We start from the raw sequence: 57,671 nt of genomic DNA on the forward strand, positions 1-57,671 counted from the left end.
CGTTATGGACCCACCTGATCCCATGCCGAACTCAGTAGTGAAACGTAATAGCGCCGATGGTAGTGTGGGGTCTCCCCATGTGAGAGTAGGACATCGCCAGGCTTCCAATTCGTTTTCATCTTTTTAAGAAAAAGATGAAAATAAAAAATAGATATCTATTTGAACTATAGATATCGCATGTGGTGTTATCGCTCTTAGCCATCCATGGCTTCACGATATTAAAACATCCATGTTCGTCGGAGCGGTAGTTCAGTTGGTTAGAATACCGGCCTGTCACGCCGGGGGTCGCGGGTTCGAGTCCCGTCCGCTCCGCCACTTTATTAGAGAAACCTGAATCGAAAGATTCAGGTTTTTTTTCGTCTGTAGAAAATGAACATTATAGGGTAGTGAGCTAGGTGCTTTATTGGGAAGCAACTAGCTGCCTGCTATTTCGAGTCCCGCCCGTTTTAATAATTATTAAAAAAGCGGAGTAAAAAAAATTTAGGCTGTGTATCAGTATTGGTGAGCTACCGTAAAATATTTTAAAAGTAGTTCATTTAGTTGCTCTTGATACTCATCATGAGTCTGTGAACCAATTAGTTGGGCTAATTCCTGTCCTATTGGTGATAAACGATAATAGGTGAACGATGTCCCTTTTTTGATGGGTGATAAACAGTAAGACTCTGTATGGTAGTTGAAATTGAGTTTATCAGTGTAACTTATTAAGTTTGTTTCTAGCTCTGTACTTAATAGCAGCCCAAGTTCAGTTAAAATTAAAATAGACGAATAAGGTAAATGGTATTGGTTATAATCAATATGTGTTTGGTGACTTCTATGAAAACTAAAGCTGCTTGTTCGCTGTTTGATACTTGTGAGAAGTTTTTTATTTTTATCGTTACCAATGCAACAGGTAAGAGTAAGGACTTTTTGAAATAGAGCGGCTTCTCGATGAGTCATTGATAAGAGTATTTTTAACGTGCGAAGAGAGACTGAGCCTGGTTGAATGATCTCTTGTTTTAGAATCTTTGCCCACAGTTTTTGCATGGATGGAGTATGAATTTGTTGAGCCATCTCTATAAATCTTACTAACCAATCAGGATCAGGATCTCTCGCTGTCTCATCATTACATTGGTTATAGGCTTGTTTTATGATCTGCTCTAAATTTGATTGTTCTTGTTGTCGTTTTTGTTGAAGACGAACCTGTAATCTTTGTTTTAAAGTCCTCTCTTGAGTATTGTTAATTTCCCCATCGATAGCATATTTTTCTGCGATGCTTTTTATTTTTTTTTTACTGTCGGTTAATGTTTTTAACACTCCAAGCGCTCGATTATTTTCTATTGGTTTATCTATACTCTCTACTTTATTAGTCATACTTCTTTCATTCTCTTAACCAATCGTTAACTCATTTTTGTTATCTTGATCTCATGATTAGCAACGAACATAATGAGATGTTATCTTTGTGTTAATTTTAAGTAACTAATAATTACGGAGCATCCCATGAAAAAATTGAATCGATATATTACTGATCTTATTTTAGTCATTGGTTATTCAACGATCGTGAGTTACTTGCTTTGGTTTTTTAGTAAATAGTATATCGACTAGAGCTATCGTTTCTTTATTACTTTGAAAAAACTTAGCCACCCAGAGAGAGGTGACTAAAGTCTCATTATAAATTTTTACTCACTAAACCGATTACTTTTCTAATCTCACTAGGTGTCAGTTTGCCTTCTTTGGCGAATATGACTTTACCAGTCTTATTTACAACAAATACGGCAGAGCTTTCCTTTTTTAGATCCCATGTTTTTTGAACAATCCCATTGCTGTCCAGCACTATTGATGACCATGGGTATTCACGTTTACTGTCTTCTGTTGCTGATTTTACAAAGCCCCCCGTACCCCACATCGCATCATTTTGGTTAATGATCGTTGTTGTTTGGTACTCATTTTCCGGAAATTTTGCGGCAGAAATAGCTGCAACAAGTGGCGCGTTAAGCTCTTTGGCTGCACTGCGTCCAGCTATTGCGAATACGATACGCATTTTGCCTGTTAGTTTTGTACTTCTCCATGATTTGTAGCTAATCGCCTTATCTTTTAAAACAAGCTCACCTTTATTGGTAACTGTAACACCAGGTAATGAATCACCTAGCTTGATATTGGTAGCAAAGCTGATTGAAGGGGCTAAAGCTGCAAGTAAGATAAAGGTTGCTTTCAATTTCATGTGTTGCCTCTTTTTAGTCTGATTTGTGATTATGATAGTTAATCTTATTTGATCTGGTAGTACCAGAAGTTAATATTTTGGCTCTAAGTCGATCATTATTGTTACAAATTTCGTATTTATTGGAATATGGCAGGCTGTTTGCATTAAGTTTTAATGTGATGAAACAAAGTGATCGATTTGCGGTCTATATCTGTAACCGTTGAGTGAGGAAAATATGCTTAGAATCTTTAAAATTTACCGACCAAACCAAGTGGCTCGTTATGTAAAAAGCTATTTTAGAGGTCGTATTTTTATTATGGGGGTAGGTGGCTTTGAATTTGATAGTGGACGACTATTACCACCTAAGTCTGGTGATTTAAAAGCATTAAATGTATTAACTGAGGTGAATAAAGAGATTCAGGTACTATCAGGAATAGTTGTGTAATCACTAAAATCTAGCGTATTTCTCTCTAAATTGGAATACGAGTCAGATGTAAGTTTTACTTTGTTCCTGCTTTCGGCTAACAGAAAACTTGATCCTGCCATATGACAACACAAATATACTCCCTCCTATATAATGTATTCAGTTACAGAGCGGTATTAAATTATTTTTTCTCAAAAAAAGTTATTAATTGTTCTACAGTTGTTTTAGTTGCTGAAAGTAGTTTGAACCGTTTTCAGTACACTATTTATTTAGTGATAATTATTAATAATTCCAACAGGCTATAATACTGGCAATGAAGTTATAGTTAAGACTTAGAATACGTCTAATACTTCTATTAAAAAGATGGCATAAATTCGTGTTGAGGCACTGTTTATCTTAATTTCATTGACCTTAGGTTACTTTTTTTTAGATTCATTTTGTTAATATTTATAAATAGGTAGCTGAAAATGGTTAAAAATTCTATTCGGTTCAATATTCATAAGTTTTCAGATGGCAAAGGTTGGAAGTTACTTATCGCTTTGCCACAATGGATTCGTAATTAATTCTAAATTTCGCAAAGAAGCACAATAGAATGAATAAAGTTTTTAAATGGCTGGGTGTGACATCATTTGCTTTGGTGCTATCGAGTCCAGTTATGGCCTCTTCATTGAAGATTAAAGGCTTAGATGGAAAAGTAGAAGATAATGTTGATGCTTATCTTTCTGCATTATCAAAGGATGATTATAGTGCGACATTACGCTTTAAAGATCAGGTATTAAATGAAATTAGCGACGCGCTGCAGGCATTGGGCTATTACCAGCCAAAGTTTGATTATCAAGTCTCGGGTAGCGGCGCTAAAACTAAAATAGTGGTTACCGTTGATAAAGGTCCACGAGCGCATATTAGTAAAAGTAATCTGATTATTACTGGTGATGCTAAAAATGATCCTGCTTTTATTTCATTAGTAAAAAGCAGTGGTTTAGGGATTGGTGAACCGCTTAATCAAGGTAAATATGAGGCTTTTAAAGCATCATTAAAGAGTTTAGCACTTCGACGTGGTTATTTTGATTATGAATTAACGAAAAGTACATTAGAGGTGGTACCTAGTCGTAACGAGGTCTTTATCGATATTAATTTTGACTCAGGTCGACGTTATACCTTTGGTGAAACGACTTTTCAGGGAAGCCAAATTGATGATAACCGCTTACGTTCTATGATCCCTTACACGGAAGATGAACCTTATCTAGCTTCAAAACTGGGAGAGTACAATGAACGTTTGTCTAACGTTGGTTGGTTTTCTTCCATTTTTGTTGGTGGGGATGTAAAAGAGCGTAAAGATGATGCGATCCCTATTCATGTTGTTGTTACGCCACAAATAAAAAATCAATTTGAAACCGGTATTGGCTTTTCGACTGATACCGGCCCTCGTTTGAAGTTCAATTGGAAAAAACCGTGGATCACGAGTAAAGGCCATAGCTTTAACTTGAAATCCGAAATATCGAAAGATGAGCCAAAAGTTGAAGCGGTTTATAAGATCCCACTCGATGATGTGTTGAATGATTATTATCAAGTTGTCGGGGGCATACGTTATGTCGATACACACGATACGGTAAGTACACAATTTGGTATCGGGGTTGAACGTCATTGGCGTTTAGATTCGGGATGGAATCGTACTATTGCGCTTCGTTGGTTGACGGAGAAATATGAACAAGGTGGGATGGAAAAAGGTGTTTTCAATGTTTTGATGCCAGGATTGTCATACAGTAAAAGTAGTATGGTTGGAGGAATATTCCCGACCAGTGGGAGTAAATATAATTTTTCTGTTGATCTTGCTAATAAAAATGTTGGATCAAATACGACTTTTGCTCGAGTACAAGCAAAAAATGCTTGGATTCGTAGTTTTGGTGAAAATCAGCGTGGTATTTTGCGTTTAGATGGCGGTGCTATTATTAGTGATGGCATTCAAGATGTCCCACCTTCGTTACGTTATTTTATTGGTGGTGATAGTAGCCTTCGAGGCTATGGTTATCAGTCTATTTCTCCTCGTAATAGCCAAGGCAAAATGGAAGGCGGTCGTTATATGGCAACCTCTAGCATTGAATATCAACACCGTGTTTATGGTGATTGGTGGGGGGCTGTATTTTATGATTATGGTTCTGCTTGGAATACTACACCTGATTGGAAGCGTGGTGTCGGAGTCGGTGTTCGATGGGTTTCACCTGTAGGTCCTATTCGCCTTGATTTTGCTTGGGGCTTAGATAAGAACAAGAGCAATAATGATCGTTTCCTTAAACTGAGCAAAGATGAATTTCAGCTCCACTTTACTTTAGGTCCTGAATTATGATTTGGGTTAAGCGTATAGCACTTGGCGTATTAGCCTTATTATTATTATTAGTTATTGCTGTTGCTGCACTACTTTATACTCCTGCTGGTATTAAAGTTGCTGCATGGGGAGCGCAAAAAGCGCTTCCTGCCCTGTCGATTGGTGAATCGCAAGGCGCTTTGCTTGATGGTTTTGAATTTAAGAATGTCCGTTATAACGACGGTAATATAGATCTTGCTGTTAATAAGTTGAATTTAACATTAAATGATAGCTGTTTATTAACCCCTGAGATTTGTATTTCTGATCTAGGGGTGCAAGGTGTGAAGTTTTCAATGCCAAAACTTCCTCCTGCATCGGATAAGCCTGAACAACCTTCAGAGCCAGTCACTGAAATCTCAATGCCATTACCTATTCATATTGAGAAGGTAACGCTTGATGATATCGATTTAGATATCTTGGCGAATAAAGTGCGCTGGAAGCATTTCTCTACAGCAGCAGATTTACAAGGCAGTCATGTCACCTTAAAGCCAACGGATTGGGAAGGGATTTATTTATCATTAGCGCCATCTAAAACGGCTGATAAGAAGTCAGTTGCAGCGTCGAAATCAACGAAAAAAGCGGAAGCAATAAAACTGCCTGATGTTGTGCTACCGATGTCGTTTGATATTGAGCGCTTTACGGTAAAAGACTTCGAGTTAGCTGGCGAAACGCCACAAAAGATCTCGTTATTAGAGCTGATTGCGAATGCTAAAGACAGCGATATCAAGATTGATAAGTTGCAGGTAAATGCGCCTCAAGCGTCTTTAACCGCGAAAGCTGATGTGACGTTAACGGGAGATTACCCACTTTCATTAGATGCGAATGCAAAGATATCGATGAAGCCTGTTGAAGGACATCAGTTGCATTTAAAAGCATCAGGATCATTAGCGAAATTGGTACTTGATGCGACGTTAAAAGGTAAATTAGATGCGTTGGTTAAGGGTAAATTATCGCCGCTAGATCCGAATCTTCCTTTTGATGTGGTGGTATCCAGTAAGCATTTACAGTGGCCGATTGATAAAAAAGCAGAATTTACTGTTGCCAATACTGATATAAACGCCAAAGGTAGCTTAAAGGGGTTTACGTTTAATGCTAAAAGTAACGTAAATGGCACGCCTATGCCAAACGTGAAATTTAATTTGAAAGGTAAAGGTAACCTTGATTCGGTGAACTTATCTGCGCTGAATGTAGAGACCTTAGGTGGTTCTATTACCGGCAATGCAAAAGCAAGTTGGAAAGATCTTGTTAAATGGCAAGGCCAGCTCGCTTTTGCCAATATCCAGCCAGGTAAGCAATGGCCAGAAGCGGAAGGCAACGTAAGCGGTAAGTTAAATACATCGGGTGGTTTAACTGCAAAAGGTGGTTGGTTTATTAAATTGCCAGAACTTGCTGTTAATGGCTCCATCATGAAACAGCCTCTTGAGCTTCATGGTCAGCTTGATGCTTCTGATGTGACGGGTAAAGGTAAAGATCTTAAGTTTAAAACACAGGGCTTAACATTAAAGCATGGTCCTAATGGTTTAGTCGCGAAAGGTGAATTAGACAAGACGTGGAACGTTGTTGCTGATATTAAAGCGCCAGATTTATCTAAATCATTAGCGGACTTACATGGTCGTGTTAATGGTGAGGTGAAGTTATCAGGCAAAATGGCTGAACCGGATGTAACACTTGATCTTGAAGGTGATGATCTTGGTTGGCAAAAAGTCGCAAGCCTTGCGTCTTTTAAATTGAAAGGTAGCGTAACGCCATTACCAGCATTAAAAGCTGATATTAGTTTAAATGCTAAAAAAGGGAAATTTGATAGTGTTACGTTAGATGATATGGATGTGTTGTTTAAAGGCACAGAGCAAGATCATCGTTTAACGGTAAAAGTAAAAGGGGAGCCCGTTGGCACTGAATTACTTCTAACCGGTAAATTAGATCGTAAGACAGGCTGGCAAGGGATCTTGCAAAAAGGTGACTTTACGACTCCTGTTGGTGAGTGGGTATTAAACCATCCAACACCTATTCGTTATGATCTGAAAACTGCAATGGCAACTGTCGGTGCTCACTGTTGGCAACAAGGTAAAGCTGGCATTTGTTTAACTCAGGATCTGACTGCTGGTGCATCGGGTAATGCGCAGTTAGCAATAAAACGATTCAATTTTGATTTATTGAAATCATTTATTCCTGAGCAGATGAAGGTTAACGGCGAGCTTGGTGCGAACGTTGTCGCTAAATGGGCGCCAAAGAGTGCACCCTATGTGAAAGCCCAGATTTTGATGCCAAGCGGCAGTTTTACTCAACAAGTGGATACCGATGATGCCCCATTAGCGTTAGGCTGGGATAAAGTTACCGTCAATGCTGAGATGGAAAATGATGTTCTAAATGCTAATTGGTTAGTGGCGGTTAAAAATAATGGTGATTTATCCGGTAATGCTAAAATCACTGATCTACAAGGTGATAAGCGCATTAATGCTAATGTGAAATTAGATCGTTTTACACTTGCATTCTTAGAGCCTGTTATTAAAGACTACCATCAGTTTGGTGGTCAAGTTGATACTAACTTGCAAATAACCGGCCCAATCATGCACCCCGCAGTGAATGGTTTATTACAAGTCACGAAGCTAGAAGCAAGAGGGCGTAAAGTACCATTAGATGTTCAGAACGCTGATATCAAATTAGCCTTTAAGGGGTATAACGCAACGTTAATGGGGAATATTTATACTCCTGATGGGCAATTGCTGTTACGTGGTACTGGTGACTGGCAAGATATGGCGGCGTGGAAAACAGAATTAAATATTAATGGTAAAGAGTTACAAGTGAGTATGCCGCCAATGGTTTCCCTTAAGGTCTCTCCAGATCTCACCATTAAAGCAACACCTAAATCTGCAGATATTAGCGGAAAGGTGGGGATTCCATGGGGACGTATTACGGTTAATCAATTACCAAAATCTGCGATCGCGGTTTCTAAAGATCAGGTCATTTTAAAAGATAACCTAGAACCAGTTGAACCGAAAAAATCTGTGCCGTTTGATATTACAACCAATATTATGGTGCATGTTGGTGATGACGTGAAGTTATCAGCGTTTGGTTTAAAAGCTGGTTTATTCGGTGATTTGAATGTTCGCCAAGATGGTAAAGGGCCAATGATTTACGGTGAAGTGAATATTGCCAAAGGGTCGTTTTATCGAGCTCTGGGACAGGAATTACTTATCCGTAAAGGGCAGATATTATTTAACGGTCCTGCAGATCAACCATTCCTGTCGATAGAAGCGATTCGTGATCCTGATAATATCGAAGATGATGTTATTGCTGGTGTGAAGGTGACAGGCTCTGCAGATAAACCGGAAGTAACGATTTTCTCTGATCCGGCTATGCCACAACAAAATGCTTTATCGTATATTTTAACTGGCCGTAATCTTGATAGTGAGGATGATGGTGGTTCGGGTAATGCGATGACGACGGCATTGATAGGTATGGGACTGGCGCAAAGTGGTCAACTTGTTGGTGATGTTGGTGAAGCCGTTGGTATCAAAGATCTTAGCTTATCTACCGCAGGGGCTGGCGACGACTCACAAGTAACTGTTAGTGGTTATATCGCACCAGGACTACAGGTGAAATATGGCGTAGGCTTATTTAATGATGTGGATGAGTTTACAGTACGTTATCGCTTGATGAAGAATTTATATATCGAAGCAGTAAATGGTCTCGATCAGGCTGTGGACTTGCTTTACCAATTTGAATTTAATTAATCATTAGTGATGCCATCTAATAAAAAACCCAATGCTTGCATTGGGTTTTTTTATGTTTGTAGCATGTGTTTAGTCCTTTGGTTCAGTCCTTTGGTTTAGTTCGGAGGAGTTGTTGGTAACTTATGCCGTTAAATGTGTTTTTATAGCCAAGAGAATATAGCTCAGCTTCTGCTATTTCAGCACGTCGGCCTGAGCGGCAGTAGAGTAATATCGGTTTGGACTTGTCTGCCAAATATTCTGAAATTGTAGCGATCTGTTCAAAAGGAATGTTAACAGCGTTAGGAATATGTCCAGCGGCAAATTCATCGGCTGTTCTTACATCAACAATGATAGGGTTATGTGCTTGCTCTAGTTGCCAAAATTCATCGGGGGTGACATTTTTAGCAAATGAAATAGCGGTAAAAAAAGTTAAAAATACCGCGAGTAAACCACGTTTATTTTTCATTATATTTTACCGCTATTAATAAGTGTTATTAGCTAATTACTTTTTTTGAGCACGTTCAAAGGAAGTCAGAATTTCAGCTTTTGCTGCTTCTGCATTATCCCAGCCTTCTACTTTTACCCACTTGTTTGGCTCAAGCTCTTTGTAGCGCTCGAAGAAGTGAGTGATTTGTGCTTTAAGTAATTCAGGCAGATCATTCACATCTTGGATATGATCATATTCTTTACTTAGTTTGCTGTGAGGCACGGCAACGATTTTTGCATCTTCACCTGATTCATCTGTCATCTTCAACACGCCAACAGGACGACAGCGGATCACTGCGCCCGGAACGAGTGGATGTGGCGTTGGTACGAGTACATCGACCGGATCACCATCAAGCGATAGCGTGTGGTTAACGTAACCATAGTTACACGGATAAAACATCGGGCTAGACATAAAACGGTCAACAAAAATCGCACCACTGTCTTTGTCTACTTCATATTTAATCGGATCTGCATTTGCAGGGATTTCAATAACAACGTAAATATCTTCTGGGATATCCTTGCCAGCAGGGACCTGATTAAGGCTCATGACTAATTCCTTCTAAGGTTAATGAAATGTGTTGTTTGTTAAAATTATAATGAATGTAAACAAAAACAAAAGCAAATCATCATCGTTGATGTGTCGCGCCTTTAAATGCGCGACATGTATCGAGTTAACACTTATTTTTCTGGATATTCACGTAACAAACTTTCGACTTTTTCGACCATATTGGTTGAGCCAACAAAAAAGGGTACGCGCTGATGTAGTTCGGTTGGTGGAATATCTAAGATCCGCTGAAAACCATTCGTTGCTTTACCGCCAGCCTGCTCGACAATAAATGCCATGGGATTACATTCGTAAAGTAAACGTAACTTACCATTAGGGTAACTGGCGGTACTTGGGTAGAGATAAATCCCACCTTTTAATAAATTACGATGAAAGTCAGCAACTAACGAGCCTATGTAGCGTGATGTGTAAGGTCGTTTTTCTTCTGGCACAGCTTCTTGGCAATATTTAATGTACTGTTTTACACCGGTAGGAAAACGAATGTAATTACCTTCGTTAATCGAGTAAATGACGCCATCTTGTGGAATGGTCATATTTTCATGAGAGAGGCAAAAACTCCCTAATGAGGGATCATAGGTAAAACCATGAACACCATTGCCCGTGGTATAAACGAGCATAGTGGATGAGCCATAAATGACATACCCAGCAGCAACTTGTTGGTTGCCGGTTTGCAGAAAGTCTTCTTTTGTTGGAGGAGAGCCGACAGGGGAAACTCGGCGATAAATGGAAAATATCGTTCCCACAGAGACGTTAACATCGATATTAGATGAACCATCGAGAGGGTCCATTAAAACAACGTATTTTGCATTTAAATTTAATGGCTTATCAAATCCAACAGCTTCATCTTCTTCTTCACTCGCAATACCACAGACTTGATCCCTTGCTTCAAGAGCGGCTTTAAATTTATCGTTGGCATAGACATCGAGCTTTTGTTGCTCTTCGCCTTGGATGTTGTTCTCGCCGACCGTACCTGTAATATCGACCAATCCTGCTTTGTTAATTTCTCGGTTGACGATTTTAGCTGCGAGTTTAATTGACCCTAATAGGGATGAAAGCTCGCCACTTGCATGAGGAAAGTCACTCTGTTTCTCGACAATGAATTCACCAAGCGTTCTAATATCAGTCATAAACATTCCTTTCATCATGTTGTCATATAATCGGGTGAAGAGAGTAGAATATAGCACTTGATAAACTCACCTGCGGGTGAGTGGAAGTGCTAAATCGTATTTTTTGTTATATAAGAAATTGTATATAAAGATCTTTTTTATGGTAACGAAGTAACGTGAAAGCGTGAAACTAACCGAATTAATCACGGAGCCAGCAGCAATGCATATTCATATTTTAGGTATTTGCGGTACATTCATGGGCGGTGCTGCAATGCTTGCAAGGCAGTTAGGCCATAAAGTCACTGGCTCTGACGCCAATGTGTATCCACCGATGAGTACCATGTTAGAAGCCCAAGGTATTGAAATTATCCAAGGGTATGATCCGAAACAACTTGATCCTGCTCCTGATCTCGTGGTGATTGGTAATGCAATGAGTCGTGGTAACCCTTGTGTTGAGTATGTCCTTAACAGCAATCTACGTTACACCTCAGGCCCACAATGGTTACAAGAGTATTTATTACATGATCGTTGGGTAATGGCGGTATCGGGCACACACGGTAAAACAACAACAGCAAGCATGTTGGCGTGGATTTTGGAAGATTGTGGTTATCAACCGGGGTTTTTAGTCGGTGGTGTGCTGGGAAACTTCGGTATTTCAGCGCGTTTAGGGGAAAGCATGTTCTTCGTGGTGGAAGCGGATGAATATGACAGTGCTTTTTTTGATAAGCGTTCGAAGTTCGTACATTACCACCCTAGAACCTTGATCATGAATAATTTGGAATTTGATCATGCTGATATTTTCGATGATCTTAAAGCTATTCAACGTCAGTTCCATCATCTCGTACGTACAGTGCCTGGTAATGGTCGTATTTTAGCGCCAAAAGGTGTGAAAAATATTGATGAAACGCTAGAGATGGGCTGCTGGAGTGAATTGGAATATATTGGTGGTGATGGACACTGGCGCGCTGAAAAGCACCATGCCGATGGCAGTGTATTTGATGTGTATTTAGATAGCGATATGGTGGGTACCGTACATTGGCCTTTAGTGGGTGATCACAACGTTAATAATGCCTTAATGGCTATCGCTGCGGCACGTCATGTTGGAGTTACGCCAGATCTTGCATGTGAAGCCTTAGCTAAATTTATTAATACTAAGCGTCGTCTTGAGCTTAAAGGCGAAGTTAACGGTGTAACGGTTTATGATGATTTTGCTCATCACCCAACCGCTATCGAGTTAACCTTAGGTGGGTTACGTGCAAAGGTGAACCAATCGCGTATTTTAGCCGTATTAGAACCTCGCTCTAACACCATGAAGTTAGGGGTACATAAAGATGATCTTGCTCCTTCTTTACATGCTGCAGATGAAGTTTTTTTCTTCCAACCGCCAAATATTCCATGGTCAGTAGAAGAGATTGCTGAGCAATGTTCACAGCCTGCTTATTGCAGCGCAGATTTAGATGATTTGGTCAATAACATTACAAACAAAGCACAACCGGGCGATACTATTTTAGTGATGAGTAACGGTGGTTTTGGTGGTATTCATGATAAGTTATTGGCAGCACTAGCTAAATAATAGGAAAACGTAATGACAGATAAACGTATAACGCTAGCATGGACAGGCGCATCGGGTGCACCTTACGGACTACGTTTATTAGAATGTTTATTAGCGGCTGATTATCAGGTGTATTTATTGATTTCATCTGCGGCACGTGTGGTTTTAGCAACAGAGCATGGTTTGAAACTATCAGCATCGCCTGATAAAGCACGAGAACAATTAGCGGTTCATTTAAATGGTAATGCTGATAAATTAACTGTTTGTGGCAAAGATGATTGGTTTTCTCCTGTTGCGTCTGGCTCTGCTGCACCGAAACAAATGGTTGTTTGCCCATGCTCGGCTGGATCCTTGGCTTCCATTGCTTATGGCATGTCAGAAAATTTGATTGAGCGTGCTGCTGATGTAGTGATTAAAGAACGTGGTCAATTGGTGCTGGTGGTACGTGAAACACCATTTTCGACCATTCATTTAGAAAATATGCTTAAGCTTTCTCAGCTTGGGGCTACTATCATGCCTGCCGCTCCTGGCTTTTATCATCAACCACAATCGATTGATGATTTAATTGATTTTATGGTCGCAAGGATCTTGGATCATTTAGGCGTTAAGCAAGGTTTAGTCCCGCGATGGGGATATGATCAACGCGCATAATGTTAAATATTTAAGCCCGTAATTAATCTTACGGGCTTTTTTAATCTTGTTCGTTAGAGGGAAAAAATCCAGCTTCTTGATAATAACGTACAGCACCTGGATGGAAAGGAACCGATAATCCGTTTTGGAGCATGTCAGCTTTAGTTAAATTGGCAAAGGCAGGATGAAGTCGTTTAAAGGTATCAAAATTGTTAAAGATAGATTTTGTTAGCGCATAAACGGTTTCTTCAGAGACATCTGTACTTGAAATTAATGTTGCTGACACGCCAAAACTTTCAGTATCCCCTTTAATTCCCTTATAAAAACCTTTAGGAGTCATTGATTTGGTATAAAAAGGATGATCAGCAATGATCTTTTCGATATTTGCCCCAGTGGTTGGAATTAATTTCGCATTACAATAGACTGCGGCTTCTTTTATTGCCCCGTTTGGATGGCCAACAAGATTGATATACGCATCAATTTTGTTATTACATAGTGCTTCTGAGCGTTCCTCGGCTGGGATCGAGATAAGCTTAAAATCAGAATATGTCCAACCAAGGCTATCCATAACAATTTCCATGGTTGCTCGATCGCCTGATCCTGCCTCACCAATATTGATCCGCTTTCCTTTAAGATCATCAAGATTATTTATGCCTGAATCTTTACGAACAATAATATTAAAAGGCTCATCATGTAGTGAAAAGATAGCCCTCATCTTGCTATAAGGACCTTGGTCTTTAAACTGGTTCGTACCGTTATAGCCATGAAATTGCCAATCAGATTGAACAACACTAAATTCAAATTGTTTATCTTTGAGTTTATTGATGTTGTAGATAGAGCCGGTGGTTGATTCAACCAAACAACGCAGATTATGTTGCAGTCGTCCTTGATTCACTAATTTACAAATCGCACCGCCTGCAGGGTAATAAACACCATTGATAGGTCCTGTGCCAATTGTGATAAAACGTTGAGCGTGTGCTGTCGATACGATGAAATAACAACTTAAACTAAATAGCCCAAGCAGCATTCTTTTCTTTAATGTCATGAATGAATCCTTTCTAATCATGATGGTCAATGGATACGAATGAGAGCGTATTAAAGAATATTTTTGCTATTTATCATAACAAATGACAGTAGTCTGAGGTTTTTTTGTCTGTGCTTCACCACTCAAATTAAGTAATAAGCAAGATGAAAAGAGATAAACTTGAAATAAAGAACAAGAGTCAGAGATAGGGAATAAAAGTAGGCAAAGAGCCGGGTCTATTTGTTATGTCACTCAATGATGAAAATAAATAGACCCAAGGTATTACTTACTGTAATCAAATAGTTCACAAACAGAATCGTAAAGCTCTTCTGCTGTTACGCTACTCGTTGGTGTAATAAAGATCGTATCATCACCCGCAACTACGCCAAGGATGCCTTCGGCTTTACCTAAAGAATCTAATAAGCGAGCAATCACTTGTGCAGCGCCTGGACCTGTGTGAATAACAACAAGTGCGCTGTTATAACCAACATCCATGACAAGATCTTTTAATGGGCTGCTTGTTGTGGGTACGCCGAGTTCAACAGGTAAGCAATACACCATTTCCATTTTTGCATTGCGTGTTCGTACTGCACCGAATTTCGTCAGCATACGAGAAACTTTAGACTGGTTGATATTATCGAAACCTTGCGCTTTCAATGTATCAACAATCTCACCTTGAGAACTGAATTTTTCTTCTTTTAGAATGAGTTTAAACGCTTTTACTAAGCGCTCTTGTTTATCTGAATTTCGCATAAATAAATATTATCTACAGAGATGAGGTGGGGTATTTTTGCATAACCTATCACTAAGTAGCAAACAAACTGCATGAAATCTGATTTTTGTATTATCAGGTGTTAATGTTCAGCATAAGGTAAGAAATAATCTTTGTCGTTGTTTTTATTAGATAACATTTGTTTAAAACTGCTTAAATTCTCACTTTTTTGCATGAAAGTTGTTTTTGTTGTGACAAGATCGGATGAAAAAAAAGGGTTTCTGCGCAACTTCGCAAAGCGCGCGGCCGAAGATTGTATTTGTTATCGGCTTGCTATAACGTCCTTCTATTATGCTTATCTTATGCAATGAAAATTGGCTTAAGTAAGATGTATTAATAAAAAAAGATACTTCTATCGTAAAGGAGAACGAACATGAAAGTTGCTGTAATTGGCGCTGCTGGTGGAATCGGTCAAGCTCTTGCTCTGCTATTAAAAAACCATCTTCCAGCAGGTTCAGATCTTGCTCTATATGACATTGCACCAGTAACGCCTGGTGTTGCAGCCGATCTTAGCCATATCCCGACCCCTGTAACTATTAAAGGTTATGCAGGTGAAGATCCTACTCCAGCATTAGAAGGCGCTGACGTTGTCCTTATTTCTGCAGGTGTAGCGCGTAAACCGGGTATGGATCGTGCTGATCTTTTCAATGTAAATGCCGGTATTGTTAAATCTCTAGCAGAAAAAATTGCTGTAGTATGTCCTGATGCTTGTATTGGTATTATTACTAACCCTGTAAATACAACAGTGCCTATCGCAGCTGATGTACTTAAAAAAGCAGGTGTGTATAACAAGCGTAAGCTGTTCGGTATTACAACACTTGATGTTATCCGCTCTGAGACGTTTGTTGCTGAATTAAAAGATAAGTCGCCTTGTGATATTAGTGTTCCAGTAATTGGTGGTCACTCAGGTGTAACTATTTTACCGTTGCTATCACAAGTTGAAGGTGTTGAGTTTACTGACGAAGAAGTAAAAGCATTAACACCACGTATTCAAAATGCAGGTACTGAAGTTGTTGAAGCAAAGGCGGGTGGCGGCTCAGCAACCTTGTCTATGGGCCAAGCGGCATGTCGTTTTGGTTTAGCGCTAGTACGTGCATTACAAGGTGAGCAAGGTGTTGTTGAATGTGCTTACGTTGAAGGTGATGGGCAGCATGCACGTTTCTTCGCACAACCTGTATTGTTGGGTAAAGATGGTATTGAAGAAGTAATGGATTACGGTTCATTAAGTGACTTTGAGCAATCCGCGATGGACAGCATGCTAGATACGCTTAAAGGTGATATTGCTCTAGGCGAAGAGTTCGCTGCAAAGTAACCCGTTTAAATAGTAGAGTAAGAAAAAGCGGCGATTAAGCCGCTTTTTTATTGCCTGTAAGAAGTCTTTTCTAATAATAACGATCACAGCCTGTGTGCAATTGCGGTTGATCAGTGATCTCGTTGCATTCAATGGAACGCAGTTGATGATCGTTCTTATGCTCAATGATTACGGCGTTATTTTGTTGATCAATGCCGATCACTTTCCCCACGCCATGTAATGATTCTACCCACATACCAATCTTTAATTGGGTTATTTCCATTATTCACTCCCACTTACCAGCAAAAGAAATAAACTAATACCAATTATAGATCATAGTGATCATCTGATTTTTAGAGATAAAAAAACCTGCCACATTGGCAGGCTCTATGATGCTAAATTGAAGACTTATTTATTACGCTGTACAGCCATGTGTGCTAGTGCAACTAAGGCTTCTTTGTACTTAGAGTCTGCAATAGGTGCTAAAGCCGCAATGGCTTTCTCTGCTTCTTCTTCTGCACGTTGTTGGGTGTACTCAAGTGAACCATGTTCGTGCATAGCAGCTAAAATAGCATCAAGCTTTTCCATCCCATTTGCTTTTTCAATAGCTTCGCGAATCATGCTTGATTGCTCGGTATTACCATGGTGCATAGCATGGAGCAGTGGTAAAGTTGGCTTACCTTCTGCTAAATCGTCACCGACGTTTTTCCCCATTTCTTTACCATCAGCAATGTAATCTAATACATCGTCGATAAGTTGGAATGCCGTGCCTAAATAACGACCGTATTCTTGAAGTGCTGACTCAATTTCAGCTGGTGCTTGGGCAATAATGGCTGCGATTTGAGTTGAAGCTTCAAACAAGCGTGCTGTTTTTGAATAGATCACTTGCATGTAGCTATCTTCGGTGGTGTTAGGATCATTACAATTCATTAATTGTAGAACTTCACCTTCAGCGATCACATTGGTTGCTTCACTCATGATGTCGAGGATCTTTAATGATCGTAGGCTAGTCATCATTTGAAATGAACGTGTGTAAATGTAGTCACCGACTAAAACACTGGCTGCATTACCAAACGCTGCGTTGGCTGTTTCTTTACCACGACGCATGTTTGATTCATCGACAACATCATCGTGTAATAATGTTGCTGTATGAATAAATTCAATAAAAGCAGCAGCTGTAGTGTGTTGATCACCGTCATAGCCCAAAGCTCGCGCTGCCAAAACAGCCAGCATTGGGCGTAGACGTTTGCCACCACTACTGACAATGTAGAAGCCTAGTTGATTGATAAGCACAACCTCTGAGTTAAGTTGTGCTTGTATCTTCGCGTCGACCTCGGCCATATCGTTGGCGGTGAGCGCTTGGATAGCTTTGAAATCCATTAATACATCCAGCAAGATTGTTGGCCACGTAGGGCGGTAAAGTGATTCGAATGGTTTATCGAATCTTACACTAAAATAGCACTATCGTCATAACCCCAACGTGCGCTATTTCAAAGACTTTTTTTGTTGAGCAGCTTTTCATCAATTTTCTTTCTATAATGGCTTGCCAGAATAACTCTTTTCGCGTAACATTCGCGCCCTATTGATGACAAGATTAAGCGCATACCCATTGCCTTTTTTATGTGGCAAATGGCCTATGCGGACAAGCGGAGTAAGACATGTACGCTGTTTTCCAAAGTGGTGGTAAACAACACCGTGTAAGCGAAGGCCAAACCTTACGCTTAGAAAAACTAGACGCTGAAACTGGCGCTAGCATTGAATTTGACTCAGTACTTTTAGTAGCTAATGGCGAAGAAGTATCTGTAGGCGCACCTTTTGTGGCTGGCGGTAAAGTAACTGCTGAAGTTGTTACTCACGGTCGTGGCGATAAAGTTAAAATCGTTAAGTTCCGTCGTCGTAAGCACTCTCGTAAGCAAATGGGCCACCGTCAGTGGTTCACTGAAGTCAAAATTACTGGCATCAGCGCTTAATAATAGGAGAATTTAAAGATGGCACACAAAAAAGCTGGCGGTTCTACTAACAACGGTCGCGATTCAGAAAGCAAACGCCTAGGTGTTAAGCGTTTTGGTGGCGAATCAGTTCTAGCAGGTAACATCATCGTTCGTCAACGTGGTACTAAGTTCCACGCTGGTAACAATGTTGGCCTAGGTAAAGACCACACTCTATTCGCTCTATCTGATGGTAAAGTGAAGTTCGAAGTTAAAGGTCCTAAGAACCGTAAATTCGTATCTATCGAAGCTGAATAATATTCAACTTTGACACGAAGATTAAAGCCCTGCCTATTGGCGGGGCTTTTTATATCTGGAGGGTTTATGCGAGATCGTGGCCCAATGATCGGTTTTTTTCTTGCATTAACAACGGCTGTCTTTTGGGGCGCGTTACCAATAGCAATGAAGCAAGCTGTTGAAGTGATGGACCCTTTCACTATTGTTTGGTATCGCTTTATTACGGCATCTGTCGGTTTAGGTTTATTATTAAGCTGGAAAAAGCAGTTACCAACAATTTCAAATTTAGGCCGAGCTGGTGGGCTAGTGTTACTGATTGCAAGTATTGGTCTTGCGGGTAACTTTGTCCTGTTCAATAGCTCGCTAAAATATCTTAATCCACCTGTGGTACAGGTAATCATTCAATTAGCTCCAGTGGGCTTATTGGTGACCAGTGCATGGGTATTTAAAGAAAAGCTTGCTAAGCACCAGATTATTGGTGTGATTTGTTTATTGGCTGGCTTACTACTGTTTTTTAATGAACGCTTAATTGAGTTATTTACCAGTTTTTCTGGTTATACTTTAGGTGTGAGTTTAGCTGTGGCGGCTGCTATTGTGTGGGTAATATATGGCCTTGCGCAGAAGTGGTTATTAAAGCAATTTACATCAGCGCAAATTTTGCTGATGATCTATGTGATCTGTGCTTTGATCCTTACGCCAGTAGCGCAACCAGAACAAATCTATGCAATGGATAATCGTCAACTTGCGATGTTGGCATTCTGTTGTATTAATACGCTTGTTGGCTATGGTGCTTTCGCTGAAGCGATGTCACGCTGGCAAGCCTCACAAGTGAGTGCAGTGATCACACTGACTCCTTTGTTTACGATATTATTTGTCGATCTTGCGAGCCTTGCTCTACCACAATACGTTGCGCCAGTAACGTTGAACATCTGGGGTTACCTTGGTGCGATGGTGGTGGTAAGTGGTGCGATATGCTGTGCTATAGGCCATAAATTTATTCGCCAGCACAAATAATCTAGGTCGATGACAATAATTACTACGCCATGATGAGTTAGTGATCATGGCTGTATGTTAAACGCCACAGTGCGGAGAAAAGAATGAAGTTTATAGATGAAGCAGTTATCAAAGTTGATGCCGGTGACGGTGGTAACGGCGTAGTGAGTTTTCGTACTGAAAAGTACATTCCTAAAGGTGGTCCTGATGGCGGTGATGGTGGTGACGGCGGTGACGTTTACCTCTTTGCTGATGAAAACTTTAACACCCTGATCGATTATCGTTTTGAACGTTTCCATGCCGCAGAGCGTGGTGAAAATGGTCGTGGTGGTAACTGTACGGGTAAACGTGGTGCCGATAAAATACTGACAGTACCTGTAGGCACACGTGCAGTTGATGACGATACAGGTGAAGTGATTGCCGATCTGACTGAACACGGCATGAAAGTGATGGTTGCTAAAGGCGGTTTCCATGGCCTAGGTAACACCCGTTTTAAATCATCTGTAAACCGCGCACCTCGTCAAAAGACAATGGGGAGTTTAGGTGAGGTTCGTCATCTTCGCCTAGAATTGCTGCTTTTGGCTGATGTAGGTATGTTAGGTTTACCTAACGCAGGTAAATCGACCTTTATTCGCTCTGTATCGGCAGCTAAGCCGAAAGTAGCGGATTACCCATTCACTACGTTAGTACCAAGCTTAGGTGTTGTACGTGTTGATGCAGAGCGTAATTTCGTTGTTGCTGATATTCCTGGTCTGATTGAAGGTGCGGCAGACGGCGCTGGTTTAGGTATTCGTTTCCTTAAGCACCTAGAGCGTTGTCGTGTATTACTTCACATGATTGATCTACTGCCTGCTGATGGCTCTGATCCGGTAGAAAATGCATTCACTATCATCAATGAGCTTGAGCAATACAGTGATAAGCTAGGCAATAAGCCGCGTTGGATTGTATTTAACAAAGCTGACTTGCTTGATGAAGAAGAAGCGCAAGAGAAAATGACTGAAGTATTAGAAGCCCTTGCTTGGGAAGATAAGTACTACAGTATCTCTGCACTAAACCGTACCGGTACGAAAGAGCTAACGTATGATCTGATGGAAGCGATTGATGCTATGCCTAAGATCAAATACGAGCCAGAAGAGAAAGAAGATAAAGTTGACTTCAAGTGGGATGATTACCACGCTGAGCAAATTAAGAAAGCGCAGGATGAAGACGACGATGATGATTGGGATGATTGGAATGAAGATGATTACGATGTTGAAATCATCTACAAGCCATAATCAAGTCTGATTGTGTAGAGGAAGCCGTACCGTGAGGTACGGCTTTTTTTGTGCTTAATCAAAATGGATGCAGGAGTTATTCGGTACTCTAATAGGATAATAAATGCGCAATATTAATGGATGATAAATGGCAACTCATAAGGACGGTATTATTACTTCACTCTCAGAATCTGAACAAAGAGACATAACACGGCTTGTGATATCTGCAGGTCAACGTCTTTTACAGCATGGCGCAGAAAGTACCTTAGTGGCAGATGTGACAAGTCGACTTGGCTTGGCGCTTGGGGTTGAAAGTGTTGAGGTCTCATTATCTGCTAGTTCGATGGTGATCAGTACTCGTCATCAGGGAAGTTGTATTACGACCACGCGGCGTTGCCAAGATAGTGGGATCAATATGCAGATCGTGACAGACATTCAACGGATCTGTATTTTAACTGAGCGTGGACTGCTTGATCGTTATGATGTTCACCACAAATTAGAACAAATCCAACCTCAGCGTTATCACCGCTTATTGGTGATTATTATGATTGGTCTATCTTGTGCTTCTTTTAGCCGTTTAGCTGGGGGGGATTGGCCAGTTTTTTGCCTGACTTTTCTGGCTTCATCTATTGGTATGTTTGTTCGCCAAGAGATTGCACATTGTCATTTTAATCCTTTGATTAATTTTGCTTTTACCGCCTTTGTTACCACATTAATTTCAGGTCTTGGACAAGTTTATCAAATTGGTGATAAACCTTTTTTAGCGATGGCTTCGTCTGTACTGATGTTGGTACCGGGTTTTCCTTTGATCAATGCCGTTGCTGATATGGTAAAAGGTTACCCTTCAATGGGATTAGCACGGTGGACGATGGCGAGTTTACTAACACTTGCCGCTTGTATTGGTATTGTTGCTGCGATGAATGTGCTGGATGTGTGGGGATGGTTACTATGAATGATCTGATCTCACTAATGCTGGCGCTAGGTAATGATATGTTTTTCGCTATGATCCCAGCCGTTGGCTTTGCATTAGTCTTTAATGTCCCACCAAAGGCACTGAAATATTGTGCCATTGGAGGGGCGTTAGGGCATGGCACTCGTTTTCTTTTAATGCACTGGGGAATGCCTATTGAGTGGGCTACATTTGCAGCAGCTACTCTTGTTGGTATGATTGGTGTGCATTGGTCGCATCGCTTTTTAGCTCATCCCAAAGTCTTTACTGTCGCAGCAATGATCCCTATGGTACCTGGCGTTTTTACTTATAAAGCAATGATTGCGATTGTTGAAATTAATCATCGTGGTTTTTCAATGGAATTATGGGGAGTGATGATTGAGAATTTGCTTAAAGCGATCTTTATTGTTGCTGCATTAGCCATTGGGTTAGCTATGCCGGGATTATTGTTTTATCGCCGTCGACCTGTGGTGTAACCTATAGCATCACAAATATTAAAAAGGAGTTTCCTGAAGATGAAGATCAGTATGATCGCCGCAATGGCGCATGATCGAGTAATTGGCAAAGAAAATGCGATGCCATGGCATTTACCCGCTGATTTTGCTTGGTTTAAGCAATGTACTTTAGGAAAGCCTGTGATAATGGGGCGCAAAACGTTTGAGTCTATTGGTCGCCCGCTTCCAGGTCGTCATAACATTGTGATCACCCGTAACCCTGAGTTTCATACCGAAGGGATCACTGTTGTGAGCGATATAGAAGCTGCAATACAAGCCGCTGGTGATGAAGAAGAAGTAATGATCATCGGTGGTGGTAGTATTTACCAAGCGTGTTTACCAAAAGCGAATTGTCTTTATTTAACGTTTATTGATGCTAATTTAGACGGTGATACACGTTTCCCTGAATGGGGAGAGGGGTGGCATCAAATGAGTTCTGAGCATTATGAAGCAGATGAAAAAAATGCTTATGCGATGGACTTTACGGTACTTGAACGCAATTAATCATACTGTTTAATAATGCCCATGCTAGTGGGCATTATTGGATAGGATAAAGTGGCAAGATTTAATAAATAGGGCATTCGGTAACAAAGCGTTGTCCGTCTTCCCAGCGTAACATAGTTAAACTGTTTCCCCACACGCACCCTGTATCAAGCCCAATACAATGCTTATCTTGATGTCCCATGAGTGCCGCCCAATGACCAAAGATAATGGTTTTCTCAATCGGCTCACTGCGCTTTACTTCAAACCACGGGATCAAGTTGCCAACTTCAGGGTTTCCTGGCTCTACTTTACACTGCATATCTAAACGTCCGTTAGGCTCGCAAAAGCGCATACGGGTAAAACTGTTGATGGTATAGCGGAGCTGCTCTAATTCATTAAGTTCTTCTTGCCAAAAATCAGGGCCATCACCATACATATTTTCTAATAGCCATACATAACGTTCAGACTGAAGGGTCGCTTCAACTCGGCGAGCTTGTTGACGCGCCGTCGCTAATGACCATTGTGGGCTAATGCCAGCGTGTACCATAACTAATGGAAAATCAGGATGTTCAGCCAGCAATGGTTGATGGCGTAGCCAATGAAGTAATTCTTGGCTATCGGGCGCGTCTAAAATGGCTTGAGTTTTATCACTCGGTTTTAAACGTGCGAAGCCATTTGAAGCGGCTAATAGGTGAAGATCATGATTACCGAGGATCACCTGTGCACTATTACCCAGTGCTTTTACAAACCGTAATGTTTCTAATGATTCAGGACCACGGGCGACAAGATCGCCAGCAAGCCAAAGGTGATCGTGCTTAGGATCAAAATGCGCTTGAGCAAGGAGTTTTTTTAGATCAGGTAAGCAGCCCTGAATATCACCAACAAGGTAGGTTGCCATATTGCTCTCATTATTGAGGAAAGTGAAAGTAAACAGCTAGTGAATAATGTTAGGCACAGCCAAACGAAAAGGGGCAATGTTAACTTTAAAGCTATTACCGTCCCCGTCTTCCATAATGTAATGTCCTTGCATCACACCAAGCGGGGTATCAATAATTGTACCACTGGTGTAGGTATAGTCATCACTTGCTTGAATTATGGGTTGTTTACCCACAACACCATCACCATCAATCACTAGTTTTTTGCCATTGGCATCGGTGATCAACCAGTGGCGTTTAAGCAATTGTGCTTGACCACGACCAAGATTATGAATAGTGATGGTATAGGAAAACACATAGCGACTCTTGTCAGGCTCGGATTGATCATCGAGGTAATGAGTAACGACATGACATTTTATGGTTGGGGGAGAAGTGGTACTCACAGACAACATCCTTTGTTTATGATCTCTTCTCATTTTAGCGTCATTCAACCACAAATAAAGAAAAACCCCGATAACCGTGAAGCTATCGGGGTTTTTGTGTAATCCACTTAAATGAGGTTAAGCTTTCGCATCTTTTTGGTAATTCGCATCAAGCCAGTTCGCCATTGCCACAAACTGTTCAACGGTAATGTTCTCTGGGCGATTGCCTGGGTTAACCCCCAGTGCTTCAAGTTGCTCTGCTGTAAAGAGTGCTTTATAGCAGTTACGAATCGTTTTACGACGTTGGTTAAAGCCTTCTCTACATACACGATCTAACCATTTTAGGTTGGTACATGGGAACGGCAACACTTCGTAAGGTGTTAGACGTACTACCGCTGAATCGACTTTCGGCGCAGGTACAAAAGATTCTGGCGGCACTTCAAGTACAGGCATCACGCGGCAGTAATACTGCGCCATTACCGTTAGGCGGCCATATGCTTTGCTACCAGGGCCTGCCGCAAGACGGTTAACCACTTCTTTTTGCAGCATAAAGTGCATATCTTCAACATCTTTGTGGAATTCAAAAATGTGGAACATTAAAGGGGTCGAAATGTTGTATGGCAAGTTACCAAAAATACGTAACTTATTATTTTCTTTAATAAGTTGCGTGAAGTCGAAACGCATTGCATCGCCTTGGTGGATCGTTAGCTTGGAAGCTAGATCGGGGTGACTTTCAAGGCGTTCTGCAAGATCGCGGTCGAGTTCGATAACAGTAAATTTATCAACAAGTTTACCAACTTGCTCGGTGATAGCACCCAGACCCGGACCGATTTCAACCAAGTTTTGACCTGGTAATGGGTTAATTGCTGACACTATGCCATCAATGATGTAAGGGTCTTTCAAAAAGTTCTGGCCAAAGCGCTTACGGGCGCGGTGACCTAGATGGACTTGATCGCTGCTCATGCTTGTTTATCTACCAATTCTAGGGCGTGAGATAGCGCTGTCCAAAGGCTACCTGTATCTGCCTGTCCGGTACCTGCGAGTTCCAGTGCGGTACCATGATCTACTGAAGTTCGGATGAAGGGCAATCCTAACGTAATGTTAACTGATTTACCGAAGCCTTTATATTTCAGCACCGGTAGCCCTTGATCGTGATACATGGCTAATACCGTATCGGCATCAGCTAAATATTTTTCTTGGAAAATAGTATCGGCCGGTAAAGGGCCGATAAGATCCATGTTTTCTTGCTGGCGTAATTGTTCAAGAGTAGGAGTAATAATATTTATTTCTTCCATCCCTAAGCAACCATCTTCACCAGCATGGGGGTTTAATCCACAGACATAAATTTTTGGTGACTCAATACCAAATTTACTGATTAAATCAGCGTGTAAAATACGAATCACCTGTTTTAATCTGTCTTCTGTAATTGCTTGTGATACATGACTTAGAGGGATATGAGTTGTCACTAACGCGACGCGTAATCCTTCGGTTGCTAGCATCATAACAACTTGTGCAGTGTCAGATTGCTGAGCAAAAAATTCAGTGTGGCCACTAAATGATACGCCAGCTCGGTTAATGACCCCTTTATGTACAGGGCCGGTGACAACGGCGGCGAATTCATCATTCATACACCCTTCTGCAGCACGTTTAAGCGTCGAGAGCACATACATGCCATTACGTTCATCTAACGTGCCAGCGACAACATCAACTGCAGTATTGATATGCGCAACCGTCATCGTTCCTGCTTTATGTGGCAGGGCGGGTTGATCGGGCTGATAAGGTAAAATGGTTAGTGGTAAACCTAATTTAGCCGCACGTTCTACCATAACCTGCGCATCAGCACAAATAACAAGTTGGTGCGGCCAATTTTCTTGGCATAAGGCGATGACTAAATCTGGGCCTATTCCAGCAGGCTCACCGGGGGTGATTGCAATCCGTTGTGTGTCAGTCATGTCTTTATTTAGCCATTATTGGTTGTATTCATTGGTTCAATGTAAGCACCTGCACGTAGTTCTTGTAACCATGTCTGTGCTTCTTCATTGAATTTACGGTTAAAGATGATTTGTGCAGCACGGTTTTTCATTGCAGCATCCGTACGGTCGACTTTGCGACGCCCTTCAACTTCAACAATGTGCCAACCAAATGCAGATTTAAACGGTTCACTGATTTTATCGATCGGTAGCGTTTCTACTTTTTCTTTAAATGCTGGAGCATACATATCTGGTACTTGCCAGCCTAGTTGACCACCATTTGCCGCTGAACCTGGATCTTCGCTGTAGGCTTTTGCTGCTGCCGCAAAGGTTTGTTTACCGCTAATAATATTTTGGCGAATTTTCTCAAGCTCAGCTTTTGCTGCTGCATCACTTAGAATCATTGAAGGTTTGATTAAAATATGACGGGCTTTTACCTCAATAACAGAGACGTTTGGCATACCTTTTACATCGTTGATTTTTAAAATGTGGTAACCAACGCCACTACGGAATGGCCCAATGATCGCATCTTTAGCGTTATTTTTAATCTGATCAGCAAAGACGGTTGGCATTTCTGCTTTACTCATCCAGCCCCATTCGCCCCCTTTTAGAGCTTTAGGTCCTTTTGAATAACGGTAAGCCAGTTGTGAAAAGTTTGCGCCTTTTTTAAGTTGAGCAACAATGTCTTCTGCTTCTTGTTTTGCTTTCTCACGTGCCGCTTTATCAGCATCTTCATCAACCCGAATTTGAATTTGACTAATGTTGTATTGCACGTTTTGTTGAGTTTGCTCGGCCATTTGTTTGGCTAAAGACTCAACTTCTTGTGGCAGAACGTTAACACGTTTACGAACAATAATGGTACGCGCTTCAGAGGCTAGCATATCGTTACGCATTTGCTCACGGAACATAGAGTAAGAAACTCCTGCTTTAGCAAGGCTTTGACGTAGTTGGTCAACGCTCATATTACGTTGTTTAGCCACATCGGCGATCGCTTGATCTAATTGACTGTCATCAATACGGATCCCTAGCTGCTGAGCTTGTTGGATCTGTAAGTTTTCAAGGATCAGTTGATCCATCACTTGCTGACGTAAAATGTTATTAGGCGGTAACTGTTGGTGTTCTTCAGCAGCGTTAAGACGAACAGTCTTTAGCATGGCGCTCACATCGCTTTGTAAGATCACGCCATCATTAACAGTCATCACAATTTGGTCAAGTTCCTGAGGTGCTGCCATGCTGGTTGCTGACATACCCATCATCATTAGACTAAGTACAGAATACTTCCACGTTTTCATTTATATTCCATCAGGTTATAAGGCGACACATGTGCCGCCTAACTATTAATTATTAAGAGTGAATGGATCGCCGTAAGATAAAATATTACCGCCATCATCCGATGATTGACCGAATGTTGGTGTTACACCTTGTAGCCCAAGTAAACTGAATGAGAAAGTGACATTGCTATCGTATTCAGTAAAATCTTGTGATATTGCATTTTTCGCGTAACGATTGTAGCTAAGCCCTATCATCCAACATGAAGATGTGTAGGTGAAGCCAACTTTACTTTCAAGCATTTTGTTAACATTCATGTCTTGGTAGTAATCAGCTTTAACATCAACACTATCGCTAACTGGGAAGCCAATGGATAAACCTAACTGTGAAATACCGTCTTTCTTACCGTTAATTGAAGGGTTCGGGTTGTTCACATATTTTGTTAAGTAATCACTTGATACGTAACGGTAACTCGGTTGAACAAATACCCCACCATTACGATATTCAACGGTCACATTACCTTGCTGGATGTCATTCTCACTTGAGTCATATTGCATTGCTGTTTTTAAGAACAGACTATCATCAAGGTTAAATTCTGTTTCAACCGCGGTTGCAGAGTAACTTTTCGCTTCTTTGTTATCAGCACCTTGGTTTACAGGTTTGTCGATATAGAAGATTTGACCCATAGATAGGGTAAATCGTTCCTTAAAATCTTCATCAAAGTAGCGTGTAGATGCGCCGACGGTGAACTGGTTCGCAGGAGCGATGTAGTCGTTACCACTGTAAGTTCGATCACTAAACAAGCCATAGTAATCTTGTTGTAAACGGGTTGAATCATAGCCGCCGCCGTTATAATCAAAGGGATTATAAATATTTTTTTGATCAACATCTTTAATATAAAGGTATTGAATTTGTGGCTCTAAACTTTGGGTGTAATGGTCACCTAAAATGGAGGTGTCACGCTCAAAGTAAAGACTGCTGTTGACACGAAACTCAGGAACGACACGATCGACGCTATCTTTTAGGTTCGTTAAGTCTGATTCTTTCTTATCTTGATTGTAATGGGCGTAGTTCACCTTTGCTTGAGTTGTCACCGACCACCAAGGTGTCGCATAAGGTAGCGTTAATGTTGGTTCTAAAGTAATACGATCAGCTGTTGGCTTATTTTTAGCATCATTATCAAATTTACTAATGCTCATTGGCATCTTGAAATCGAGCCCATAACCTAAATTATTACGATAGTATGTAGATGATAGCTGAGGCATTAAACGGTATTGATTACCTTTGCCACTTTCTGTTAATGGTTGGAAATCACGGACCATCAACATCGTATCCCAGTTCGAGTTACGGTAAGACACTTCTGCTGTTTGGAGCAGGTTATTATCTTCACGCTCACCAATGCTAGAATCTAAACCTCGGTCAAAATACTTGTAGTCACTGACCTTGCTATAGTCGATATCAACTAACCAGTTTTCATCAATGATCCCACTGTGTGTCCATTGGAAGCCCCAATATTTACCCGTGTTGGGTTTATTGTCTTCCAATTGATAATCTACGTAATCGGCTTTTTTATCATGGCCCATGTATTCACCGACAACTTGACCTTCACCTAATTCATTCAGGTAGCGGAATTTAGCCGTTGTTTGTAGACCGCGGTGGTTCATGTATTTTGGTGTGATGGTCAAATCGTAGTTTGGCGCAATGTTCCAATAAAATGGCGCTTCGTACTCCATACCATTACGTGAACCATAAGTTAACGTTGGGTATAAGAAGCCCGTCATACGCTCATCGGTTACAGGGATACGAAGCCAAGGTAGATAGAATACCGGTACATTAAGTACTTCAAAGCGCGCGTTATATAAATCGGCAAAGGGTGAATCACCATCACGCTCCAAAGAGCCAGCAGCAAAGCGCCAACTTTTATCGCCTTCTGGACAGGTAGTGAAAGTTCCGTCTTTCATTTTATAGAACTGAGTACCATCAACATTTTTCTTGTCGATTTGCTCTGCGTCACCGCGCCCTGGCTGACAGGTCATACGATAAACAGCATCATCCATTTGTGAGTCTTTGGTATTTAGATCACTCTGGAGTTGTTTGCCGTCCATTTCTATACCACCGTCATGGTAGTAAACGTTGCCTTTTGCAGTAACAATATTTTGTGGTTGTTGAAGTGTCACAGTATCGGCAGCAATCGTACGCGTTCCTTGCTGAACAATAACGTCACCAGAATACACGGCTTTATGCTCATTTTTAGCTTGAACATTGTCAGCTTCAATGTGGATCGGTGTGTTATTGGTATCTTCTTTACGGTCTTTCGGTGCTATACAAACACCACGTACCATAGCTAAAGGATCGTCATTAACGGCTGTTTTTGTTGTTTGATCTTCTGCTACTGCGTGTTTATCGTTGATATCTTTATCTAAAGATGTGGCATTTTCTTTGCGGTCTTTTGGCGAAATAAAAACACCATCTGCCATAGCTAAAGGATCGTTATTAACGGCTGTTTTTGTTGTTTGATCTTCTGCTACAGCATGTTTACCGTTGATATCTTTATGTAAAGATGTGGCATCTTCTGCCATTGCCGGCCCATAAAGGGCAAGACCAATCATGGTGGCAAGTAAGCTGTGAGAGGTGAGTGACATCAGATTCAACATTCCTGTATCAGTTTGAGAGCAAGGCGAATAATTGCGCTTTTTACAAGCATTCCCGATAAATGACAGCTATCATAATGCAAATTCGACGCGACGGCATCTTTTCAGCGCATGCTGTTGGGTAAACATTGAAAAAATTTAACAAATTACCAGAGAGTATAGAATGCAGAAGACAGGTATATGGGGAAAAATTATTGGTGCGTTGCTTGGCCTCTCCATTGGAAAATTGCCTGGATTGTTGATTGGTTTATTTATTGGTCACCAGTTTGATAAGGCTTATGCTCGTCAGATGAATGGCGGTTTTGCCGGTTTTGGTCAGAACAGAGCCAGTAGTGCAGAGCAACAAGCAGAGTTTTTCCATGCTTGTTTTGCAGTAATGGGGCATGTCGCAAAAGCGAAAGGGCATGTGACAAAAGAGGAAATTCGTGTTGCAAGTGCGATTATGGATCGAATGGGGTTACAAGGCGAATCTCGACTTCAAGCGCAGAATGCGTTTCGTGAGGGAAAAGAAGATAACTTCCCATTAGAAGAGATGCTAAATCGTGTTCGTAGTCGTGCACGACGTGCTGATTTACTCCAATTTTTCTTAGAATTACAAATTCAAGCAGCATTTGCGGATGGTTCATTACATCCTAAAGAGCGTCAGTTACTGCATATTATTGCGCGATACCTTGGCTTTTCTGAAGCCCAGCTTGAACAACGCTTGCGTATGCAAGAAGCGGCGTTTCGTTTTCAACAAGGTGGTTTCCATCAGCAATATCAACAACAAGGTGGTGGCTTCCAAGCGCCTCCTAGTCGAGATCAATTAGCTGATGCGTTTAATGTCTTAGGGGTTGATGAAAATGCCTCTGCGCAAGATGTGAAACGTGCTTATCGTAAACAGATGAATGAACACCATCCAGATAAACTCGCAGCGAAAGGGTTACCACCAGAAATGATGGAAATAGCGAAACAAAAAACCCAAGAGCTACAAGCTGCCTATGATTTGATCCGAAAAGAGAAAGGATTCAAATAATTGTTATTACGCTGAATAATAAATTGAAAAAGCGAGCTTGGTGCTCGCTTTTTTGTTTTTAAAGCTCTTAAACGAGGTTTTGCGGTTTGTTGTTACAAAAGCCATCAATATTTTCAATAAGTTGCTCTACCAGTGTTTGAATCGCGGAATCAGATCCCCATGCAACATGTGGGGTTAGTAATAGATTAGACAAATGTGCCTGTTGTAATAATGGATTATCATCAGTTGGCGGCTCAGAAGTAAAAACATCACAGCCAGCGCCGGCAATTTTTTTATCGAGCAATGCATCGACTAAATCTTGCTCATTCACCAGTCCACCACGTCCGGTATTGATCAAAATAGCGTTAGGTTTCATCTGTGCCAGTTCTGTTTTTGCGATAAGATCTTCAGTGGTATCTGTTAGCGGGCAATGCAAGGTGATGATATCGGCTTGCTGTAATACGTCGTTAAACAGCGTATAGCCTTCACGACAGGTGGTGACGTGCTTGTGCTCTGCAAATAGCGCCTTCATCCCCAGCGCGGTTGCAAGATTGGCTGTCGCTACCCCTAAGCTGCCTTTACCAACAATACCTATTGTTGAGCCTGCGATATCGCTAATTGGATGAGTGAAAAAGCAGAACTGTTGTTGTTTCTGCCACTCACCCGCGATGATATCTTGCTGATAGCCCATTAAATTACGTTTTAGCGCAAAGATCATTGCGAGCACGTGCTCAGGAACAGAGCGAGTCGCATAACCTCGAATATTGGAAACCGGAATGTTATGGCGGTGACAATAATCGACATCGACGTTATTGGTTCCTGTCGCACCGATGGCAATAAATTTCAGGTTTGGCAGTTGAGATAAAATATCAGCAATGAGTTGGACTTTGTTAGAAATGGCGATAGTTGCGTGTTGCAGACGTTCAATAACTTGAGATGGTGATGTACGTTGATATTCAATCCATTGATGATCTGATTGTGGGCGAGGAATATCAATGTGTGCTGGGATAGTAGCACGATCTAAAAATACAATATGTTCCACTGTTAGACTCCATGGAACCTTTGTTCCGCTTGGTGTGAAAAGAAGAATGCTAGTTTAGGTTTTTGCTTGTTAAAACAAAGCTAGCATTCTTTTTTATCGTGATCTAACTTCCGTGCGATAGTTGCTGATTACTCAGTGGTTTTATTTACTAAAAATCGTTTGTGTTGGCGCTTCTCGATAAAACTCACAAGGGGCAAACAAATGCATCGGTTGATCACTTCCTGGATGCGTAAAAGTCAGTTCTGCTGCGTGTAACAGTAAACGAGGAGAGGCTACCATTGCTTCCTCATTAGCATAAAACTTATCGCCTAAAATCGGATGACCTAATGCTTGCATGTGAACACGCAATTGGTGAGAACGACCTGTTACGGGCAGTAAACGGACCAAGGTTGTTTTCTCATCACGGCTTAAGACTTCGTAATGCGTTACAGAAGGCTTGCCATCGTCAAAACATACTTTTTGGCGTGGACGGTTAGGCCAATCACAGATCAAGGGAAGATCCACGGTTCCTGTGTCTTGTTCGATATGTCCCCACACACGAGCGTAATACACTTTTTGTGTTTCTCGCTCACGAAACTGGGCTTTTAAATGACACTCCGCTTTTTTGTTTAGAGCCAGCACAATTAAGCCTGATGTCCCCATATCTAAACGGTGCACAATTTGTGACTTAGGGTATTTTTCAAGAACGCGAGCAAATATGCTGTCGTGATGCTCTGGTGCACGTCCTGGGTTTGAGAGTATGCCAGCAGGCTTATTAACGGCGATGATGTCGCTATCAAGAAAAAGAGTATCCAACCACGGATCGGTAGGTGGATTGTAGTTCAACACTGGCAATGGTTTCATGATGCACTCGTAGGATAGGTATGAATAACAACGGGGCGAATATTAATATGAATAATAGTAAATTGGTATGCTTGGTGATGTGATTAAAGAAAAAAGCCGTGAATATCAGTAATGACATTCACGGCCTTAATTTAGTTATGATGAGTTATTGATCAGTTATGGCTAACAACGATCAAACGCAGTGAATCAAGCTGGATTTGTGCTTTTTCAATGTAGTTAGTTAACTCAATGATTTGGCTTTCAATTAGCTCTAATTCGTCATCACGAATATTCGGATTAACCGCTTTCAGGGCTTGAAGGCGATCAAGCTCAGCGCGCAACGTGTTTTCCATTTCAGCTTGTGCTTGGCTTCGTACGACATCAAGCTCTTTGCTGATCTCGCGCTCTGCGTGCTCAATCAGAGTATGAATATCTTTTTGAACCGAGTTAACGAGCTTACTGCCAAGGTGACGATTGACTGGGCTAAGTTGGCGGTTAAAGCCTTCAAATTCAACGTTAGCTGATAGGTTATTACCTTTACCATCAAGTAAAATACGGATCGGTGTTTTGGGTAAGAAACGACCAATACCTGATTGCTTAGGTGCTTGAGCGTCAACCACATAGATAAGCTCAAGTAGCAGTGTACCAACAGGCAGTGCTTTGTTTTTCAACAATGACACCGCTGTCGTACCTACGCCTTCACTTAGCAGTAATTCAATACCGCCTTGGATCATTGGGTGTTCCCAGCTGATGAAGTTGATATCTTCACGAGAAAGTGCAGTATCACGTTCAAAAGTGATGGTACAACCGTCGTAAGGAAGGCCTGGATAACTTGCCACCATCATGTGCTCTGATGGGGTCACAACAATTGCGTTTTCGCCTTTGTCATCTTGGTTTAAACCAATGGTATCAAACAAGCCCAGTGCGAAAGTCACAAGGTTAGTATCACCATCTTTAGCGCTGATCTTCTCAACCAACTGCTGAGCTTCTTCGCCCCCATTAGAATGGATTTCTAATAGGCGATCACGACCTTGCTCTAACTTGGTTTTAAGCTCATTGTGCATTTCAGCACTGCGCTGAATAACGGATTCAAGCGCTTCAAGATCGTGTTTGTCACTGGCAAGCAAGGTGATCAGATCTTCACATACCGCTTCATAGACAGCACGGCCAGTCGGACAGGTTTCCTCAAAGGCATTTAAGCCTTCGTTGAACCAACGCGCTAATAGTGCTTGAGAAGTGCCTTCTAGGTAAGGCACATGAATTTCTATCTCACGCTTTTGACCAATACGATCCAAACGACCAATACGTTGCTCAAGTAAATCAGGGTTGCTTGGTAAATCGAACATCACCAATTGGTTTGCAAACTGGAAGTTACGACCTTCTGAACCGATTTCAGAACATAATAGTACCTGAGCGCCATCATCTTCTTGGGCAAAGTAAGCCGCCGCTTTATCACGTTCGATAATCGACATTCCTTCGTGGAACACAGTAGCACGGATGCCTTCACGTTCACGTAATGCTTGTTCTAAGGTTAATGCGGTTTGCGCACGAGAACAAATCACCAACACTTTCTCGTTACGGTTGGCTTTTAGCATATCAAGTAGCCAGTTAACACGAGGATCAAAGTTCCACCATGTTGCTGATTCACCTTCAAATTCTTGGTAGATATCTTCCGGGTAAAGTAGCTTGATCGCTTTCTCGTTGACACCCATTTTACCGCCCATCATTGCTGCAACGCGCATGGCTGTGGTGTATTGGGTTGGCATTGTTAACGGGTACATATTTAGGTGACGCTGAGGGAAACCTGTGATTGCTGAGCGGGTATTACGGAACAATACGCGGCCCGTACCGTGGCGATCCATCAGGTTGTTGATCAATTCATGACGCGCGGCTAATGCTTCAGGATCGTCTTGAGCTGAATCTTCGATCACACGTAACATTGGCTCGATATCTTGCTCAGATAACAGCTCGGTTAAGGTGTTTTTCGCATCATCATTCAGTTTTTCACCAGAAAGCAGTTGGGTTACAGCATCAGCAACGGGTTCGTATTGACGCTCTTCTTCAACAAAGGCTTCATAGTCGTAAAAACGATCAGGATCAAGAATACGTAAGCGTGCGAAGTGGCTTTCACGACCTAATTGCTCTGGTGTTGCGGTTAGTAGCAGCACACTTGGCGTTTTTTCTGCTAAGGCTTCTATCACTTGGTACTGACGACTAGGCTTATCTTCACTCCACTCAAGGTGGTGAGCTTCATCGACAACCAATAGGTCCCAATCAGCATCTAGCGCTTGTTCAAAACGACGACGGCTTTTACGTAAAAAGTCTAATGAACACAATACATATTGCGCGGTATCAAATGGGTTAGCGGCATCAGCAAATGCTTCAACACAACGCTCTTCATCAAAGATAGAAAAGTGCAGGTTAAAACGACGCATCATTTCAACTAGCCATTGATGTTGTAGGGTTTCAGGAACCACGATCAGAATACGTTCAGCACGGCCTGATAAAACCTGCTGGTGGATGATCATACCCGCTTCAATGGTTTTACCTAAACCGACTTCATCGGCAAGGAGAACACGTGGCGCATAGCGACGACCGACTTCGTGAGCAATGTATAACTGGTGTGGGATCAAACCTGCACGCATACCGCATAAACCACGTAATGGGCTTTTTAGTTGCTCGTATTGGTTTTTCAGCGCGCGGTAACGCAGTGCAAAACGATCCATGCGATCAATTTGACCTGCAAATAATTTATCTTGCGGTTTATTGAAACGAATTTGGTGGCTTAAGAAAAGTTCACGTAGCGCGACATTTTCTTCTTCTGTGTCGGTACGCGTACCTACGTAGGTGATCACGCCTTTATCTTCGTTGATCGCTTCTACCTTTAGTGACCAACCCTCATGGCTTTCAATCACATCACCAACGTTAAACATGACACGGGTAACAGGGGCATCATTACGTGCATATAGGCGATTTTCTTCTGATGCGGGGAACATCAAGGTAACCGTTCTTGGTTCAAGAGCGACAACGGTACCTAGACCTAAATCACTTTCTGTATCACTGATCCAACGTTGACCCAAAGCAAATGGCATAGTGGTAGAAACCTTCTAATTATTTGATATCAAAGAGACTGCAATAAGCTGTGCAAAGTATTAATAAGCTACACTGAAGATAAGTGTACGCTAGAATTTAAAATTTGTGCATAGCTCAAAAAGGGGACTCATGTTACTGCATGATGTGATTAAGGTCACGGTGAAAGTGATGAAAATCGGTCACAGTAAAATCATCATAAAACTTTCATCTACCGAGGGCTTAATAAGAAAGACGTCATAATTAAACCAGATGGGTAATTTTGACGTAAGCTAATAGAGTGATAGCTTAATTATCGCTGTCCAGACTACCAAGGAGGTGCCTATGGACGACGCCGAACGGAAACTGTTTGTACTTGATACAAATATTCTGCTTCATGAACCTCTGGCGTTCTTTTCTTTTCAGGAACACGACGTGGTTATTCCCATGACGGTTCTGGAAGAATTGGACAGAATTAAAGACAGTAAGCGTGATGTTTCTCGTGATGCTCGAGTCGCGATACGTGCGCTTGAAGATATATTCCACGACGCACCACCAGAGCAAATTTCGGCTGGTATTCCTTTCAACGACAAAGTGGCTCATAGCGGTACTATTGCTATTTTTGCTGACTATGAAGTAAAACAAACCGTCCATGCCTTTAGTGATAAGGCGGGTGACAATCGTATTCTTAATAGCGTTCTCTTTCTGCAACAAAAACATGCACCACGTTCTGTGGTATTAGTGACTAAAGACATCAACATGCGACTGCGTGCCAAAGGTGCAGGCGTCTTGTATGTTGATGATTATCGTACCGATCAGTTGATTGATGATGTCGCATTATTAACCAAAGGCTTTCATCGCTATCACGGCGATTTTTGGGAAAATGTTGCTGAGTGTCAGTCGGAAAATAGAGGTCGTTCAACTTTACATACCTTACCTAAAAACTTATTTGAAACTCCCTTTGTTAATCAATATCTACTGGATGAAGGCAATGATTTTGCTGCTAGAATTCAAAGTATTGATGATGAAAGTGTCACCATTAAAGACATTAGCCAAGAGCGACTAATGCATCGACAAGCTTGGGGCGTTAATCCTAAAAATATTTATCAAGGGATGGCGCTAGATGCAATGCTTGATCCTCGGATTGATTTAGTGATCTTAACGGGTCCTGCTGGCTGTGGTAAAACCATTTTAGCAATGGCTGCAGCACTTGAGCAGGTCATTGAAAAAGGGATGTATGACAAAATTATTGTCACTCGTAATACACCCGAAATCGCTGAGTCGATTGGTTTCCTACCGGGTACCGAAGAAGAAAAAATGATGCCATGGCTGGCAGCGGTTACCGATACTATGGAAGCACTTCATAAGCATGATGTTTGTACTGATGGCTCAATGAAGTACATTTTTGATAAAGCCAATATTCAATTTAAATCGATTAACTTTATGCGTGGGCGTTCTATTCAAAATGCCTTTGTTTTACTCGATGAGTGTCAAAACTTAACAGCGTCACAAATTAAAACCATTATTACCCGATGTGGTGAAGGCACAAAAATTGTGTGTTCGGGTAACCTTGCTCAAATTGATTCCAACTATCTATCCCCAGTGACCTCGGGATTAACCTATATTGTTGAGCGCTTTAAAAACTTTGAAGGTAGCGCCAATATTTATCTCAACGGGGTGGTTCGAAGCCGTCTAGCTGAATTTGCCGAAGAAAATCTTTAATCACTAGCAAGAAGAATAAGAAAAGCGAGCACATTGGGTGCTCGCTTTTTTGTTTATATTGTTACTTATTGCATTCTGCGGTTATGTTTCTGGTAGGGTTAAACCGAGATAGTTTTTAAGCTCAGGTAATACGGGATTAGATAAAACATCACAGGTTTCTCCTACCGCTTTGATAGTACCTTCATTAATAAAAATACATTTATTGGCAATTTTTTCGGCATCTTCAGGACTATGAGTGATCATCAATACCGTCATATTACGGGTTGTGGCTAATTGCTTAACGAGGTTTAACATCTCCGCACGCAGTGCAGGGTCAAGGGCCGAAAATGGTTCATCAAGCAGTAGCAAAGGGCGCTCTCGTAATAAACATCGCGCTAATGCTACTCGCTGACGTTGCCCGCCAGAAAGCTGCTCAGGTAAACGCTCAAGATAGGTATCAATCCCCACTTGTTTCGCTGAATTAGTCACTCGCTGTTTTTGCTCTGCGGTAAGTTTAAGGTTTGGGTTGATACCTAACGCAATGTTTTCAAATACACTGAGGTGAGGAAATAAATTGTGCTCTTGAAATAACATCGAGAGTGGACGTTGCGCAGGCTCTAGCTGACAGATAGATTGGCTATTAACGGTGATCTCACCGCTATCAGGGACGAGAAAGCCAGCAATGAGTGCGAATAAGGTACTTTTACCTGCGCCACTTGGGCCAATGAGTGCAGCGATATCTCCCTGCTCAAGCTGAACATCAAAGCTCAACGCCATCGCAACCTCATTTTTGTGTTGAGGTAAGTAGGTATAGTTGAGTTGATTAATGTTTAGCATGATGAGCTCCTTGGCGATGGCGAGTAACAACAAGATACTCGACGGCACTAAATAAACCTAAGCTGAGTAACAGTAAAACCAGTGCAGCAACAGCAGCGGCATCCATTCGGTAACTGCCCATGAGTTCAAATAAATACAATGGCAGCGTTTGAAAGTCTTGACTGCCAAATAATGCAATCGCACCTAAATCCCCCAGTGATAAGACAAAGCTAATAGCGAGAGCTTGGGCAATAGGGGCACGTAATGCACGCCACTCAACCAAACGTAATCGCGATAGATGCGTCATCCCTAAACTGCGACATAACGGATTATATTGCTGCGCGAGGTGGAGCATTGGTTGACTTAATGTTTTGATTACATAGGGCAGTGCCATTAGGGCATTAACACAGACCACAACCCAAAACGCAGCACTGTAAGCATCAGTATATTGGCGCAGTAAAAGAAAAATACCAGTACTTAACACTAACCCAGGTGTCACTAAAATCACTGTGCCGATCATTTCAATCCCGTCAGCAGCCAGTTTTTTACGTGCTAAGCGTAAGCTACGACTCGTGATGAGGATCATGACGCCAAGACAAAATGCTAATAAGCAGGAAAATAGTGCGATATGGAGTGAGTTAGTGATTGCTGACCATAACTGCTTTTGTTCTAAGATATTAAATAATTGATGGTTAATACCCGATACAAAGACGGCTATGATCGGTGGTATAACAAACATTAACGCACAAATGATCCAGAATACATCCCAACATTTAGCGCGCCATGTATCGTTATAATTCACTACATTTTTGCTGATAGAGCCGTTGAGGGTGGAAAGCGGTTTAGCAAAACGTTGGGTAAAAAGTACTAATGAGCAGCAAAGTAGCATTTGCCATAAGGCTAAAATAGCCCCTGTCGCTAAATCAAAGTCATAACGCAACGCTTGATAAATGGCGAGCTCGATAGTGGTTGATTTAGGGCCACCGCCAAGCGACATGATCACGGCAAAGCTGGTAAAGCACAACATAAAGACTAAACCCGCGATATGCGGCAGTTGTTGGCGTAGTCGAGGCCATGCAATTAAGCGAAATTTACTCCAGCCAGTAATACCTAAATGCGCTGCAAGCTGATGTTGCTCTGCGGGGATACCATCGAGACTTTGCAGTAGAAAACGCACGGTCAGTGGCAGGTTTAAAAATACGTGAGCCAGTAAAATCCCGCTTAAACCGTAAATGTTTAATGGCGGTAAGCCTAGTATTTCTAGGTTATGGCTGATCAATCCACTTTTGCCATAAATCGATAATAACCCAAAAACAGCAACCAATACGGGCATCACGAGCGTCATCGCAAATAAACGTAATAGCAGAGCTTTTCCTACAAACTGCCGTCGTGAGAGTGCATAAGCAATCGGAATCGCTGGGATGATGCTAAATAGAGTCGACAAGATGGCTTGATAGAAGCTAAATCCTGTTACATGTCGCAGATAAGGATCATGCCATAGTGTTGATAGTTGCCAGTCGTTAGCTTGGCTGATTAAGGCGGTGAGCGCGGCAACAACAACAAGAGTGATCAGCCCGGCACTGATAATGCCGGGCAATAAGGTAATGCGTTTGTTCAAAGTCTTAAACCATTACTGAGTGAGGGCTTGCTGCCACTCTCGGATCCAGGCTTTGCGATGTGTTGCCACTTCGTCGGCACTAAATTCAAGTGCTTTGCTTGGTACGGTGAGTTCATCAAAACCTTTCGGTAGGCTTTGCTTTGTTACTGGATACATCCAGTTGTGGGTAGCAATTTGTGACTGAAAAGCATCACTTACAATAAATTGCATAAATTGATCGGCAAGTTTTGGATGTGGGCTATTTTTCATCTTCGCTGCCACTTCAACTTGCATATAATGGCCTTCTTTAAAGTTAGCCGCTTTGTACTGGTGCTTGTCTTCAGCAATGATGTGATAAGCTGGTGATGTGGTGTATGAAAGCACCATATCTGATTCGCCTTTTAAGAACATGTTATAGGCTTCAGACCAACCCTTAGTGACGGTCACGGTGTGTTTCGCTAGTTGCTGCCACATTTCAGGGGCTTTATCACCGTAGACCGATTTGATCCATAACATTAGACCTTGGCCAGGGGTTGAAGTACGAGGATCTTGATAGATAACGCTGATATTTTGATCTTTGATCAGAGCATCTAAACTCGCTGGTGGGTTTTTCAGTTTATCGCTGTCATACACAAAGGCAAAATAGCCGTAATCATAAGGGATGAAAGTATCATCACTCCAACCTTTAGGAAGCGTGAGCTTACTGGTATCAACATCACTTTTTGCTAATAGGCCGGTATTTTTCGCTTCTGTCATTAGGTTGTTATCTAGCCCTAATAACACATCTGCTTTACTGTTTTTCCCTTCAAGACGAACGCGATTTAAAATCGATACGCCATCTTCTAAAGAAACAAAATTGACCGTACAACCATTACATTGTTTTTCAAACGCTTTCTTTACTACAGGACCAGGACCCCAGTCGGAAGCAAAGGAGCTGTAGGTATAAACATTAAGAGTATTGTCTGAGGCGAAAGCTGAGCTTGCAACTAATGACAGAGAGATTAGGGGAAGAAGAGTGTTTATTTTTTTCACTATGCGCTCCGAGATGTCCTGCATCCTTGGGACAAAAATTGAAAGAGAGAGCGGCACAGGTTTGAGTGCTGTTGCATCATGCAATGGTCAGCGAGCTCGAAAGCATGTTCGAGCATCTCAATTCCTACGCCAGCATTACCTGGTTCAGGTTCAATGGGTCCTGCTATAAAGCACGTATGCCTAACAATCTCAGCCAAATGGCTCCCCAATGAGAACAAACTATTGTACCTGCAACTGTATCGAAGTTATAGCTTCTGATTAAGTTGCCAATTATAGATGTAATGGATCTGAGTGAATTGTAGGTTAGGCGTAATACGATAATGATTAAGGTGTTGTTGTAACTCAATTAACGATCCAAAATCAGCTTGATACCAATCATAGATAGATGACAGTGTGATGCCATTTTTTGTTATTTTTATTGCTTTTTCACTATTAATAAAACGTGTTGCAGCTTGATCTAACTGGGAGTCTAATCGATCGCTATTAAATGCTTTAGGCAGTAAATCAGGACAACCAAGACTGGCACAGTTGACTGCGTAGTGGATCCTAGGATCTTGCCAGATAGGGCGTAAGATCCGATGTTCAATATCGTTTAAAGTTAGCTTTTTATTATTAATGGTAATAATGGTTTGATCCCATGGCCCAAAGCTAAATAAACCTCCAAGTTTAGTGATTGATTTTACAGGGTAATTATCAATAATTAATTGAACAGTTAGGGCGTTATATAAATTAACCCAATAGGCAAATTGAACATCACGATTATAACGGTGAGGATTTTGGGCACTGAGTCGCTTAATATAAGTTGCTAGCTTTTGTTTATCTGCACTTGATACTTGGTTATAACGAAATAAGGTTTGATCCGGTTGAATGACAAGATATTTATCGAGTAGTTGCTGCCAATCTTGATGACTGATCTTGTTTGTGTTTTTAGGATCATGAGGTTGCCAATATGACCAGAGTTCGGATTTTGGCGCAGCAAAGATCGGCAGAGTGAATAACAGCAGCCAAGTGGCAATAACAATACGCATATTTTTCCTATTAATATAATAAGTAACAATATTGATTAAGACCGTAATAAGTATTGGCTAATTTCATTATCTTTTTGATATTTTAAATAAAAACGCCCTGTTTATATTAAACAGGGCGTCCGATTTCAGATGATGTACGATTACGCTAAGAAGCGAGGAATACGGTTTTCAAAGTCTGTAATTTTATCTTCGTGTTGCAGTGTCAAACCGATATTGTCTAAGCCATTTAATAGGCAGTGACGACGGAATTCATCAATTTCAAAGGTGTACTCTTTACCATCCGCACTGACGATCATTTTTTCAAGATCAACCGTGATCTGTGCGCCTTCATTTTCATCGACATACTTAAATAAAGTGTCAACGTCTTGCTCAGAGAGACGTACGGGCACCATTTGGTTATTGATCGAGTTACCATAGAAAATATCGGCAAAGCTTGGCGCAATCATAACTTGGATACCGTAATCAGCAAGCGCCCACGGTGCATGTTCACGAGAAGAGCCACAACCAAAGTTTTCACGCGCCAGTAAGATACTCGCGCCTTGGTAGCGAGGGGCGTTCATAATAAAGTCAGGGTTTGCCTGCTCGCCTGCATCATCTAGAAAACGCCAATCATGGAAAAGGTGCTTACCAAATCCAGTTCGGGTTACTTTCTGCAAAAACTGTTTTGGAATAATCGCATCGGTATCAATATTTGCCGTATCTAGCGGTACAACTAAACCTGTGTGTTGTTTAAAACCTGTCATGTTCAAATCCTTTTGTTACACCGATGCGGCATCTAGTTGGCGAATATCAACAAAATGTCCGGCACATGCCGCTGCTGCTGCCATAGCTGGGCTAACTAGATGAGTACGCCCATCACGACCTTGGCGGCCTTCAAAGTTACGGTTACTGGTTGACGCACAACGCTCACCGGGACCTAAGCGATCGTTATTCATTGCCAGACACATTGAACAACCGGGTAGTCGCCATTCAAAGCCTGCTTCAATGAAGATTTTATCAAGCCCTTCTTTTTCAGCTTGTGCTTTCACTTGCTCTGAGCCTGGAACGACTAAAGCTTGTACGTTAGCGGCAACTTTACGCCCTTTGGCAATGGCTGCTGCTGCGCGCATATCTTCAATACGTGAGTTAGTGCATGAACCAATAAAGACTTTATCAACGGCAAAATCAGACAGGGCTTTGCCAGCTTCTAGTCCCATGTAAGCTAATGCTTTTTCTGCAGAGGCTTTTTCAACGGGATCGTTAAAGCTTTCAGGGGCAGGGATTGGCTCATCAACGGCAATCACTTGACCTGGGTTTGTTCCCCATGTCACTTGTGGCTTTATGTCTTTAGCATCGAGCGTTACAACGGCATCAAACTCGGCGTTCGGATCGGATTTCAATGATGTCCAGTATTCTACAGCGGCATCAAAGTCTGCGCCTTTCGGGGCAAATTCACGATCTTTAATATAATCAAAGGTCGTTTGATCCGGTGCAATTAAACCTGCTTTAGCGCCTAGTTCAATCGCCATATTACAAACGGTCATACGACCTTCCATTGTAAGGTCTGTGATTGCTTCGCCACAGAACTCAACCACATAGCCAGTACCGCCAGCTGCGGTTGTTTTACCAATGATGGCAAGGACGATGTCTTTTGCTGTAATGCCTTCAGCTACTTTACCTTTAACTTCAATCTTCATGGTTTTCGCACGAGATTGTTTTAAGGTTTGGGTGGCTAAGACATGTTCTACTTCCGAGGTACCAATACCGAAAGCCAGTGCGCCAAAGGCACCGTGAGTCGCGGTGTGTGAGTCACCACAAACAATGGTCATACCCGGCAGAGTAATACCCAGCTCAGGCCCCATGACGTGTACAATGCCTTGATATTTGTGGTTTAAGTCATACAGGGTGACACCAAACTCTTCACAGTTTTTTGCCAGTGTTTCCATTTGAATACGTGCCATTTCCCCCGATGCATTGATATCTTTAGTTTGGGTAGAAACGTTGTGATCCATCGTGGCGAATGTTTTTGATACTTGACGCACTTTACGACCCTTCTCACGCAAGCCATCAAAAGCTTGCGGGGATGTCACTTCATGTACAAGGTGACGGTCGATATATAAGATCGGGTTTTCCCCTTCTGCTGCAACGGCAACATGGGAATCGTAAACTTTTTCATAAAGCGTTTTAGGTGAAGCTGAAGCGTTATTATTAGTGTTCGACATTGCTCAATGCTCCCTTATGCTTGTTGAATGTAGGCTGCGATCTTATCGCCCATTTCACTGGTGGTTAGTGCTGGTTTATCACTTGCAAGATCGGCGGTTAACTCACCAGCTTCTAGCGCTTGTGATACTGCTTGCTCAATAGCACGCGCTGCTGTTTCTTCACCTAGGCTGTAACGAAGCATCAGTGCTGCTGATAGGATCTGCGCCACTGGGTTTGCAATGTTTTTACCTGCAATATCCGGTGCTGAGCCGCCAGCAGGCTCGTACATACCAAACTTATCTTGGTTAAGGCTAGCTGAAGGCAACATTCCCATAGAGCCTGTGATCATTGCACATTCATCCGAGATGATATCGCCGAAGATATTTGAACATAGCATGACATCAAATTGAGAAGGATCTTTAATCAGCTGCATGGTCGCGTTATCAATGTACATATGAGTTAACGTCACATCAGGGTAATCTTTTGCGATTTCTTCTACGACTTCACGCCATAAAATAGAGCTCTGTAGGACGTTAGCTTTATCAATAGAGCAGACTTTTTTGCTGCGTAAGCGAGCTGATTCAAACGCAATTTTTGCAATACGTTCAATTTCATAGCGGTAGTAGACTTCAGTATCGAACGCTTTTTCTTGTGCGCCTTCACCTTCGCGGCCCTTTGGCTGACCAAAGTAAATACCGCCAGTGAGCTCACGCACAACAGCAATATCAAAACCACGCTCTGAAATATCAGCGCGTAGCGGAGAGAACTTCTCTAAGCCACGGTGAATTTGAGCTGGACGTAGATTACAAAATAATTGGAAGTGTTTACGAAGTGGTAGAAGAGCACCACGTTCAGGTTGATCGTTAGGTGCTAAATGCTCCCACTTAGGGCCACCAACAGAGCCAAATAATACGGCATCGGATTGTTCACAGCCTTTTAGAGTGGCATCAGGTAGTGGGCAGCCATGATTATCGATAGCAATACCACCTACATCATATTCTGTACGATTAAAGGTTAGATTAAATTTAGCCTCGATTGCATTTAGCACTTTATGTGCCTGTTGCATCACTTCTGGACCAATCCCGTCACCGGGTAAAACTGCAATATTGTAAGAACCAGCCATGGTATCTTGCTCTCCATAATTGTTTAAAAGTATAAATTCGTGAGTCGCTGTAAGCGTTATCAACTAGTGAGTTGCTGAGCGCTGCTTTATTTCTTCAATTTGATCTGCACGGTGAATGCTATTGATAACGTGCAGTAACGCTTGACCAGACGCTTCTACAATATCGGTTGCTAAGCCCGTTCCGTGGTATTTTCTGCCTTTATAATTAGCGATGATATCAGCTTGTCCTAAGCCGTCTTCGCCTTCGCCTTTTGCAGTTAAATCAAATTTATCCAGTACAATGTCATAACCTGTTAGGCGGTAAATACACTGGTATAACGCATCGACAGGACCATTACCGACCGCCGCTTCACATTTTTCTTCGTCACCACACAATAGTTTGATACTGGTGGTGGCCATCACACTACCCGACTGAACACTTAGGTAGTTCAGCTTGAAGTAGTCATCTTCATCACGAAGGTTAGAAAAATGCATCAGTGCTTCTAAGTCATAATCAAACACTTGGCCTTTTCGATCAGCCAGTTTTAAGAAATCAGCATACAGTTTATCTAGGCTATACTCTTTCTCGGTGTAGCCCAATGCATCCATGTGACTTTTAACTGCCGCACGACCAGAGCGACTGGTTAGGTTTAGTGCTTGGTTTTTAAGGCCAATCGATTCAGGCGTCATGATTTCATAGGTGTTTTTATTTTTTAGCATCCCATCTTGGTGGATACCCGATGAGTGACTAAAGGCATTAGCACCAACAATCGCTTTATTGGCTTGAATTGGCATATTACACAACTGACTAACCATTTTACTGGTACGGTGAATTTCATCGTGTTTGATATTGGTTGTAACGCCCAGTAACTCCTGACGCGTTTTGATGATCATCGCAATTTCTTCTAGTGAGCAGTTACCTGCACGCTCACCTAGACCATTAATGGTTCCTTCTACCTGACGAGCACCCGCTTGAACGGCCGCCATTGAGTTGGCAACAGACATGCCTAAATCATCGTGACAGTGAACAGAAATCACTGCCTTATCGATATTTGGAACGCGGTTAAATAGTTGAGTGATAATGCCGCCAAATTCGCTTGGCAGGGTGTAGCCCACGGTATCAGGGATGTTAATGGTGTTAGCGCCCGCATCGATAGCGGCTTCTACCATGCGGCACAGATTATCAATTGGTGTACGGCCCGCATCTTCACATGAAAACTCAACATCATCAGTATAATTACGCGCGCGCTTTACAGCTGCGACACCCATATCAATGACATCATCATAGCTACGACGTAGCTTGTCTTGGACGTGAACGGTTGAGGTTGAGATAAAGGTGTGAATGCGGAAAGCTTCTGCGACTTTCAATGACTCTGCCGCTACATCAATATCTTTTGCTACTGCTCGTGATAAAGCACAAATACGACTGTTTTTGATGTGTTTCGCGATAGTTTGTACTGACTCAAAATCGCCAGGGGATGAAACAGGAAAGCCTGCTTCAATCACATCAACACCTAAACGCTCTAATGCGTATGCGATCTGTAGTTTTTCTTTTACGGTAAGGCTTGCCGATAACGCTTGTTCACCGTCACGTAGCGTAGTATCGAAAATAATGACCTGATCTTTCATTGCTACTTCCTTTTAATCTATTACCGTTACAGGTTAGTTCGCATTCACTTGCGCTAGTCGATATATGAAAAAACCCGCGCAAGTTGCGCGGGTTTTAAAATCTTTAGTGGCGTTTCCCACTCAAAAGCAACCCGCGCGATTTAAGTCACGATAAGGAGGAGGCTAAGGAGTAAAGAGAAACGTTTTTTCATTTTATACACACTTATATAAAGTTGATTAACAAATGAATACCAAATAGACAGGTCAAAGGTCAACCAATAATTACGTTTATTTTACAATTATGGCGGTAACTAATTGATTTTTAATTATTGCGATATGTTTTTCCATAAATAAGGGAAAAAAACAGAGATGATAGGGCAATAACATTTAATGATAAATAGTTGTCAAATTATTAACAATTTACGTAATTCTCTTTTCTTCTAGATTGTCACTGACTCTCCTTTGAAGTTTCACCTTGTTGTCACAAGTCCTTTTTATCCTAGTGATAGTTATAAAAAGGAGAACAATGATGACATTACTTACCCCTATTCAGCGTTTTGATTATGCGTTTTCAACGCTATGTCTCTGTCATCGATTTAATATTCCATTGGCTAAAATTAGCCGTATTGTTTCACGAACCGGTGATGGTCACTTATATGCCATGATTGGCTTGCTCATATGGTGGGGTGATCAACAACAGGGGGGGGCTTTCATTTTTTATGGTTTGTTGATGTTTTTGATTGAACTCCCATTGTATTGGTTGCTCAAAAACAGCTTTAAACGCAGTCGTCCGGTTAGTTTACCCTCCTTTATTAAACCCTCAGATCGCTATAGCTTGCCATCAGGTCATACTGCGGCGGCTTTTATGATGGCCGCCTTAATTTCAAGCTTTTATCCTTCGTATAGTGAAATGGTGTGGCTATGGGCAAGCTGCATTGGCTTCTCCCGTGTATTGCTGGGGGTACATTATCTTAGCGATATCATTGCTGGCGCATTATTAGGTTTTGCTTGTTTCGAATTAGCCGGTTATATCTTGTAAGGAACATACAATGAAAATACTTTATGGGATCCAAGGTACGGGTAATGGCCATATTTCTCGAGCTCGTGAAATGGCACGTGCTTTTGATGGATTAGATTGTGAGGTTGATTATTATTTTTCAGGGCGAGAAAGAGATAAGTTTTTTGATATGGCCTGCTTTGGTGATTATCAATTGGGAAAAGGGTTGACTTTCGTTACCGAACAAGGCTGTATCCAACGGTTAAAAACATGGCATCAGCTTAATTTACGGCAATTTCGACAAGAGGTGAAAACGTTAGATTTATCTCGTTATGATTTTGTGTTGAATGATTTTGAGCCCATTACGGCATGGGCTGCAAAACAGCAGAAAGTGCCCAGTCTCTCGTTAAGTCATCAAGCTGCTTTCCTGCATGATGTGCCAAAAGCGAATGAAAGCGTATTTGATCGATTACTTACACGTTATTTTGCTCCGACTCAATATCAAATTGGTCTGCATTGGCACCATTTTAACTGCCCAATATTACCGCCAATTATTCCTTGTTTTGATACACCAAGTTGTCAGCAAAAACCATTTATTTTGGTGTATTTACCCTTTGAGTCACTTTCTCAAATTACCGATTTACTCTCTCATTTCCAGCAAGTGAATTTTGTTTGTTATCACCCCGATATTGAGAGTAAATCACAATGGCAAAACGTGCAGTTGAAACCATTAAGTCGAGAGGGTTTTCATCACCATTTACATTGCTGTAAAGGTGTTGTGGCAAACGGTGGTTTTGAACTGCCTTCAGAGGCCATTTCTCTAGGGAAAAAATTATTGTTAAAACCACTCCAAGGGCAATTTGAACAAAGTAGTAATGTTGCGACGTTAGCGATGATGGGATTAGCGCATGTTACTCCATCATTAGATGTGACGACGATGCGAGTTTGGCTTGATAGCGAGAGTGTTGGGCGGGTTAAAATCCCAGATGTCGCAAGTGAAGTTAGTAAGTGGTTACTTAATAAGGAGTGGCATGATCTTGATACGCTAAAAGAAGAGTTATGGCAGCAAGTCGAGTTTCCAGAATCAGTTGCTGAAGCAATGTCTGAGCATTACCCTGAAAGCCAATATATTACGACAACACCTTCGCTTATTAAATCATTGGTGAAATGAATTAATAGAAAAAATTACTGATTATTCTTGAATTTGTTATCGCTTTTCACCTTAAAAAAAGGTCTAAAATTTTATTCATATCTTTTTTTATTTATTTTATGTTTGATTTAAGGTTATGATTTTTTAATGTTTATATTTCTGAATGTGGATTAATTCATACAATCTTCATAATCACTTATATTCTATTATTAGTCTCATCAATTTGTTTGGATAATACTGGTCTCATCCCAAATCAAGCGGGTTTAGATTAGAAGCAATAATTAAGCTTCTAAGTTACTGAAGGCATAGGACGTGCCGATGAACTCATAAATTTAGAGGCATAATATGACACGTAAAACAGCGTCAGTTTTCCCAACAGAAAGTTACTCAATGGAATCAACATTACGTAGTGTTGATCTTAATTTATTAACTGTTTTTGACGCCGTAATGCAAGAGCAGAACATTACTCGCGCTGCACATAATCTAGGTATGTCACAACCTGCGGTAAGTAATGCAGTTGCGCGCCTTAAAGTAATGTTTAATGATGAGCTATTTATTCGTCATGGTCGCGGTATTCAACCCACGCAACGCGCAAAACAATTGTTTGGTCCACTTCGCCAAGCACTGCAATTAGTGAAGAATGAGTTGCCATGTTCTATCTTTAATCCAATGACATCTAGCCGTACTTTTAAGTTGGCAATTTGCAGCCCCTCAGACATACGTTTTGCACCTCAGATTTTAAAAGAAATGCACTCCCAAGCTCCTCATTTACGTCTTCAACTTGAAGCAGAATTTGAAGCCGGATTAGCACAGAAATTGCGTTATCAAGAAATTGATTTTGTGATTGATTATGTACGCTTTGATGAACAAGGTTTTTGTAGCACAGAATTATTCAGTGATGAACTTGTTGTTATCGCATCTGGAAATCACCCCCGTTTACATGACAGTATTTCTGAAGCTGAATTTAATCATGAAATGCACGCCGTATTAAAAACGAACCCTGAAATTAAAGGTTTTGCCGATCATATTTACAATCAAGCGCACAGTTACAATGAAGCTTATCAAGGTGCGAGTTTAAGCAATATCATGTATGTGGTCGGTCAATCTGAATTAATAGCGGTAGCGCCTCGTTGGTTAGCAGAATCTGTGGCTGATAACCTACACTTAAAAGTGTTAGAGCTTCCCTTTGCGAATAACAAAATTAGCGGTTACCTAAGTTGGCATGAATCTACACAAAAGGATAAAGGCAATATCTGGATGCGAGATCAGCTAATGACAATTTGTGGCGATTTAACGTAATAAACCCCATGATATAAACGTGAAGGTCAGCACAATTGCTGACCTTTTTTGGTTAAAAGCTATCGATATTATAGTGGTAAGAGTTGTCTGCTGTTTCGCAATATGAATAATGCCGCAACGTGAAATAAGGTTGATTTTTTCGTTCTTCAACCATGTTATTTATAGATTCTTACACTTTTGCTTTTTGATTAAAAAGTCGTTTGATAGCCTTTATTCACAAGGCGTAGAGTAGCGGGTAAGCGTTGGGAAATATAATTTTATGTGCATTATGGTTGGCTTTTTATAGGCTGAATTGTAGACTGCATATCTCGAATAAGCTTACAAGTGTAAGCTAAAAAAATAGAGTACTTATGGCACAACACGATTTTCATATTGTTCACCGCATTCGCAGTCAAGTTTCTCGCTTAGGTGATAAGCCTGCATTACGTCATCAAGTCGATGGTGAGTGGCAAGATATTAGTTGGAATTGTTTTGGTGAGCAAATTCAGCAACTGGCTTTAGCATTATTGTGCCAAGGCTTACAAGTACAAGATAAAGTTGGCATATTCGCAAACAATATGCCTCGTTGGACTGTTGCTGATTTTGCCGCGTTATACAATCGTTGTATTACCGTTCCTATTTATCCAACAAGTACAGCGCAGCAAGCGGCTTATATTCTTCAAGACGCAAGTGTAAAAGTACTTTTTGTTGGCGAGCAAGCTCAAATGGATGCGGCTGTTGAAATTGCAGCGCAATGTCCTCAGCTTGAACGCATTGTTGCATTGTCTGACGATGTTACGATCCCAGAACATCCATTGGCGTGTCATTATAATGAGTTTGTTAAGCAAGCAAGTGGTGAGTATCAGCTAGAACTTGATACTCGTTTAGCTGAAAAACAAATGGATGATCTGATCACACTGATTTATACCTCGGGTACAACCGGTACGCCGAAAGGGGTCATGTTAGACTATGCAAATATTGCTTCTCAGATTGAAGCACATGATCAACGTTTAGCATTAGATGAAGGTGATACGTCATTATGCTTCTTACCGTTATCGCATGTCTTTGAACGCGCATGGACGTTTTACGCACTACATCGTGGTGTTGTAAATTGCTACCTATCAGATACGAATAAATTAAAAGAAGCATTAATCACGGTGAAACCGCACTATATGTCAGCGGTTCCTCGTGTATTTGAAAAAATCTATTCAGGTATTCACGATAAAGTCTCTCGCGCACCCTTACACCGCAAAATGATATTTACCTGGGCGGTGAACATGGGCGCTAAGATGTCTGCTGCCCGTCAAGAATGTCGTGAGCCATCTTGGTTATTGAAGAAGTCTTATGCGTTAGCCGAGAAAGTGGTGCTATCTAAACTACAGGCAGTACTCGGTGGTAATATTAAATTTATGCCATGTGGTGGTGCGAAATTAGATGCGGGCATTGGACGCTTTTTTCATGCGATTGGAATTAACGTTAAGTTAGGTTACGGCATGACAGAAACCACAGCGACGGTTTCTTGTTGGGATGACAGCTGTTATAACCCTGATTCTATTGGTATGCCAATGCCTGGTGCTGAAGTTAAAATTGGCGAGCAGAATGAAATTTTAGTTCGTGGTCCAATGATTATGCGTGGCTATTACAATATGCCAGAAGAAACCGCGAAAAATTTCACTGAAGATGGCTTCTTGAAAACCGGTGATGCGGGTTATCTTGATGATCAAGGTAACTTGTTTATCACAGATCGTATTAAAGAGTTAATGAAGACGTCTGGTGGTAAATATATTGCACCGCAAGTGATTGAAGGTGCGATAGGTAAAGATCACTTTATTGAGCAGATAGCTGTGATTGCTGATACTCGTAAGTTTGTATCAGCCTTGATTGTTCCGTGTTTTGAAACGCTTGAAGAACATGCACGCGAATTAAATATCAAATACAAAGACCGTTTAGAGCTGATCAAACATAGCCAAATTGTCGAGTTGATTGAAAAGCGTGTTGTGGAGCTACAAAAAGATTTAGCACGTTTTGAACAAGTGAAAAAATTTACATTGTTACCTAAATCATTTTCGATGGACAAAGGCGAGTTAACGCCGACTCAAAAACTTCGTCGAAAAGTGATTCAAGATCGTTATCACAAAGAAATTGAACATATGTATGAGGAAAGCCATAAAAAGGCCTCTCATAAAGACAAGTAATGTTTTATTTTTAATAAATTAAGGAGCCGTTATGGCTCCTTTTTTATTTTATCCAGTAACATATTTGGCAATAAAACTATGCAGTGGTTATTAATGTGCCTAGATGGTTTTATTGACCTGTAAAAAGTCATAAAACAGCAATTTTTAAGATTTTAAAATCAAAGTCGACTTTTCCTCTAGATTCAAATGCTGCAAAAGCGTTAAAGTTGTTGCAGGTAACTGTGTGTTGTTATGGCATTGCGCAGTATACATAGCATGAATTATTCATGGCGTTTATTAGGCTAAAAATAAGCCCTAACTATGTTTCATCGACCTGGAGACAAAATATGGAGATGTTGTCCGGCGCTGATATGATCGTACGTTCTATGATCGATCAAGGCGTTAAGCATATATTCGGCTACCCTGGTGGCTCTGTTCTTGATATCTACGATGCCCTTCATGAGAAAAGCGATATTGAACATGTTCTTGTTCGTCATGAACAAGCTGCAGTTCATATGGCAGACGGCTATGCGCGTGCCACGGGTGATGTAGGTGTTGTACTGGTGACCTCTGGTCCTGGCGCAACGAATGCTATTACTGGTATTGCAACGGCTTATATGGATTCAATTCCTATGGTCGTGTTATCAGGGCAGGTAATGAGTAGCTTAATTGGTAACGATGCATTCCAAGAATGTGACATGGTTGGGATCTCACGCCCAGTCGTTAAACATAGCTTTCTTGTAACCAAACCTGAAGACATCCCTGAAATCATCAAAAAAGCCTTCTATATAGCATCTACAGGCCGTCCTGGTCCTGTTGTGGTTGATATCCCTAAAGATATGTTAAACCCTGCTGAAGCATATCCATATCAATATCCAGAATCGATTTCCTTACGTTCATATAATCCGACGACCCAAGGTCATAAAGGACAAATTAAACGTGGTGTTAAAGCGCTATTATCTGCGAAAAAGCCAGTATTGTATGTCGGTGGCGGTGCCATCATGTCATCGTGTAGCGAGCAATTGATTGAGCTTGCTGAGTCATTAAACATTCCTGTTGTAAATACCCTGATGGGGTTAGGGGCATTCCCTGGTACACATAAACAGTGTTTAGGTATGTTGGGTATGCATGGCACTTATGAAGCGAATATGGCAATGCATAACGCAGATCTTATATTTGGTATTGGGGTGCGTTTTGATGATCGTACGACCAACAACTTAGAAAAGTACTGCCCTGACGCAACGATCATGCACATAGATATTGATCCTTCATCAATATCTAAAACCGTATCAGCAGATATTCCTATCGTGGGATCGGCGGATACCGTATTAAATAGCATGCTTAAATTATTGAAAGAGCATGAAGTTAAAAATGATCAACAAGAGATCGTGCAATGGTGGCAATCAATTGAATCGTGGCGTGAACGTGAATGTTTAAGTTATGACACTGATGGCGATCGTATTAAACCACAACAAGTCATTGAAGTGCTTCACCGCTTAACGAATGGCGAAGCTTATGTCTCTTCTGATGTTGGTCAGCATCAAATGTTTGCCGCGCTTTATTACCCGTTTGATAAGCCACGTCGTTGGATTAACTCTGGTGGTTTAGGCACGATGGGTTTTGGCTTGCCTGCTGCGATGGGAGTGAAGTTTGCTTTGCCTGATGAAGAAGTGGTGTGTGTAACTGGTGATGGCAGTATTCAGATGAATATTCAAGAGCTATCTACGGCGCTGCAATATGATATCCCAGTTAAGATTATTAACTTAAATAACCGATTCCTAGGCATGGTAAAACAGTGGCAAGATATGATCTATCAAGGTCGCCACTCTCATTCATACATGGACTCTGTGCCTGATTTTGCGGCTATCGCTGAAGCTTATGGCCATGTCGGTGTGCGAATTTCAGATCCTAATAAATTAGAAAGTGAACTAGAGAAAGCGTTAGCACTAAAAGATAAATTAGTCTTTATTGATATCAGTGTTGATGAAACAGAGCATGTTTACCCAATGCTTATCCGTGGTGGTGCAATGAATGAGATGTGGTTAAGCAAGACGGAGAGAACATAATGCGTAGAATTATTTCAGTATTACTTGAAAACCAACCGGGCGCATTATCTCGTGTGGTGGGGCTATTTTCTCAACGTGGTTACAATATCGAGTCACTTACTGTTGCGCCGACTGACGATCCAACGTTGTCTCGTTTGAACATCACGACCAATGTGAAAAATGAATCGGCTTATGAGCAAATTGAAAAACACCTTCATAAGCTGATTGATATTTTAAAAGTCAGTAACATTACTGAATCAGAGCATGTTGAGCGTGAATTAATGCTTACCAAAGTCAAAGCAAGTGGTTTTGCGCGAGCAGAAGTTAAACGTACTGCAGATATTTTCCGTGGACAGATTATTGATGTGACAAGCCAAATTTATACGATTCAATTAATCGGTACAGGTGAAAAACTTGATGCATTTCTAGCGGCAGTAGGTGAAGCGACAGAAATTATTGAAGTCGCTCGAAGTGGCGTAGTAGGCATGGCTCGAGGAGAGCGTGCATTAAAGGCGTAATTGTATAGCGCACTTATTAACAAAGCCGATTGTCGTAATAAGCAATCGGCTTTAGTTTTTTTAATACATAGATATCGACTAACCTTTAGTAAGGAGCAGAAGGCAGGGAAGCGCTTATACCATATGAGGTAAGCGATGCTGCGGCAATTTTTGGTCCGATTAACCACAGCTATTCTCGTTATTTTAGGCTGTAAAGTGAGTGCAATTTACTTTTTGTTAGTTGTATTACTGTTAAACACCCACCATAAAGAGATCTTTGGCTGGTAATCAAAAAAGCTCGTTAATTGTATTAACGAGCTTTTTATTTAGTATTGAAAAGGTTAGAGGTGGTTTTTTATATCATCAACCGCTCTTTCAAAGTGGGTCTGCATGATTTTCTGTGCGAGCTCTATATCACGATCAAGGACTGCTTTCATTAAGGCTTCGTGTTCCCCTTGATCGTTGTAACGATCTTCAGCTTGTCGTGTTTTACTCACCCAAATATGACGATAACGTTTTATTTGATCATAGATATCATTATAGATATCAAGCATTACAGGAGAGTTGGAACTGGTTAAAATAGCGGTATGAAAATCACTATGTCGTTGCTCCCATTCTGATAAATCAGTGTCATCAAGTGCTGGATCTAAGCGACTGAGTTTGTGATAGGTCGTTAAGATATTGAGTTCCCAAGCTTCATCACCTTGTGTGATCGCACGTGTTAGTAGCTCTCGAGAGATAACATTATTAGCACTAAAAAGATCTTGTAGTTCTTCAATTGAAACGGGGGCGACCCAACATCCTTTTTGTGGTGCAAATTTAACGTACTTTTTCCATGATAATTGTACTAAGGCTTCTCTAATTGGAGATGCGCCTACGTTGTATCGCTCTTTAAGATCAGCAACAACGAGCTTTTGGCCTGGAGTCAGTTTACCGAGCAAGATATCTTGTCGGATGATCTCCATAACCTGATTCGTTAAAGTCGGGCTAGACACGTCAATCCTCTTCAGCTTCTTAAATTCTCGTTATTATTATTATTGAGAATTTATCGTCTTGTTATATATGAATTTATTAGCAATTTGAGACTAAAGTATACATTGGTTTGTTTATTGCTTAAACATTTTAGGTGCTATTTGATCATTTATAGAAGGGGTATCATATAAGTGATGGCTAACATAATGATGTCGCATTCCCTAAAGTAAGGGCTATCACGTATTTATTGTTAAGATTAAAAGGGGCACCTTAAGGGGGAGGATGTTTAAGGTGTTAAGAGAATAAAATAAAAAAGGAGCCACAAGAGCTCCTTTTTGTACATCTGTAGGTACGAATTAAAGTACGTGTACAGATGCTGTGTTTGTAGTACCTGAAGCGACTAGAGCACCAGAAACCATAACAACGATGTCGCCTTTAGCACCAAGACCTGTTTCAAGCGCTAGCTCTTTACCGCGTAGGTAGAATGCATCAGTGCTTTCAATTGAATCAACAACAACAGGTGTAACACCTTTAGAAAGACATAGCTGAGCTGCTGTCTTAGTATTTGTTGTTACAGCAAGAATGCGTGCTGTTGGGAAGTACTTACGTACAGAGCGAGCTGACTTACCAGCTTCAGTAGCAACGATAATTAGCGGAGCGTTTAGTTTCTCAGCTGTATCTACTGCACCTTTACATACCGCTTCTGTGATACGTAGACGAGGGCTATCTAGACGAGAACCTAGCTCTGGCTTAACAACGTAATCAGTACGTGCACAGATTTGCGCCATGATAGTGACAGCTTCAATTGGGTATTTACCCTTCGCTGACTCACCAGAAAGCATTACTGCATCTGTACCATCCATGATTGCGTTAGCAACATCGCCCGCTTCTGCGCGAGTTGGACGTGGGTTCTTGATCATAGAATCAAGCATTTGAGTTGCAGTGATAACCACTTTACGTGCGCGGTTACACTTCTCGATCATCATCTTCTGAGCGAAGATTACTTCTTCTACTGGGATCTCAACACCTAGGTCACCACGAGCAACCATGATACCGTCAGATGCATCAAGGATAGCGTCGAAGTTATCAACACCTTCTTGGTTTTCGATCTTAGAAATGATTTGGATGTTTTCGCCACCGTTAGCGGTTAGAAGCGCACGGATTTCTTGTACGTCTTCAGCTTTACGGATGAAAGATGCAGCAACGAAATCAACACCTTGCTCACAACCGAACTTAAGGTCAGCTTTGTCTTTTTCAGCAAGCGCAGGCAGTTTTACAGAAACGCCAGGTAGGTTAACACCTTTGTTTTCGCCTAAGTCACCGTTGTTAAGTACTTTACACTTAACTTCAGTATCAGTTGTTTCTAACACTTCCATTTCGATTAGACCGTCGTCTACTAGGATAGTGTTACCTTTTGTTAGGTCTTTAGCAAAACCTGGGTAAGTTACTGCAACGCAGTTTTGGTTACCTACAACTGAAGTGTCAGTTGTAAATGTAAAATCTTGACCAGCTACTAGAGAGAAGTCTTGACCGCCTTCTAGTTTGATTGTACGGATTTCAGGGCCTTTAGTATCTAACAGGATTGCTAGCTCTTTGCCTGTATTAGCCATTACTTCGCGTAGGTTACGAATACGTTGGCCGTGCTCTTCGAAGTCACCGTGTGAGAAGTTAAGACGCATTACGTTCATACCAGCGTTAGCTAGTTTAGTAAGCATTTCTACAGATTCAGTTTTAGGTCCAATCGTACATACGATCTTGGTCTTTTTCATTGAGGGTCTCTCCAGACGAACTTTTACCCAAGGGGAAATTATCATCATAGAACCAATGTTCTCATCTGATTGCTGTGTCACTACATCCTAAATGAGAGAATAGTTACTACGA

The 57,671-nt window shown here is 41.3% G+C and carries 49 protein-coding genes, 1 tRNA gene, 1 rRNA gene and 1 riboswitch; of the genes, 23 read left to right on the top strand and 28 right to left on the bottom strand.

What is annotated here, in order from left to right:
• Together rrf and C9J38_RS13885 are read left to right on the top strand one after the other, a co-directional pair.
• A 5S ribosomal RNA gene (rrf, locus tag C9J38_RS13880) occupies window positions 1-102 on the top strand; the annotation flags it as partial.
• A gap of 136 nt (window positions 103-238) precedes the next feature.
• Window positions 239-315, top strand: a tRNA-Asp gene (locus C9J38_RS13885).
• 177 nt (window positions 316-492) lie between these two features.
• On the opposite strand, the gene C9J38_RS13890 is transcribed toward C9J38_RS13885, so the two are convergent.
• On the bottom strand, window positions 493-1,350 hold the full coding sequence (locus C9J38_RS13890; RefSeq protein ID WP_107207615.1) for a TIGR03899 family protein: 858 nt from the start codon (window positions 1,348-1,350) through the stop codon (window positions 493-495).
• A gap of 295 nt (window positions 1,351-1,645) precedes the next feature.
• Window positions 1,646-2,197 (bottom strand): YtfJ family protein, encoded by a 552-nt coding sequence (locus tag C9J38_RS13895; protein WP_107207616.1) that lies wholly within the window; start codon window positions 2,195-2,197, stop codon window positions 1,646-1,648.
• Between the two features lie 214 nt (window positions 2,198-2,411).
• Between C9J38_RS13895 and C9J38_RS13900 the strand changes: the two genes are divergently transcribed.
• The 3 genes from C9J38_RS13900 (at window position 2,412) to C9J38_RS13910 (ending at window position 8,696) form a co-directional block, all read left to right on the top strand.
• Window positions 2,412-2,621, top strand: a complete 210-nt coding sequence (locus tag C9J38_RS13900) for a DUF1107 domain-containing protein (RefSeq protein WP_107207617.1) — start codon at window positions 2,412-2,414, stop codon at window positions 2,619-2,621.
• 571 nt (window positions 2,622-3,192) lie between these two features.
• Complete coding sequence (locus tag C9J38_RS13905; protein WP_107207618.1) at window positions 3,193-4,944, top strand: autotransporter assembly complex family protein; 1,752 nt, start codon at window positions 3,193-3,195, stop codon at window positions 4,942-4,944.
• Window positions 4,941-8,696, top strand: a complete 3,756-nt coding sequence (locus tag C9J38_RS13910) for a translocation/assembly module TamB domain-containing protein (protein ID WP_107207619.1) — start codon at window positions 4,941-4,943, stop codon at window positions 8,694-8,696. Before C9J38_RS13905 ends, C9J38_RS13910 begins: the two co-directional genes overlap by 4 nt.
• Window positions 8,697-8,778: 82 nt before the next feature.
• Here C9J38_RS13910 and C9J38_RS13915 read toward each other — a convergent pair whose 3' ends face one another.
• The 3 genes from C9J38_RS13915 to fbp form a co-directional block, all read right to left on the bottom strand.
• Window positions 8,779-9,141, bottom strand: a complete 363-nt coding sequence (locus C9J38_RS13915; protein ID WP_107207620.1) for a rhodanese-like domain-containing protein — start codon at window positions 9,139-9,141, stop codon at window positions 8,779-8,781.
• A 36-nt stretch (window positions 9,142-9,177) separates the two neighbouring features.
• Window positions 9,178-9,708, bottom strand: coding sequence for an inorganic diphosphatase (gene ppa / locus C9J38_RS13920; RefSeq protein ID WP_105059407.1), 531 nt, complete (start codon window positions 9,706-9,708; stop codon window positions 9,178-9,180).
• A 131-nt stretch (window positions 9,709-9,839) separates the two neighbouring features.
• On the bottom strand, window positions 9,840-10,853 hold the full coding sequence (gene fbp / locus C9J38_RS13925) for a class 1 fructose-bisphosphatase (RefSeq protein WP_107207621.1): 1,014 nt from the start codon (window positions 10,851-10,853) through the stop codon (window positions 9,840-9,842).
• Window positions 10,854-11,052: 199 nt separating this feature from the next.
• Between fbp and mpl the strand changes: the two genes are divergently transcribed.
• Together mpl and C9J38_RS13935 are read left to right on the top strand one after the other, a co-directional pair.
• Window positions 11,053-12,405 carry a UDP-N-acetylmuramate:L-alanyl-gamma-D-glutamyl-meso-diaminopimelate ligase gene (mpl, locus tag C9J38_RS13930; protein ID WP_105061285.1) on the top strand — a complete coding sequence of 451 codons (1,353 nt, stop codon included), beginning with the start codon at window positions 11,053-11,055 and terminating at the stop codon, window positions 12,403-12,405.
• A gap of 12 nt (window positions 12,406-12,417) precedes the next feature.
• The gene (locus tag C9J38_RS13935; protein ID WP_107207622.1) at window positions 12,418-13,035 is read left to right on the top strand and encodes a flavin prenyltransferase UbiX; all 618 of its coding nucleotides are present in this window, start codon (window positions 12,418-12,420) and stop codon (window positions 13,033-13,035) included.
• Window positions 13,036-13,075: 40 nt separating this feature from the next.
• Here C9J38_RS13935 and C9J38_RS13940 read toward each other — a convergent pair whose 3' ends face one another.
• Window positions 13,076-14,059: a TAXI family TRAP transporter solute-binding subunit gene (locus tag C9J38_RS13940; RefSeq protein WP_107207623.1), complete on the bottom strand. Its 984-nt coding sequence runs from the start codon at window positions 14,057-14,059 to the stop codon at window positions 13,076-13,078.
• 261 nt (window positions 14,060-14,320) lie between these two features.
• On the bottom strand, window positions 14,321-14,791 hold the full coding sequence (gene argR, locus C9J38_RS13945; protein WP_045083547.1) for a transcriptional regulator ArgR: 471 nt from the start codon (window positions 14,789-14,791) through the stop codon (window positions 14,321-14,323).
• 392 nt (window positions 14,792-15,183) lie between these two features.
• Between argR and mdh the strand changes: the two genes are divergently transcribed.
• Window positions 15,184-16,122, top strand: coding sequence for a malate dehydrogenase (mdh, locus tag C9J38_RS13950; protein ID WP_107207624.1), 939 nt, complete (start codon window positions 15,184-15,186; stop codon window positions 16,120-16,122).
• Window positions 16,123-16,192: 70 nt separating this feature from the next.
• Here the strand turns inward: mdh and C9J38_RS13955 are convergent, their stop codons facing one another.
• Window positions 16,193-16,384, bottom strand: a complete 192-nt coding sequence (locus tag C9J38_RS13955) for a hypothetical protein (protein ID WP_107207625.1) — start codon at window positions 16,382-16,384, stop codon at window positions 16,193-16,195.
• Between the two features lie 125 nt (window positions 16,385-16,509).
• Window positions 16,510-17,481, bottom strand: a complete 972-nt coding sequence (ispB, locus tag C9J38_RS13960; RefSeq protein WP_107207626.1) for an octaprenyl diphosphate synthase — start codon at window positions 17,479-17,481, stop codon at window positions 16,510-16,512.
• 278 nt (window positions 17,482-17,759) lie between these two features.
• Between ispB and rplU the strand changes: the two genes are divergently transcribed.
• From rplU to folA, 7 genes are all read left to right on the top strand, one after another.
• Entirely contained in the window at window positions 17,760-18,071 is a 312-nt protein-coding gene (gene rplU, locus C9J38_RS13965; RefSeq protein WP_005369904.1) for a 50S ribosomal protein L21, read from the top strand.
• An 18-nt stretch (window positions 18,072-18,089) separates the two neighbouring features.
• Window positions 18,090-18,347 (top strand): 50S ribosomal protein L27, encoded by a 258-nt coding sequence (gene rpmA / locus C9J38_RS13970; protein ID WP_005369901.1) that lies wholly within the window; start codon window positions 18,090-18,092, stop codon window positions 18,345-18,347.
• A 66-nt stretch (window positions 18,348-18,413) separates the two neighbouring features.
• On the top strand, window positions 18,414-19,340 hold the full coding sequence (locus C9J38_RS13975) for a DMT family transporter (protein WP_005369900.1): 927 nt from the start codon (window positions 18,414-18,416) through the stop codon (window positions 19,338-19,340).
• An 83-nt stretch (window positions 19,341-19,423) separates the two neighbouring features.
• Window positions 19,424-20,593 (top strand): Obg family GTPase CgtA, encoded by a 1,170-nt coding sequence (cgtA, locus tag C9J38_RS13980; RefSeq protein WP_005369899.1) that lies wholly within the window; start codon window positions 19,424-19,426, stop codon window positions 20,591-20,593.
• A gap of 127 nt (window positions 20,594-20,720) precedes the next feature.
• Window positions 20,721-21,524, top strand: a complete 804-nt coding sequence (locus C9J38_RS13985) for a threonine/serine exporter ThrE family protein (RefSeq protein WP_107207627.1) — start codon at window positions 20,721-20,723, stop codon at window positions 21,522-21,524.
• Window positions 21,521-21,997 (top strand): threonine/serine exporter family protein, encoded by a 477-nt coding sequence (locus C9J38_RS13990; RefSeq protein ID WP_045083540.1) that lies wholly within the window; start codon window positions 21,521-21,523, stop codon window positions 21,995-21,997. Before C9J38_RS13985 ends, C9J38_RS13990 begins: the two co-directional genes overlap by 4 nt.
• Window positions 21,998-22,036: 39 nt before the next feature.
• The gene (gene folA, locus C9J38_RS13995) at window positions 22,037-22,519 is read left to right on the top strand and encodes a type 3 dihydrofolate reductase (RefSeq protein ID WP_107207628.1); all 483 of its coding nucleotides are present in this window, start codon (window positions 22,037-22,039) and stop codon (window positions 22,517-22,519) included.
• 61 nt (window positions 22,520-22,580) lie between these two features.
• Here folA and C9J38_RS14000 read toward each other — a convergent pair whose 3' ends face one another.
• The 6 genes from C9J38_RS14000 to lptD form a co-directional block, all read right to left on the bottom strand.
• Window positions 22,581-23,396 carry a symmetrical bis(5'-nucleosyl)-tetraphosphatase gene (locus tag C9J38_RS14000; protein ID WP_107207629.1) on the bottom strand — a complete coding sequence of 272 codons (816 nt, stop codon included), beginning with the start codon at window positions 23,394-23,396 and terminating at the stop codon, window positions 22,581-22,583.
• A gap of 36 nt (window positions 23,397-23,432) precedes the next feature.
• Entirely contained in the window at window positions 23,433-23,816 is a 384-nt protein-coding gene (gene apaG / locus C9J38_RS14005) for a Co2+/Mg2+ efflux protein ApaG (protein ID WP_107207630.1), read from the bottom strand.
• Window positions 23,817-23,933: 117 nt separating this feature from the next.
• A complete protein-coding gene (gene rsmA / locus C9J38_RS14010) occupies window positions 23,934-24,758 on the bottom strand; it encodes a 16S rRNA (adenine(1518)-N(6)/adenine(1519)-N(6))-dimethyltransferase RsmA (RefSeq protein WP_107207631.1) in 825 nt (274 codons plus the stop codon).
• Complete coding sequence (pdxA, locus tag C9J38_RS14015) at window positions 24,755-25,747, bottom strand: 4-hydroxythreonine-4-phosphate dehydrogenase PdxA (RefSeq protein ID WP_107207632.1); 993 nt, start codon at window positions 25,745-25,747, stop codon at window positions 24,755-24,757. Before pdxA ends, rsmA begins: the two co-directional genes overlap by 4 nt.
• Before the next feature lie 8 nt (window positions 25,748-25,755).
• Entirely contained in the window at window positions 25,756-27,057 is a 1,302-nt protein-coding gene (gene surA / locus C9J38_RS14020; protein WP_107207633.1) for a peptidylprolyl isomerase SurA, read from the bottom strand.
• A gap of 45 nt (window positions 27,058-27,102) precedes the next feature.
• The gene (gene lptD, locus C9J38_RS14025; RefSeq protein WP_370444645.1) at window positions 27,103-29,676 is read right to left on the bottom strand and encodes an LPS assembly protein LptD; all 2,574 of its coding nucleotides are present in this window, start codon (window positions 29,674-29,676) and stop codon (window positions 27,103-27,105) included.
• Window positions 29,677-29,848: 172 nt separating this feature from the next.
• Between lptD and djlA the strand changes: the two genes are divergently transcribed.
• A complete protein-coding gene (djlA, locus tag C9J38_RS14030) occupies window positions 29,849-30,700 on the top strand; it encodes a co-chaperone DjlA (RefSeq protein ID WP_107207634.1) in 852 nt (283 codons plus the stop codon).
• Between the two features lie 67 nt (window positions 30,701-30,767).
• Here djlA and C9J38_RS14035 read toward each other — a convergent pair whose 3' ends face one another.
• The 3 genes from C9J38_RS14035 to rapA form a co-directional block, all read right to left on the bottom strand.
• Entirely contained in the window at window positions 30,768-31,721 is a 954-nt protein-coding gene (locus C9J38_RS14035; RefSeq protein WP_107207635.1) for a D-2-hydroxyacid dehydrogenase, read from the bottom strand.
• A 141-nt stretch (window positions 31,722-31,862) separates the two neighbouring features.
• The gene (rluA, locus tag C9J38_RS14040; RefSeq protein WP_107207636.1) at window positions 31,863-32,564 is read right to left on the bottom strand and encodes a bifunctional tRNA pseudouridine(32) synthase/23S rRNA pseudouridine(746) synthase RluA; all 702 of its coding nucleotides are present in this window, start codon (window positions 32,562-32,564) and stop codon (window positions 31,863-31,865) included.
• A gap of 152 nt (window positions 32,565-32,716) precedes the next feature.
• Window positions 32,717-35,635, bottom strand: coding sequence for an RNA polymerase-associated protein RapA (gene rapA / locus C9J38_RS14045; protein ID WP_107207637.1), 2,919 nt, complete (start codon window positions 35,633-35,635; stop codon window positions 32,717-32,719).
• A 322-nt stretch (window positions 35,636-35,957) separates the two neighbouring features.
• On the opposite strand from rapA, the gene C9J38_RS14050 reads away from it, so the two are divergent.
• A complete protein-coding gene (locus tag C9J38_RS14050) occupies window positions 35,958-37,334 on the top strand; it encodes a PhoH family protein (RefSeq protein ID WP_045083531.1) in 1,377 nt (458 codons plus the stop codon).
• Between the two features lie 81 nt (window positions 37,335-37,415).
• Here C9J38_RS14050 and thiQ read toward each other — a convergent pair whose 3' ends face one another.
• The 8 genes from thiQ to leuA all read right to left on the bottom strand — a co-directional run bounded on the left by thiQ (window position 37,416) and on the right by leuA (window position 46,698).
• Window positions 37,416-38,150, bottom strand: coding sequence for a thiamine ABC transporter ATP-binding protein (gene thiQ / locus C9J38_RS14055; RefSeq protein WP_107207638.1), 735 nt, complete (start codon window positions 38,148-38,150; stop codon window positions 37,416-37,418).
• Window positions 38,137-39,747, bottom strand: coding sequence for a thiamine/thiamine pyrophosphate ABC transporter permease ThiP (gene thiP, locus C9J38_RS14060; protein ID WP_107207639.1), 1,611 nt, complete (start codon window positions 39,745-39,747; stop codon window positions 38,137-38,139). Before thiP ends, thiQ begins: the two co-directional genes overlap by 14 nt.
• 12 nt (window positions 39,748-39,759) lie before the next feature.
• On the bottom strand, window positions 39,760-40,749 hold the full coding sequence (gene thiB / locus C9J38_RS14065) for a thiamine ABC transporter substrate binding subunit (protein WP_173425485.1): 990 nt from the start codon (window positions 40,747-40,749) through the stop codon (window positions 39,760-39,762).
• Between the two features lie 113 nt (window positions 40,750-40,862).
• Window positions 40,863-40,976, bottom strand: a riboswitch (TPP riboswitch).
• 27 nt (window positions 40,977-41,003) lie between these two features.
• Window positions 41,004-41,786 (bottom strand): DUF547 domain-containing protein, encoded by a 783-nt coding sequence (locus tag C9J38_RS14070; protein ID WP_107207640.1) that lies wholly within the window; start codon window positions 41,784-41,786, stop codon window positions 41,004-41,006.
• Between the two features lie 140 nt (window positions 41,787-41,926).
• Entirely contained in the window at window positions 41,927-42,529 is a 603-nt protein-coding gene (leuD, locus tag C9J38_RS14075; RefSeq protein ID WP_107207641.1) for a 3-isopropylmalate dehydratase small subunit, read from the bottom strand.
• 15 nt (window positions 42,530-42,544) lie between these two features.
• Window positions 42,545-43,987, bottom strand: a complete 1,443-nt coding sequence (leuC, locus tag C9J38_RS14080; RefSeq protein ID WP_107207642.1) for a 3-isopropylmalate dehydratase large subunit — start codon at window positions 43,985-43,987, stop codon at window positions 42,545-42,547.
• 14 nt (window positions 43,988-44,001) lie between these two features.
• On the bottom strand, window positions 44,002-45,090 hold the full coding sequence (gene leuB / locus C9J38_RS14085) for a 3-isopropylmalate dehydrogenase (protein ID WP_107207643.1): 1,089 nt from the start codon (window positions 45,088-45,090) through the stop codon (window positions 44,002-44,004).
• 63 nt (window positions 45,091-45,153) lie between these two features.
• Window positions 45,154-46,698 (bottom strand): 2-isopropylmalate synthase, encoded by a 1,545-nt coding sequence (leuA, locus tag C9J38_RS14090; protein ID WP_005369859.1) that lies wholly within the window; start codon window positions 46,696-46,698, stop codon window positions 45,154-45,156.
• Between the two features lie 508 nt (window positions 46,699-47,206).
• On the opposite strand from leuA, the gene C9J38_RS14095 reads away from it, so the two are divergent.
• From C9J38_RS14095 to ilvN, 6 genes are all read left to right on the top strand, one after another.
• Window positions 47,207-47,716, top strand: a complete 510-nt coding sequence (locus tag C9J38_RS14095) for a phosphatase PAP2 family protein (protein ID WP_107207644.1) — start codon at window positions 47,207-47,209, stop codon at window positions 47,714-47,716.
• Between the two features lie 10 nt (window positions 47,717-47,726).
• On the top strand, window positions 47,727-48,845 hold the full coding sequence (locus C9J38_RS14100) for an MJ1255/VC2487 family glycosyltransferase (protein ID WP_107207645.1): 1,119 nt from the start codon (window positions 47,727-47,729) through the stop codon (window positions 48,843-48,845).
• A 324-nt stretch (window positions 48,846-49,169) separates the two neighbouring features.
• On the top strand, window positions 49,170-50,123 hold the full coding sequence (gene leuO / locus C9J38_RS14105) for a transcriptional regulator LeuO (protein WP_107207646.1): 954 nt from the start codon (window positions 49,170-49,172) through the stop codon (window positions 50,121-50,123).
• 350 nt (window positions 50,124-50,473) lie between these two features.
• A complete protein-coding gene (locus C9J38_RS14110; RefSeq protein WP_107207647.1) occupies window positions 50,474-52,297 on the top strand; it encodes a long-chain fatty acid--CoA ligase in 1,824 nt (607 codons plus the stop codon).
• A 326-nt stretch (window positions 52,298-52,623) separates the two neighbouring features.
• A complete protein-coding gene (locus C9J38_RS14115) occupies window positions 52,624-54,342 on the top strand; it encodes an acetolactate synthase 3 large subunit (RefSeq protein ID WP_107207648.1) in 1,719 nt (572 codons plus the stop codon).
• Complete coding sequence (gene ilvN, locus C9J38_RS14120; RefSeq protein ID WP_005369845.1) at window positions 54,342-54,839, top strand: acetolactate synthase small subunit; 498 nt, start codon at window positions 54,342-54,344, stop codon at window positions 54,837-54,839. Before C9J38_RS14115 ends, ilvN begins: the two co-directional genes overlap by 1 nt.
• A 320-nt stretch (window positions 54,840-55,159) precedes the next feature.
• Here ilvN and C9J38_RS14125 read toward each other — a convergent pair whose 3' ends face one another.
• Together C9J38_RS14125 and pykF are read right to left on the bottom strand one after the other, a co-directional pair.
• Window positions 55,160-55,783 (bottom strand): FCD domain-containing protein, encoded by a 624-nt coding sequence (locus C9J38_RS14125; RefSeq protein ID WP_107207649.1) that lies wholly within the window; start codon window positions 55,781-55,783, stop codon window positions 55,160-55,162.
• Between the two features lie 363 nt (window positions 55,784-56,146).
• Window positions 56,147-57,559 carry a pyruvate kinase PykF gene (pykF, locus tag C9J38_RS14130; protein WP_005369842.1) on the bottom strand — a complete coding sequence of 471 codons (1,413 nt, stop codon included), beginning with the start codon at window positions 57,557-57,559 and terminating at the stop codon, window positions 56,147-56,149.
• Window positions 57,560-57,671 lie beyond the last annotated feature (112 nt).

Source organism: Photobacterium sp. GB-210 (genome assembly GCF_003026075.1).
Lineage (GTDB): Bacteria > Pseudomonadota > Gammaproteobacteria > Enterobacterales > Vibrionaceae > Photobacterium.

Bases quoted from the DNA above. Each gene is read 5' to 3' on its own strand.
- C9J38_RS13890 (WP_107207615.1), bottom strand. From the start codon at position 1,350: ATGACTAATAAAGTAGAGAGTATAGATAAACCAATAGAAAATAATCGA.
- C9J38_RS13895 (WP_107207616.1), bottom strand. From the start codon at position 2,197: ATGAAATTGAAAGCAACCTTTATCTTACTTGCAGCTTTAGCCCCTTCA.
- C9J38_RS13900 (WP_107207617.1), top strand. From the start codon at position 2,412: ATGCTTAGAATCTTTAAAATTTACCGACCAAACCAAGTGGCTCGTTAT.
- C9J38_RS13905 (WP_107207618.1), top strand. From the start codon at position 3,193: ATGAATAAAGTTTTTAAATGGCTGGGTGTGACATCATTTGCTTTGGTG.
- C9J38_RS13910 (WP_107207619.1), top strand. From the start codon at position 4,941: ATGATTTGGGTTAAGCGTATAGCACTTGGCGTATTAGCCTTATTATTA.
- C9J38_RS13915 (WP_107207620.1), bottom strand. From the start codon at position 9,141: ATGAAAAATAAACGTGGTTTACTCGCGGTATTTTTAACTTTTTTTACC.
- ppa (WP_105059407.1), bottom strand. From the start codon at position 9,708: ATGAGCCTTAATCAGGTCCCTGCTGGCAAGGATATCCCAGAAGATATT.
- fbp (WP_107207621.1), bottom strand. From the start codon at position 10,853: ATGACTGATATTAGAACGCTTGGTGAATTCATTGTCGAGAAACAGAGT.
- mpl (WP_105061285.1), top strand. From the start codon at position 11,053: ATGCATATTCATATTTTAGGTATTTGCGGTACATTCATGGGCGGTGCT.
- C9J38_RS13935 (WP_107207622.1), top strand. From the start codon at position 12,418: ATGACAGATAAACGTATAACGCTAGCATGGACAGGCGCATCGGGTGCA.
- C9J38_RS13940 (WP_107207623.1), bottom strand. From the start codon at position 14,059: ATGACATTAAAGAAAAGAATGCTGCTTGGGCTATTTAGTTTAAGTTGT.
- argR (WP_045083547.1), bottom strand. From the start codon at position 14,791: ATGCGAAATTCAGATAAACAAGAGCGCTTAGTAAAAGCGTTTAAACTC.
- mdh (WP_107207624.1), top strand. From the start codon at position 15,184: ATGAAAGTTGCTGTAATTGGCGCTGCTGGTGGAATCGGTCAAGCTCTT.
- C9J38_RS13955 (WP_107207625.1), bottom strand. From the start codon at position 16,384: ATGGAAATAACCCAATTAAAGATTGGTATGTGGGTAGAATCATTACAT.
- ispB (WP_107207626.1), bottom strand. From the start codon at position 17,481: ATGGATTTCAAAGCTATCCAAGCGCTCACCGCCAACGATATGGCCGAG.
- rplU (WP_005369904.1), top strand. From the start codon at position 17,760: ATGTACGCTGTTTTCCAAAGTGGTGGTAAACAACACCGTGTAAGCGAA.
- rpmA (WP_005369901.1), top strand. From the start codon at position 18,090: ATGGCACACAAAAAAGCTGGCGGTTCTACTAACAACGGTCGCGATTCA.
- C9J38_RS13975 (WP_005369900.1), top strand. From the start codon at position 18,414: ATGCGAGATCGTGGCCCAATGATCGGTTTTTTTCTTGCATTAACAACG.
- cgtA (WP_005369899.1), top strand. From the start codon at position 19,424: ATGAAGTTTATAGATGAAGCAGTTATCAAAGTTGATGCCGGTGACGGT.
- C9J38_RS13985 (WP_107207627.1), top strand. From the start codon at position 20,721: ATGGCAACTCATAAGGACGGTATTATTACTTCACTCTCAGAATCTGAA.
- C9J38_RS13990 (WP_045083540.1), top strand. From the start codon at position 21,521: ATGAATGATCTGATCTCACTAATGCTGGCGCTAGGTAATGATATGTTT.
- folA (WP_107207628.1), top strand. From the start codon at position 22,037: ATGAAGATCAGTATGATCGCCGCAATGGCGCATGATCGAGTAATTGGC.
- C9J38_RS14000 (WP_107207629.1), bottom strand. From the start codon at position 23,396: ATGGCAACCTACCTTGTTGGTGATATTCAGGGCTGCTTACCTGATCTA.
- rsmA (WP_107207631.1), bottom strand. From the start codon at position 24,758: ATGAGCAGCGATCAAGTCCATCTAGGTCACCGCGCCCGTAAGCGCTTT.
- pdxA (WP_107207632.1), bottom strand. From the start codon at position 25,747: ATGACTGACACACAACGGATTGCAATCACCCCCGGTGAGCCTGCTGGA.
- surA (WP_107207633.1), bottom strand. From the start codon at position 27,057: ATGAAAACGTGGAAGTATTCTGTACTTAGTCTAATGATGATGGGTATG.
- lptD (WP_370444645.1), bottom strand. From the start codon at position 29,676: ATGTCACTCACCTCTCACAGCTTACTTGCCACCATGATTGGTCTTGCC.
- djlA (WP_107207634.1), top strand. From the start codon at position 29,849: ATGCAGAAGACAGGTATATGGGGAAAAATTATTGGTGCGTTGCTTGGC.
- rluA (WP_107207636.1), bottom strand. From the start codon at position 32,564: ATGAAACCATTGCCAGTGTTGAACTACAATCCACCTACCGATCCGTGG.
- rapA (WP_107207637.1), bottom strand. From the start codon at position 35,635: ATGCCATTTGCTTTGGGTCAACGTTGGATCAGTGATACAGAAAGTGAT.
- C9J38_RS14050 (WP_045083531.1), top strand. From the start codon at position 35,958: ATGGACGACGCCGAACGGAAACTGTTTGTACTTGATACAAATATTCTG.
- thiQ (WP_107207638.1), bottom strand. From the start codon at position 38,150: ATGCTAAACATTAATCAACTCAACTATACCTACTTACCTCAACACAAA.
- C9J38_RS14070 (WP_107207640.1), bottom strand. From the start codon at position 41,786: ATGCGTATTGTTATTGCCACTTGGCTGCTGTTATTCACTCTGCCGATC.
- leuD (WP_107207641.1), bottom strand. From the start codon at position 42,529: ATGACAGGTTTTAAACAACACACAGGTTTAGTTGTACCGCTAGATACG.
- leuC (WP_107207642.1), bottom strand. From the start codon at position 43,987: ATGTCGAACACTAATAATAACGCTTCAGCTTCACCTAAAACGCTTTAT.
- leuB (WP_107207643.1), bottom strand. From the start codon at position 45,090: ATGGCTGGTTCTTACAATATTGCAGTTTTACCCGGTGACGGGATTGGT.
- leuA (WP_005369859.1), bottom strand. From the start codon at position 46,698: ATGAAAGATCAGGTCATTATTTTCGATACTACGCTACGTGACGGTGAA.
- C9J38_RS14095 (WP_107207644.1), top strand. From the start codon at position 47,207: ATGACATTACTTACCCCTATTCAGCGTTTTGATTATGCGTTTTCAACG.
- C9J38_RS14100 (WP_107207645.1), top strand. From the start codon at position 47,727: ATGAAAATACTTTATGGGATCCAAGGTACGGGTAATGGCCATATTTCT.
- leuO (WP_107207646.1), top strand. From the start codon at position 49,170: ATGACACGTAAAACAGCGTCAGTTTTCCCAACAGAAAGTTACTCAATG.
- C9J38_RS14110 (WP_107207647.1), top strand. From the start codon at position 50,474: ATGGCACAACACGATTTTCATATTGTTCACCGCATTCGCAGTCAAGTT.
- C9J38_RS14115 (WP_107207648.1), top strand. From the start codon at position 52,624: ATGGAGATGTTGTCCGGCGCTGATATGATCGTACGTTCTATGATCGAT.
- ilvN (WP_005369845.1), top strand. From the start codon at position 54,342: ATGCGTAGAATTATTTCAGTATTACTTGAAAACCAACCGGGCGCATTA.
- C9J38_RS14125 (WP_107207649.1), bottom strand. From the start codon at position 55,783: ATGGAGATCATCCGACAAGATATCTTGCTCGGTAAACTGACTCCAGGC.
- pykF (WP_005369842.1), bottom strand. From the start codon at position 57,559: ATGAAAAAGACCAAGATCGTATGTACGATTGGACCTAAAACTGAATCT.